Source organism: Kitasatospora sp. NPDC034035, assembly GCF_055575755.1.
Map to the genome: position 1 here is coordinate 110,819 of NZ_JBVISA010000021.1, position 57,671 is coordinate 168,489.

General features: G+C 75.9%; 27 protein-coding genes and 1 riboswitch (2 of these 28 running past the window's edge). Of the genes, 15 read left to right on the forward strand and 12 right to left on the reverse strand.

Annotated features, from left to right (window positions below; genetic code table 11):
- Positions 1-1,699: the 5' portion of a 5-methyltetrahydropteroyltriglutamate--homocysteine S-methyltransferase gene (gene metE, locus ACZ52J_RS27580; RefSeq protein ID WP_465622535.1), read on the reverse strand. Its footprint begins 671 nt before the window's first position; the window shows 1,699 of its 2,370 coding nt (coding positions 1-1,699); its start codon is at positions 1,697-1,699; its stop codon lies off the left edge, out of view.
- Between the two features lie 156 nt (positions 1,700-1,855).
- Positions 1,856-2,081, reverse strand: a riboswitch (cobalamin riboswitch).
- Positions 2,082-2,642: 561 nt separating this feature from the next.
- Here metE and ACZ52J_RS27585 point away from each other — a divergent pair.
- Positions 2,643-4,652 (forward strand): putative Ig domain-containing protein, encoded by a 2,010-nt coding sequence (locus ACZ52J_RS27585; protein ID WP_465622591.1) that lies wholly within the window; start codon positions 2,643-2,645, stop codon positions 4,650-4,652.
- Positions 4,653-4,895: 243 nt separating this feature from the next.
- On the opposite strand, the gene ACZ52J_RS27590 is transcribed toward ACZ52J_RS27585, so the two are convergent.
- The gene (locus ACZ52J_RS27590; protein ID WP_465622536.1) at positions 4,896-6,041 is read right to left on the reverse strand and encodes an NADH:flavin oxidoreductase; all 1,146 of its coding nucleotides are present in this window, start codon (positions 6,039-6,041) and stop codon (positions 4,896-4,898) included.
- A gap of 404 nt (positions 6,042-6,445) precedes the next feature.
- Between ACZ52J_RS27590 and ACZ52J_RS27595 the strand changes: the two genes are divergently transcribed.
- A complete protein-coding gene (locus ACZ52J_RS27595) occupies positions 6,446-7,186 on the forward strand; it encodes a dienelactone hydrolase family protein (protein WP_465622537.1) in 741 nt (246 codons plus the stop codon).
- Between the two features lie 155 nt (positions 7,187-7,341).
- On the opposite strand, the gene ACZ52J_RS27600 is transcribed toward ACZ52J_RS27595, so the two are convergent.
- From ACZ52J_RS27600 to ACZ52J_RS27610, 3 genes are all read right to left on the reverse strand, one after another.
- On the reverse strand, positions 7,342-8,418 hold the full coding sequence (locus ACZ52J_RS27600) for a CU044_5270 family protein (RefSeq protein WP_465622539.1): 1,077 nt from the start codon (positions 8,416-8,418) through the stop codon (positions 7,342-7,344).
- A complete protein-coding gene (locus ACZ52J_RS27605; protein ID WP_360504418.1) occupies positions 8,415-9,047 on the reverse strand; it encodes an RNA polymerase sigma factor in 633 nt (210 codons plus the stop codon). The genes ACZ52J_RS27600 and ACZ52J_RS27605 overlap by 4 nt, the downstream gene beginning before the upstream one ends.
- A 66-nt stretch (positions 9,048-9,113) precedes the next feature.
- Positions 9,114-9,569 (reverse strand): MarR family winged helix-turn-helix transcriptional regulator, encoded by a 456-nt coding sequence (locus tag ACZ52J_RS27610; protein ID WP_465622540.1) that lies wholly within the window; start codon positions 9,567-9,569, stop codon positions 9,114-9,116.
- Between the two features lie 440 nt (positions 9,570-10,009).
- On the opposite strand from ACZ52J_RS27610, the gene ACZ52J_RS27615 reads away from it, so the two are divergent.
- Together ACZ52J_RS27615 and ACZ52J_RS27620 are read left to right on the forward strand one after the other, a co-directional pair.
- Positions 10,010-11,899, forward strand: a complete 1,890-nt coding sequence (locus ACZ52J_RS27615; protein WP_465622541.1) for a serine/threonine-protein kinase — start codon at positions 10,010-10,012, stop codon at positions 11,897-11,899.
- 107 nt (positions 11,900-12,006) lie between these two features.
- A complete protein-coding gene (locus ACZ52J_RS27620; RefSeq protein WP_465622542.1) occupies positions 12,007-12,861 on the forward strand; it encodes a hypothetical protein in 855 nt (284 codons plus the stop codon).
- A gap of 55 nt (positions 12,862-12,916) precedes the next feature.
- Here ACZ52J_RS27620 and ACZ52J_RS27625 read toward each other — a convergent pair whose 3' ends face one another.
- The 6 genes from ACZ52J_RS27625 to ACZ52J_RS27650 all read right to left on the reverse strand — a co-directional run bounded on the left by ACZ52J_RS27625 (position 12,917) and on the right by ACZ52J_RS27650 (position 17,750).
- The gene (locus tag ACZ52J_RS27625; protein WP_465622544.1) at positions 12,917-13,465 is read right to left on the reverse strand and encodes a YciI family protein; all 549 of its coding nucleotides are present in this window, start codon (positions 13,463-13,465) and stop codon (positions 12,917-12,919) included.
- Between the two features lie 42 nt (positions 13,466-13,507).
- A complete protein-coding gene (locus tag ACZ52J_RS27630) occupies positions 13,508-14,599 on the reverse strand; it encodes a polyprenyl synthetase family protein (protein ID WP_465622546.1) in 1,092 nt (363 codons plus the stop codon).
- Positions 14,600-14,728: 129 nt separating this feature from the next.
- Complete coding sequence (locus ACZ52J_RS27635; protein ID WP_360504430.1) at positions 14,729-14,929, reverse strand: MbtH family protein; 201 nt, start codon at positions 14,927-14,929, stop codon at positions 14,729-14,731.
- Between the two features lie 35 nt (positions 14,930-14,964).
- A complete protein-coding gene (gene ddaH, locus ACZ52J_RS27640) occupies positions 14,965-15,816 on the reverse strand; it encodes a dimethylargininase (RefSeq protein WP_360504432.1) in 852 nt (283 codons plus the stop codon).
- Between the two features lie 73 nt (positions 15,817-15,889).
- The gene (locus ACZ52J_RS27645; protein ID WP_360504434.1) at positions 15,890-16,720 is read right to left on the reverse strand and encodes an ABC transporter permease; all 831 of its coding nucleotides are present in this window, start codon (positions 16,718-16,720) and stop codon (positions 15,890-15,892) included.
- 118 nt (positions 16,721-16,838) lie between these two features.
- A complete protein-coding gene (locus tag ACZ52J_RS27650) occupies positions 16,839-17,750 on the reverse strand; it encodes an ABC transporter ATP-binding protein (RefSeq protein WP_360504436.1) in 912 nt (303 codons plus the stop codon).
- Between the two features lie 456 nt (positions 17,751-18,206).
- Here ACZ52J_RS27650 and ACZ52J_RS27655 point away from each other — a divergent pair, with 456 nt between their 5' ends.
- Positions 18,207-18,683: a GNAT family N-acetyltransferase gene (locus tag ACZ52J_RS27655; protein ID WP_465622550.1), complete on the forward strand. Its 477-nt coding sequence runs from the start codon at positions 18,207-18,209 to the stop codon at positions 18,681-18,683.
- 136 nt (positions 18,684-18,819) lie between these two features.
- On the forward strand, positions 18,820-25,770 hold the full coding sequence (locus tag ACZ52J_RS27660; protein ID WP_465622551.1) for an amino acid adenylation domain-containing protein: 6,951 nt from the start codon (positions 18,820-18,822) through the stop codon (positions 25,768-25,770).
- A gap of 74 nt (positions 25,771-25,844) precedes the next feature.
- On the opposite strand, the gene ACZ52J_RS27665 is transcribed toward ACZ52J_RS27660, so the two are convergent.
- A complete protein-coding gene (locus ACZ52J_RS27665; protein ID WP_465622553.1) occupies positions 25,845-26,651 on the reverse strand; it encodes a thioesterase II family protein in 807 nt (268 codons plus the stop codon).
- A 296-nt stretch (positions 26,652-26,947) separates the two neighbouring features.
- Here ACZ52J_RS27665 and asnB point away from each other — a divergent pair, with 296 nt between their 5' ends.
- The 9 genes from asnB to ACZ52J_RS27710 form a co-directional block, all read left to right on the forward strand.
- Positions 26,948-28,831 carry an asparagine synthase (glutamine-hydrolyzing) gene (gene asnB / locus ACZ52J_RS27670; RefSeq protein ID WP_465622554.1) on the forward strand — a complete coding sequence of 628 codons (1,884 nt, stop codon included), beginning with the start codon at positions 26,948-26,950 and terminating at the stop codon, positions 28,829-28,831.
- Entirely contained in the window at positions 28,828-29,571 is a 744-nt protein-coding gene (locus tag ACZ52J_RS27675; RefSeq protein ID WP_465622593.1) for an aspartate/glutamate racemase family protein, read from the forward strand. Before asnB ends, ACZ52J_RS27675 begins: the two co-directional genes overlap by 4 nt.
- On the forward strand, positions 29,568-31,313 hold the full coding sequence (locus tag ACZ52J_RS27680) for a non-ribosomal peptide synthetase (RefSeq protein ID WP_465622556.1): 1,746 nt from the start codon (positions 29,568-29,570) through the stop codon (positions 31,311-31,313). The genes ACZ52J_RS27675 and ACZ52J_RS27680 overlap by 4 nt, the downstream gene beginning before the upstream one ends.
- The gene (locus tag ACZ52J_RS27685) at positions 31,310-37,783 is read left to right on the forward strand and encodes an amino acid adenylation domain-containing protein (protein WP_465622558.1); all 6,474 of its coding nucleotides are present in this window, start codon (positions 31,310-31,312) and stop codon (positions 37,781-37,783) included. The genes ACZ52J_RS27680 and ACZ52J_RS27685 overlap by 4 nt, the downstream gene beginning before the upstream one ends.
- A gap of 4 nt (positions 37,784-37,787) precedes the next feature.
- Positions 37,788-38,525 carry an aspartyl/asparaginyl beta-hydroxylase domain-containing protein gene (locus ACZ52J_RS27690; RefSeq protein WP_465622559.1) on the forward strand — a complete coding sequence of 246 codons (738 nt, stop codon included), beginning with the start codon at positions 37,788-37,790 and terminating at the stop codon, positions 38,523-38,525.
- Positions 38,526-38,601: 76 nt separating this feature from the next.
- Positions 38,602-43,083, forward strand: a complete 4,482-nt coding sequence (locus ACZ52J_RS27695) for a type I polyketide synthase (RefSeq protein ID WP_465622561.1) — start codon at positions 38,602-38,604, stop codon at positions 43,081-43,083.
- On the forward strand, positions 43,080-51,770 hold the full coding sequence (locus ACZ52J_RS27700; RefSeq protein WP_465622563.1) for an amino acid adenylation domain-containing protein: 8,691 nt from the start codon (positions 43,080-43,082) through the stop codon (positions 51,768-51,770). The genes ACZ52J_RS27695 and ACZ52J_RS27700 overlap by 4 nt, the downstream gene beginning before the upstream one ends.
- A gap of 95 nt (positions 51,771-51,865) precedes the next feature.
- Positions 51,866-57,400 (forward strand): type I polyketide synthase, encoded by a 5,535-nt coding sequence (locus tag ACZ52J_RS27705; protein WP_465622565.1) that lies wholly within the window; start codon positions 51,866-51,868, stop codon positions 57,398-57,400.
- Positions 57,397-57,671 carry the start of a non-ribosomal peptide synthetase gene (locus tag ACZ52J_RS27710; protein ID WP_465622567.1) on the forward strand. 2,842 nt of this gene lie beyond the right edge of the window, so the window shows 275 of its 3,117 coding nt (coding positions 1-275); its start codon is at positions 57,397-57,399; the stop codon falls past the right edge of the window. The genes ACZ52J_RS27705 and ACZ52J_RS27710 overlap by 4 nt, the downstream gene beginning before the upstream one ends.

Consider the following 57,671-nt stretch of genomic DNA (forward strand, 5'->3'; position numbering starts at 1 on the left):
CGGTCATCGGGCGCGGGCGGGAGATGTCCCCCGCGAGGACCGGGGGCCGCACGTAGCGGGTGCCGTAGGACTGCACCCAGCCGTGCCGGGTGGCCAGGTAGCCGGTGAGCTGCTCGGCGAAGTACTGGACCATGTCGTTGCGTTCGGGCTCGCCGTGCACCAGGACGTCCAGTCCGGCCTTCTCCTGGTAGGCGATGACCTCGCGGACCTCGGCCGCCATCCGCTCGCGGTACGCGCCCGCGTCGATCCGACCGGCCGCCAAGTCGGCGCGGGCGACGCGCAGTTCGGTGGTCTGCGGGAAGGATCCGATGGTGGTGGTCGGCAGCAGCGGCAGGCCGAGCCGGGCGCGTTGGGCCGCCGCCCGGACGGGGTAGGGCTGGGCGCGGCGGGTGTCGGCCCCGGTGACGGCGGCGACCCGGGCCCGGACCGCCGGGTCGCGGGTGATCGGGGAGGTGGCCCGGGAGGCCAGGTCGGCGCGGTTCGCGGCGAGTTCGGCGGTGATCGCACCGGCGCCCTCCCGCAGACCGCGGGCCAGCAGGGCGACCTCGGCGGCCTTCTGCCGGGCGAAGGCCAGCCATCGGGCGATCTGCGGGTCGATGTCGCGTTCGGCGGCGGCGTCGATCGGCACGTGCAGCAGGGAGCAGGACGGCGCGACGTCCACGCTGTCGGCGAGGCCGAGCAGGGTCGCCAGGGTGGCCAGCGACTTCTCCAGGTCGTTGATCCAGATGTTGCGGCCGTCGACGACTCCCGCGACCAGCCGCTTGCCGGGCAGGCCGCCGGCGGCGGCGAGGTCGTTCAGGTTGGCGGCGGCCGGGCCGGTGAAGTCCAGCGCCAGGCCCTCGACCGGGGCCTTGGCGAGCACCGGCAGGGCGTCGCCGAGGCGGTCGAAGTAGCTCGCGACCAGCAGCTTGGGCCGGTCGGCGAGGCCGCCCAGCTCGCGGTAGGTGCGGGCGGCGGCGTTGAGTTCGGCCGGGGTGCGGTCCTGGACGAGGGCGGGCTCGTCCAGTTGCACCCATTCGGCGCCCGCCGCCCGCAGGTGGGCGAGCAGTTCGGCGTAGACGGGCAGCAGCCGGTCCAGCAGGGTGATCGGCTGGAAGTCCTCGGCCACCCCGGGAGCGGGCTTGGCGAGCAGCAGGTAGGTCACCGGACCGACCAGCACCGGCCTGGCGGCGTGGCCGAGGACGAGGGCCTCGCGCAGCTCGGCGACCGCCTTGGCCGGGTTCGCGGCGAAGACCGTGTCGGAGCCCAACTCCGGTACGAGATAGTGGTAGTTGGTGTCGAACCACTTGGTCATCTCCAGCGGCGCCACCTCCTGGGTGCCGCGTGCCATGGCGAAGTAGCCGTCCAGGGGATCGGTGTCGACCGCGGACCGGTGTCGGGCGGGGATCGCGCCGACGGCGACCGTCGTGTCCAGCACGTGGTCGTAGAGGGAGAAGTCTCCGGTCGGGACTTCCCCAACCCCGGCCTCGGCGAGCTGGGCCCAGCTCTCCCGGCGCAGGTCGGCGGCGGTGTTCAGCAGCGCCTCGGCGGTGACCGCGCCCTTCCAGTACCCCTCGATCGCCTTCTTCAGTTCCCGGTTGCGACCCTGCCGGGGGTAGCCGTACGCGGTGGCTGCGGTGGTGGTTGCGGCGCCGGTGGTGGTGGCGGTGGTGGCGACTGCGGTGGTGCTGGTGGTGGTCGCTGCGGACTTCGCTGTCAAGGGACTCTCCTTCGCGAGCCTGATTCCTCTGGTCCCCGATGACGGGACGAAGGCGCGAAGGGGTGACGAACCGGACGGGCGCCCGCACGTGGGCGCGGCTCCGTCTGGTAGGTACGCCGACCCGCCCTCGAGGTCACCGGATCTCCGCGCGCGATCGGTCGCGCGCGGGCAGTGGCAGGTCTTCGGACTCGCGGGCACAGCCGCCCTGCTTCCAGGGCGGACACCTACTGGCCGTCGCTTCCCAGACCCGTCCCGGGCCCAGTGCGTATGACGGCGGTCGTTCCCACTCACCGCTGCGGGGCAGTCCCGGATTCCCACCGGGTTCCCTCTTGCGACGCGCCTGCCTGGCGGACAGGGCGAACCAGCTGCACGGCCAGCTTAGGCGCAGGACCGCGGGAGCTGAACAGGGATTCGCTCAAATCGTCCGGATACTGGGACGGCGTCGACGCGAGGAGCGGCCGGAGGACCAGGCTTCCCCATCGCGGGAGTCGGAACATGACGGCTCGTCACGGCGGGACCCACCGACACCCACCGGCGTCGCGACCCGGCTCCGCCGGTGCGGAGCAGCCCGCCTCCGCCGGTGCGGAGCAACCCGCCTCATCCTCCGGACAATTGATGGGCAAAGCCCGGTAAAGGCTGCGAACGGCACCTTGAGGTTGTCGAACACCCGTCAGTAACCTCATGGCGGTGCCGAAGCGGCCGGGCCCGACCGTGAACGGTACGGGCCTCCGACATGCCCATGCATGTCATGGCCACACCACCCTGCTCACCCGGGGTGCGTGCCCCACCTCCCGTACAGCGCAAGCACCATGCCGGTCCACGGCCATCCGCCGTGGCCGACGAGCACCTGCACGTGATCCGTCAGCACGGGCCCGAGCCCGTCCCGGCGAGCACCCCAACTGCCGGCACCGGCCGCGCCCTCACCCCCACGGAGGGTCGACTCTTGCGCTTCCACTCCCCCAGCGGTGCGCGCCCTGCCCGGGCGCGCAGACTGCTCGCCGCCCTGCCCGCCTTCGCGCTGGCCGCCACCGGCCTGCTCGCGGCCACCGCCCCCGGCGCCGCCGCCGTCCCCGGCGGGACCGCCGGCACCGGCCCCACCACCGGTGTCACCACCAAGCACGTCTGCGCCGCCCCGACCCACCCCGGCGAAATGGCCTGCCTCGCGCTCGCCCGCACCGACCTCGTCCAGCACCTCGCCCTGGCTCCGGACATCAACCCCTCCGGCCTGGGCCCCAGCGACCTCGCCTCCGCCTACAACCTCCCGACCTCGGCCGGCGCCGGCGCCACCGTCGCCATCGTCGACGCCCAGGACGACCCCAACGCGGAGTCCGACCTCGCCACCTACCGCTCCCAGTACGGCCTGCCCGCCTGCACCACCGCCAACGGCTGCTTCAGGAAGGTCGACCAGCGCGGCGGCACCAGCTACCCGACCGCCGACAGCGGCTGGGCCGGCGAGATCTCGCTCGACGTCGACATGGTCAGCGCCGTCTGCCCCAACTGCCACATCCTGCTGGTCGAGTCCGACGACGCCAACATGAGCAACCTCGGCGCCGCCGTCAACACCGCCGTCTCGATGGGCGCCAAGTACGTCTCCAACAGCTACGGCGGCGGCGAGGACTCCACCGACCCGAGCTCCGACACCAGCTACTTCAACCACCCCGGCGTCGCCATCACCGTCTCCTCCGGTGACTCCGGCTACGGCGTCGAGTACCCGGCCGCCTCCCAGTACGTGACCGCCGTCGGCGGCACCAGCCTCAACCGCGCCTCCACCGCCCGCGGTTGGACCGAGAAGGTCTGGGGCAGCAGCTCCGGCGGCAACGGCGCCGGCTCCGGCTGCTCCGCCTACGACGCCAAGCCGAGCTGGCAGCACGACACCGGCTGCGGCAAGCGCACCGTCGCCGACGTCTCCGCCGTCGCCGACCCGGCCACCGGCGTCGCCGTCTACCAGACCTACGGCGGCTCGGGCTGGAACGTCTACGGCGGCACCAGCGCCTCCTCCCCGATCATCGCCTCCGTCTACGCCCTGGCGGGCACCCCGGCCGCCGGCACCGCCCCGGCCTCCTACCCGTACGCGCACACCGGCTCCCTGTACGACGTCACCAGCGGCGCCAACGGCAGCTGCTCCCCGTCCTACCTGTGCACCGCCGCCGCCGGCTACGACGGCCCGACCGGCCTCGGCACGCCCAACGGCACCGCCGCCTTCACCAACGGCAGCACCGGCGGCAACACCGTCACCGTGACCAACCCGGGCAGCCAGAGCACCGCCCAGGGCTCCGCCGTCAGCCTGCAGATCCACGCCACCGACTCGGCCTCCGGCCAGTCCCTCGGCTACGGCGCCACCGGCCTGCCCGCCGGCCTGAGCGTCGACGCCGCCACCGGCCTGATCACCGGCACCGCGAACACCGCCGGCACCTTCACCGTGACCGTCACCGCCACCGACGGCACCGGCGCCAGCGGCTCCACCACCTTCGGCTGGACCGTCACCGGCGCCGGCGGCGGCTGCACCCCCGCCCAGCTCCTCGGCAACCCCGGCTTCGAGACCGGCAGCGCCACCCCGTGGACGGCCAGCGCCGGCGTGATCGACAACTCCGGCAGTGAGCCCGCCCACGGCGGCAGCTGGAAGTCCTGGCTCGACGGCTACGGCTCCGCCCACACCGACACGCTCGCCCAGACCCTGGCCGTACCGGCCGGCTGCAAGGCCGCCCTCAGCTTCTACCTGCACATCGACACCGCGGAGTCGGGCAGCACCGCGTACGACAAGCTGACCGTCTCGGTCAACGGCACCACGCTGAAGACCTACTCCAACGTGGACGCCGCGGCCGGCTACCAGCAGCGCACCTTCGACCTCTCCGCCTACGCCGGCCAGAACGTCACCGTGAAGTTCACCGGCACCGAGGACAGCTCCCTCCAGACGAGCTTCGTCATCGACGACACGGCCCTCACCGTGTCCTGACCATCTCCTGACCGTACGATCCGTGGGGCTGCGGCAGCCGGCTGCCGCAGCCCCACCGCCTTCCACCCGTCGGCAGCGGCGGACCACCGGGCGGGGTGGTGCGCCTGCCGAACGGTCAGCCGCTCTGCGCGCCGGCCGTCAGCAGGCCGGCCGACTTCCGGTAGGTATCCGGGGTGTGGCCGGTCTGCCCGGCCCTCCGGCCCTCTCGCGCGCGCCGCGCGGCAGGGCCTCGGGGCGGGGGGGTCAGCTCAGGGTGCGGACTGCGGCGGCGTCGTAAGGGTGCAGGTCGGCGAAGCGGCCGGCGAGGACCTTCGCGGCCCACTGCGGGTCCTGGAGGAGGGCGCGGCCGACGGCGACCAGGTCGAACTCGTCGCGCTCCAGCCGGTCGAGCAGGTTGTCGATGCCCTGGACCGGGGCGCCCTCGCCCATGAAGGCGCGGACGAAGTCGCCGTCGAGGCCGACCGAGCCGACGGTGATGGCGGTGCGGCCGGTGAGCTTCCTGGTCCAGCCGGCCAGGTTGAGGTCGGAGCCGTCGAACTCGGGGATCCAGTAGCGGCGGGTCGAGGCGTGGAAGGCGTCGGCGCCGGCCTCCGCGAGCGGGGTGAGGATCGCTTCCAGTTCCTGCGGGGTCTCGGCGAGGCGGGCGTCGTAGTTCTCCGCCTTCCACTGCGAGTAGCGGAAGATCACCGGGAACTCGGGGGAGACGGCCTCGCGCACCGCCGCGACGACCTCGGCCGTGAACTTCGTCCGGGCGACCGGGTCGCCGCCGTAGGCGTCGGTACGGCGATTGGTGCCCGCCCACAGGAACTGGTCGAGCAGGTAGCCGTGCGCGCCGTGCAGCTCGACGCCGTCGAAGCCGATCCGTTCGGCGGCCGCGGCGGCCTCGGCGAACGCGCCGATGACGGCGTCCAGGTCGGTCCGGGTCATCGCCCGCCCGGTGCCCTCGGTGCCGTCCAGCCGGATGCCGGACGGGCCGACGGCGGGGGCGTCGGCGAACGGCGGGTCGCCCTGCTTGCGCACCATGCCGATGTGCCAGAGCTGCGGCACGATGGTGCCGCCCGCCGCGTGGACGTCCTGCGCGACGCGGGCCCACCCGGCCAGCTGTTCCTCGCCGTGGAAGCGCGGGATGTCGTCGCTCTGGCCGGCGGACTCGTGGCCGACGTACGTTCCCTCGGTGACGATCAGGCCGACGCCCGCGGCGGCGCGGCGGGCGTAGTACCCGCGCACGTCCTCGCCGGGCACGCCGCCCGGGGAGAACTGGCGCGTCATCGGCGCCATCACGATGCGGTTGGGCACGGTCAGCCCGTTGATCGTGACGGGCCGGGACAGGATCTCGGCCGCGCGGGAGGCGAAGGGGTCGGCGGCCGCAGCGGGCTCGGTGACGGTCATGGGGATTCCTCGCGGGTAAGGGGTGGTGTGCGCCGGGACGAAAACGGTTGCCCGTGCCAACCACCTCGGCGGCCCCCGCATTTCGCCGACCGCGCGAACCCCCCTGTGATCCGCGCCACTCCCCCGAGGTGGGGCGGCTTCGGCAAACCGACATCACGCATCGACGTTCAGTGGCGAGGGAGTCTCGAAGTCCCTTCGGATTTCAGGCCGGTGGGCTACGCTGTCCGGCTATGACGACCGGGACGGCCTTGCGCCGCACACGGATCGGTGACCCGGCGCTCCTCTGAGCGCCGTACGGGCCGGGGCGGGCCCGCTGTTCGATCGAGGATCCTGCGCTGCCGCGCGAGCCCCGCCTCCGTCGTGTTGACCACAGGCTCGACACATCGACCACGACAGGAGAACGCATGCCCACGAAGACGTTGCAGATTCCCACCGCGGACGGCCAGGCCGACGCTTTCGCCGCCTTCCCCGACGACGGCGAGCGGCACCCCGGGGTGCTGATGTACGCGGACGCCTTCGGCATCCGGCCCGTGCTGCGGGAGATGGCCTGCGAACTGGCCGGGCACGGGTACTACGTGCTCGTCCCCAACTACTTCTACCGGCACGGCCCGACACCGCTGCTCGACCTTCCCGAGCACATCGGGGGAGAGGCCCGGTCCGCGCTCATCGCCCAGGTGATGCCCTTGATCCAGGCGCACACCGCCGAACGCGTCCTGAGCGACGCCGACGCCTACCTCGGGTTCCTCACCGCCCAGCCCGAGGTCCGTCCCGGACCGGTCGCGGTGACCGGGTACTGCATCGGCGGCCTCCTGGCGGTGCGCACCGCCGCGGCGCACCCCGGCCAGGTGGCCGCCCTCGCCGGATTCCACGGCCCCGTGGGCGTCGCCGGGCCCGACAACCTGCACCGCCTCACCGCCGAGGTCCACTTCGGCCACGCCGAAACCGACCTGACGCCCGAGGCTCTCGGCGAGCTCAACCAGGTCCTCGATGCCGCGGGTGTCGGCTACACCTCCGAGATCTACCCCGGCACCGTCCACGGCTTCACCATGGCCGACACCGACGCCTTCAACCCCGCCGCACTGCAACGCCATTGGGAGCGCCTGCTCCCCCTCCTCGGCCGCACCCTGAAGCCGACCGCCCGGTAGGACGCTCGGCGCCGACCGGGCCAACCCCTCCCTCCCGGCTCAGGCCAAGCCGGGAGGGAGGGGCGGAGGGGCGGAGGAGCGGAGGGGCGGAGGGGCGCGGGAGACGCCGGGGGTAGCGGGCGCCCCGGGGCTCGGGTGGGACGAGCCGGGGCTGTTCAGGCCGAGTGGGAAGGCGTCTCCTTCATGCCGTCGACGATCGCGCGCGCCGTGATGGCATGGGTGAAGACGACCGTGCCGGGCGTGATCAGGTCGTGGTCGCCGGATGTGCCCTCGACCTGGACCGTGCGCTCGCCGAGGAAGGTGAACGACGCACTGTCGAAGATCCACTCGGTGCGCTGGCCGGTCTTCTCCTCGAACCGGGCCACCGCGACCCCGTGGCGGCCGACGGCGTCGACCGCGTCGTCCACCTGGACCACGCCGGGGATCTTGGCGGCGGCCCTGTAGAGCGCGGCGGAGAGCTGGGCGGACGGGTAGCTCTCGATGAGCAGATCGCCGAGGGTGGTGAACGCCTCCGCGTCCGGGCCGGGGCCGTGGCCCGCCGTCTCCGTGTAGATCTTCTTCAGCAGGGCGTCGGGGTCGGTGGGGAGGGCGGCCAGGTAGTCGTAGGACGGCGCGTTGAGGTACGGCTCGACCTTCGAGTCCAGGGAGATGCCGTCCTTGTTCTGCTGGTCGATCAGCCAACCCCGCCGGCCGTCCGGCGACGTCCAGGTCCGGCGCGTGTTCAGTGCGTCGCTGACCACCGAGCTCTTGCCGTCGACCGTCCGCACATAGCTGCCGGCGACCTTCGACTCGATGTAGACGAACTGGCCCGCCCTCGCCGGCGGGGCTGCGGTCTCCTGGGCGGCCAGCGAAATCCGGTCGAGCAGCTGGACGACCCCGTGCGCGTCGGCGGCGCCGACGGTGGTGGTCAGGGCGGGGCCGGTGCCCGAGGTGGCGGCCTGGTCCGGGCCGCCGCTCAGGCTCAGGCCGGCTCCGACCAGGACGGCGCCCGTCAGGACGCATGCCGCCACCGGCAGGAGGATCGCGCGGCGCAGGAACGGGTTGCGCGGCTTGGGGGTGCTGATTCGGGCGGGGCCGGAGACGGCGTTGTCGAGGTCTTCGTGGATCCGGGCCATCAGGCTCTCCTTGTGGAACTCGTGGCGGCCCGTCGGAAGATCCCGCGCCACGACCGGCAGGAGCCCATCGGTCTCCGGCCACTCAGCCGGGTGCGGCTGGGAGGGGCTGGCGTTCATCGGTTTCCTTCCGGTACGGGCCGGACCGCTGTCGCGCGGTCCCCAGTTATCTGTCGAGTCCGGCGGGCGGGTTCCCGTCTGTCCGCCGTCAGTTCCGCCTGTGCGAGCTTGCGCAGCCTGGTACGGGCGCGGGACAGGCGGGAGCGGACGGTCCCGAGGGGGATGCCGAGGGCCTCGGCGGCCTCGGCATACTCCAGGCCCTCCCACAGACACAGGATCAGGACCTCGCGTTCGGGACGGCGCAACGAGCCCATGGCGGCCATCGTGGCGGCGATCCGGCGCCGGTCGTCCACCCGGCCGGCCACGTCCTCGGCATGGTCGGGTATTTCCACCACCGAAGGCCCCGTCGCGGCGAGCGCTGCGGCCGCGGCGCGGTAGCGCCGGTTGCTGCGGCAGTGGTTGCGGGCGAGGTTCGTCGCGATGCCCAGCAACCACGGCCGCAGCGACCCGCCCTCGGCGGCCACCCTGCCGCGCAACCGCCAGGCCTCCATGAACGTCGCCGACATGACGTCCTCGGCGGCCGACCAGTCCGCGGTGAGACGGAAGGCGTGGTTGTAGACGGATCGGGCATGGAGGTCGAACAACTCCCCGAAGACGTTCGGGTCCCCGGCCCGTACCCGGGTTCGCATATCTGTGATCACTCCTATGGGCTGTCCGGCACCCGGGAGCGAGTTCCCGTGACCTGCGTCACCCGGTCAGTCGTGGTCGGCGGCGAAGGGTCCCTCGTCGACGAAGCGGCGCAGGAGGCGGGCGAAGTCCCGGGCGTCGGCCTGCGGCCAGGTGGCGAGCGAGTCCTCGATGCCGGCGGCGAGCCGCTGCCGGGTGGCCGCGATGACGGCGTGACCGTCATCGGTGAGGGCGAGCAGGGTGGCGCGGCCGTCGGCGGGGTCGGGGCGGCGTTGGAGCAGGCCGGCCTGTTCGAGGCGGTCGGCGCGGCGGGTGACGGTGGTGCGGTCGAGTCCGATCTCGCGGCCGAGGTCGGCGGCGCTGTACGGGCCGGTGCGGGCCAGGCCGCTGAGGACCGGGTAGGTGAGGTCGTCGACGGCCTCCCCCAGCCCCTCGGTCAGGCGGGTGTAGAGGCGGGCCCGGGTGCTGCGCCGTAGGAGCAGCCCGAGGGCGTCGGCGATGTCGTGTCCTGTCTCGTGCTTCACCCCTCCAGAATAACGTGCTTCGCACACGCTTTTCCCGTACCCCCGCCGGCCGGGCTCGCAGAGTGGCATCCGCTGCCGCAGGCGGCGGAACTCGGCGACCACGGGGTGCGCCGCACCCGCCGGCAGGACCTCGCGCTGGTCGACCACTGGCGCCGCCACCTGGAACACCCCGAGGCCTACCTGCGCCACATCATCGACTGAACCTCTCCGGGCGGTGCCGTCGTGCGCGCTCGGCGGGCGGTCGTCACCGTGAAGACGGCCGAACGGTTGGCACGCCGTGCGAATCACCTGGGCCACGACCACCCGCCCCCGGAGGCCCGGAACCCGGTGTCCACGGGGCGCGTCCTCCATGTCGGTCGGCATGCCGTAGGGTGCCGCGCCGACAGGCACGGCCGACGGCCGGGGGACGGCGGGCACGACAGGGACGGGAGCACGGGACGATGGACGACCGGACGCAGCAGGGCGACAGACCCGGCGGGAGCGGCACGCAGCCCGCCGCTCCCGCGCCCGCCCTCCTTCCACCGGCGCCCGAGGACGCGCGCGCCTGGGAACTCCCGGACTACCTCCACGGACGCGAGCTCGGCGCCGGCGCCAGCGGCCGCGTCGTGCTCGCCCACCACCGGGAGACCGGCACCCCGGTCGCGATCAAGTACCTCCACGACCGCGTCGGCACGCCCGCGCTGCGCGCCGAGGCCGAGGTCCTCGCCCGGATCGACTCCCCGCACATCACCCGGCTCTACGAGTACGTGGAGGGGGCGCAGGGCTCGGCCATCGTGATGGAGCTGGTGGACGGCATCGCCCTGCGCGACCTGCTGCGGGCGGAGGGCGCCACCACCGCGCAGGCGGCCCTGGTGGTGCTGAAGGGCTCCCTGCTGGGCCTGGCCGCCGCCCACGAGGCCGGTGTGGTGCACCGCGACTACAAGCCCGCCAACGTGCTCGTCGACGCGGCCGGCACCTCGAAGCTGGTCGACTTCGGCATCGCGGTGCCCAGCGGCGACGAGCGCGACGTCTCCGGCACCCCCGCCTACATGCCGCCCGAGCAGTGGGCGGGCCGTCCGGCGTCCCCGGCCGGGGACGTCTACGCCGCCACCGTCACGTTCTTCGAGTGCCTCACCGGTGCCCGCCCCTTCGACGGCGCCACGATCGCCGAACTCGCCGTCCAGCACGCCGAGGCACCGATCCCCGCCGACCAGGCGCCCGACCTCGTCCGGCCGCTGATCCTGGCGGGTCTGGCCAAGGATCCCGGGGCCCGCCCCGACAGCGCCGCCGCGTTCGTCCGCGAGCTGGAGGCGGTGGCGACGACCGGTTACGGGCCGGACTGGGAGGAACGGGGCCGCCTCGACCTCCTCGCCCTGCTCGCCCTGCTCGCGGCGCTGCTGCCCGGCGCCGGCGCGGCCGGCGGCGTCACCTCGCTGGCCCACACCTCCCTGGGCTCCCAGACCTCCCTGGGTTCCCGGACCGCGCTCGGCCCCCAGGGTTCCGGCTCCGTACCCGGCGCCGCCCGGGCCCAGGGCGTGCTGCGCCGGGTCCCGGCCCGCCCCGGCGTGCTCCTGCGCAACCGTGGCAAGGCCCTCACCGGGGTCGCGGCCGGCGCCCTCACCCTGGCCACGCTGGCCGGCCTGGCGGTCGCGGGGGCCACCGACGGCGGTGCCCGGACGGTCGTCGGCGCCGCCTCCCCCCAGGCGACCACCAGCCTCGGCCCGCAGCAGCCGACGGACGGCGCCTCCCCCGCCCCGAGCGACAGCGACAGCGACACGGCGAGCCCGACGGCTTCGCCCACGGCCACCCCGGGCACGCCCAGCGGCACCCCGACCGCGGCGCCGACCGCCGCGCCCACCGTCAAGGCGCCCACAGCACCGGCCACGCCGGCCCCGCCCGCCCCCGGCCTCCCGCCGACACCGTCCACCCCCGCCGTACCGGCCCCCACCACGGCCGCGCCGACCCCCGTCACCGCCCCGCCGAACCCGAGCCCGACTCCGACTCCGACGGTCGCCCCCGCCACCCTGGCGGTCGACTCTGTCAGCCTGAACTCCCTGACCTGCAGCGGCCGTTGGAGCCTGACCGCGACGGTCACGGTGACGGCCCACGGCGCCGGCAGCGGGACGCTGACGCTCAGCTGGTACCACAGCTCGGGCGGCCGCGCGGTCACCGTCGCGACCGACACCGTGGCGGTCCAGAACGGCACCGCCACCATCACCCGCGCGCACGACTTCGGCTCGGCCGACACCTTCCCCACCTGGGGCGTGCGCGTCACCACCACGCCGGCGGCGGCCAAGCCGGGCCAGACATCCGCCGAGACGGCCGCCTTCCTCTGCAACCCGCCCCGCTGACGTCCCTTCACCGCCGCCCGTACGGGCCCCCTCCCCTGCCTTCCGCCTTCCGTCTTCCGTCGTCGCCCCTGCCCCGCGCCCGTCCCCGTCCCCGTCCCGGAGAAGTCATGCCTGAGCCCCGCCCCGACTCCGCCCCCGACCCGGGCGCGGAACACACCATCGCTCTCGGCGCGCGCCCGGCCACCGGCAGCGGTGCGGACGTCGGAGTCGGCACGGGCCCGGACGCGGGCGAGACGACCGTGCGGCTGCCCCGGGAGGCCGAAGCGCGGGCCGAGGCCGAGGACGAGGAAGAGGCGGCGAACGCGACCTTCCTCGACCCCCGCGTCTGGCGCAGCACGCCGCCGAGCGGGGAAACCATCACCCTCACCGACCCCGCGCGGGCCGGAGAGAGCACCACCCCGGCCGAGGTCCAGGACGCCGAAGCAGAGCCAGCCGTCTCCGCCGCACCGCAGGAACGGCCCCTCGCCCCAGGGGAGTTGCGCCGCTTCGGTCCCGGCGTCCCCCCGCGGGCCGCCGCCGCGTGGCACGGCCGGGCGACGCCGGAGGCCGGGCCGCCGCGGCGCGCCCGCCGGGTGTGGCGGTGGCTGGCACCGCTGGTCGTCGCCCTCCTGGCCCTCGCGGCCTTCCTCTTCTGGCGCCACCTGCGCGGCCCGGCGCTGGCCGTCACCGGCGTCACCGTGACCGTCGACCCGGCGAGCCCCGGCTGCGCGGGCACCGCAGTGGCCACCGCCGTGGTGGAGTCCAACGGCGGCTCCGGCGCCCTGCGCTACCGCTGGCTGCGCAGCGACGGCACCGCCTCGGACGAGATCGTCCAGGACGTCCGCTCCGGCGCGCACCACACCGACCTGGTGCTGCACTGGAGCTTCGAGGGCCAGGGCTCACTCCAGGCCACCGCCACCCTGGAACTCCTCACCCCGACCCCCCGCACCGCCGCCGCCTCCTTCAGCTACCACTGCCCCTGAGCCCTGCCCCGAGCCCTCGGGGCTTCGGCGGTCGACGTCGGCCGGGCGTCCTCGACTATGACGGGGGCCCGCCGAACTGCCAGTTGTGCACCTCGATGTCGGCGTACCGCCCCGGGGTCAGGATGGCGCGCGCCGCGTCCGGGTCCGGCGCCCGGAGCAGCACCGCCGTGCCCAGCCAGATGGCGCCGTCGTCGGACAGCAGGGGCCCGTAGGCGATCAGCCCGTCCCGGTCGGGCGGCACCGCGAGGTCGGCGGCCTGCCCCGTGCCGAGGCCGAGCACCAGGTACCGGTTGCCACCTGTCCGACCGCCGGGAAAGTCCCACATGGTGCGTCCCAGCATGTTGCGCCACCGTCGCAGCAGCACGTCCCGATAGGCGCCGGCCTGGTAGTTCGGCTCGTCGAAGGCGAACGCGCGGGCGGCGGTGGGATCCGGCAGGTCGACGATGTGCACGCTTCCGGTGGGCGTGCCGTCGGCGGCGAGGGTCGGGCCCCGGGCGATCATCTCCTTGGCGTACCGGTCCATGTACGACCAGTGCTCTTCCAGCAGTTCGTCGCGCAGCGGCGGGGAACCGGGCCGGTCGCGGTGGTAGCAGAGAAACTCCATGCCCGAGGATCGCGTAGAAGGGGTCACCGGGTCGAGCGGGTTTCACCGCACTCGCTCGACGCTCCACCTCGGCAGGTACTCGAAGAACGCGACGGCCTCCTCCCGCCACCGGGGACGCCATCCGGCGGCTTCCGTGGCGGCCGCGTGCGCGTGGCGCCGCATGTCCGCCCGCATCCGGTCGGGGATGCCGTGGCGGTGGGCGATGTCGCGGATGGCGGCGATGGTGTCCTCGGGGCAGGCTCCGTCGCCGAGTGCGGACTCCACCAGGGCCCGTTCGGCGTCGGTGGCCGCTGCCAGGACGGCGCGGACGGTGTAGTTGCGCCGCCCCTCCCGGATGTCCGCTCCGGTGGGCTTGCCCATGGTCCCCGCGTCGCCGAAGAGGTCCAGGTAGTCGTCGCGCATCTGGCCGCAGATCCCCACCAGCCGGGCGTAGCGCCGCAGTTCCTTGTCGTGGGGGGCGGGCTGGACGCCTGCGGCGAGCAGCCCCATCTGCATCGGGGCGAGGACCGAGTAGCGGGCGGTCTTGTAGTCGGCCACGTCGTGCAGCATGTCCTCGTCCGGGTCCGCGGTGAAGTCCCGCTCCAGGTCGATGATCTGGCCGACGAAGGTGGCCGAGGCCGCGCGCGTCTGCACCTCGACCATGGCCTGTCGCACCGGCAGCGGGGCCCGGGAGTCGAGGAGGACCTGCAGGGACAGGGCGAGTGCGAGGTCGCCGGCGAGGAGGGCGAGCCCGAGCGCGGCCTGCGGCCGGTCGGGGAACTGCCCCCGGTAGGCGTAGTAGGTGGAGGGCCCGCCCCGGCGGGTGGGGCTGTCGTCGATGATGTCGTCGTGGACCAGCCCGTGGGTCTGGAGCAGTTCGATGCTCAGCGCGGCGTCGTCCAGCCCCTCCACGGGCTCGGCGGTGACCAGGCGGGCGGCCTCGAAGAGCAGGGCCACCCGCATCCGCTTGCCGCCGCGCAACGACAGGTCCCGCAGCAGAGCCAGACAGCCCGGGGTGAACCGGCTGAACGACGGAGCGTCGAAGGCGGCGGCCAGGTCCTGGAAGTACTGCTCGGACAGCGTGTTGAACCGGCGCTCGTACCCGGCGAGGCGGGCCCTGATCTGCTCGGCGGGGACGGCGGCGGTACCGGTCACGAAGGTGTCTTCCGTTCAGGCGGCGATGCGGGTCAGGCGGCGGTGCGTGCCCGCGCGGACGCGCAGGCACCACGCACCCGGCAGTGGTCGGGCACCATGCTGCCCCACCGGTGCCCCCACCGCCGCCCCCTAGGCCTGGGCCAGGCTCCTGGGCCGGATGTCGGTCCAGGTGGTCTCGATGTGGTCGACGCAGTCCTGCCGCCCGGCCGGGCCGAAGGTCTGCTGCCAGCCGGCGGGGGCCGGGGCGAAGGCCGGCCACAGGGAGTGCCGGCCCTCGTCGTTGACCAGGACCAGGTAGTCGGCGTCGGGGTCGTCGAAGGGGTTCGTCATCGGGTCGTCCTCTCTGATGGGTGGGGACGGCGCGGTCACCGGCCGCGCAGTTCCAGGGTGCAGCACTTGACGCTGCCGCCGGCCTTGAGGAGTTCGGTGAGGTCCACGCCGATCGGCTCGAAGCCGCGCAGGCGCAGTTCGCCGATCAGGTGGGTGGCCGATTCGGGCAGCAGGACGTGGCGGCCGTCGGAGAGCGCGTTGAGGCCGAAGACGGCGGCGTCCTCGTCGGTGGCCAGGATGGCGTCCGGGAAGAGTTCGCGCAGCACCGCGCGGCTGCCCGGGGTGAAGGCCGCCGGGTAGTACATGACCTCGTCGTCGGAGAGGACGGCGAGGGCCGTGTCCAGGTGGTAGAACTCCGGGTCGACCAGGGTCAGGCTCGTCACCGGGACGCCGAAGAACTCCTGGGCCTCGGCGTGCGACCGCTGGTCGGTGCGGAAGCCGGTGCCGGCCAGCAGGCGGCGGCCGGCCAGCAGGTAGTCGCCCTCGCCCTCGTTGATGTGCTCGGGCCACAGGAGGTCGGAGTAGCCCTGGTCGCGGAACCAGGAGAGGTAGGCCGGGCCCTCGGCCGTGCGCTCGGCGTGGCGGAAGCGCGCGCCCAGGACCTTCCCGTCGATCACGGTGGCGCCGTTGGCCGCGAAGACCATGTCGGGCAGGCCGGGCAGCGGGTCGATCTCCTCGACGGTGTGGCCGAGTTCGCGGTAGAGGTCGCGCAGCCCGGTCCACTGGGCGAGCGCGCGCTCGCCGTCGACCGGCTTCTCCGGGTGCATCCAGGGGTTGATGGAGTAGCTGACGCCGAAGTGGCTGGGCCGGCACATCAGGAAGCGTCGCGGGCTCGCGGTGCGGACCGGCGGCCGCTCGCGCGGGCCCGGTCGGGCGGTGTCCGTCATGGACGTGGTTCTCCTTGGTCTGCGCGGTGCCCGGGGGAAGGCCGGGTCCGGGTCGGTCGGGGGTGTCCCCGTTTCAGTCGATGAGCCGCCGGCGCATCCCGCGGACGGCCAGGTACCAGGCGAGGGCGGCGAAGCCGGCCAGCACGGCCCCGTGCAGCGCGTCGGCCGCCCCGAGCGTCCCGAAGGCGGCGTGCCGGACCGTCTGCATGCAGTGGTAGATCGGGTTGACGGCGGCGACGGCGTGGACCCAGCCGGGCAGGCCGTCCAGCGGGAAGAACACGCCGGCGGCCATCACCAGCGGGGTCAGCACGCCGGAGACCACGAGCCGCAGCCAGTCGATGGCCGGCACCAGGCAGGACACCCACATGCCGAGCAGGGCGAAGGCGAAGCCGGAGACGAGCGCCACCAGCGGTACGAGCAGCAGTTCCGGCGTCGGCGGGAGGCCGATGGCGAGGGTGACCAGCAGCGGCGTGGTGCCGTACACGGAGGACTTGACGGCGATCCAGGAGGCCTCGGCGGTGACCAGTTCCCAGACGTCGACGGGCTGGCAGAGGACGGCGTCGTAGATCTTCTGGTACTTGCGGCGGTTGAAGCTCTCGAACATCCCGGCGAAGGCCGAGGCGAAGAGCACCGAGGTGACGACCATGCCGACGCCGACGAACTGCGGGTACGGGTGGCCCTGGACGGAGTCGATCAGCCGGCTGAAGCCAAGACCGAAGCCGGTCATGTAGACCAGCGGCTCGATCAGCGAGCCGAAGGTGACGGCGGGCCAGTAGCGGCGGAAGAGCAGCAGTTCGCGCAGCCAGACCGCGCGCATGGTCGGCCACAGGGCCGGCGGGCGGCCGGGTTCGGCGGCGGGGCCGGCCTGTTCCCGGGTTCGGGGCGTGGGCGTCGCCGTGGTCATCGGGTGTCCTCTTCTCTGGGGGTCGGCGGGCCGGCCCCCGCCGGTGGCCGGTGCGCGCCCCGCCGGCCGGGCCCGTCGGGGGCGGCCGGCCGGCGGGGCGCGGCGGCGGGGGCGGTTGTCAGCCGAACAGTTCGCCGGTCAGGGCGACGAAGACGTCCTCCAGGGAGGTCGGGCGCAGCACGTCCGGCGGCCCGAGGCGCTCGTGCAGGTGCGCGGAGATGGTCTCGGCCCGCAGGACGGAGACGGCCGGCCCGGTGCGGCGGCTGGGCAGCCCGGCCCGGGCGGCTTCGGCCTCGACCAGTTCGCGCCGGGCCGCGTCGCCCCGGTACTCGGCGGCCTGGGCGCCCGCGTGCGCGCGCAGCAGTTCCGCGGGGGTGCCCCGGGCGATCAGCCGGCCGCCGAACACCACGGCGACCTCGTCGGCGAGCCGCTCGGCCTCCTCGATGTAGTGCGTCGACATCACCACGGTGGTGCCGCTCTCGCGCATCCCGTCGATGACATCCCACAGGTCCTGGCGGATCTGCGGGTCGAGGCCGACGGTGGGCTCGTCCATGAGCAGCAGCCGCGGGTTGTTGACGATGCCCCGGGCGAGCAGGACCCGGCGGCGCATGCCGCCGGAGAGCGCGTCGGCCCGGGTGTCGGCGCGGTCGGTGAGGCGGACCGCGGCCAGGGCGCGGTCGACGGCGTCACGATACCCGGCGCGCGGCAGGGCCGTGAAGCGGACGAAGACGTCGAGGTTCTGCCGGACCGTCAGTTCGGGGTCGATATTGTCGTGCTGCGGCACGACGCCGACCAGGGAGCGGGCCCGGCGGGAGTCGTCCGGCATCCGGTGCCCGAAGACCTCCACCGTGCCCGAGTCCGCCCGGGTCTGTCCGGTGAGCATCCGCATGGTGGTGGACTTGCCGGCGCCGTTGGGCCCGAGCAGGCCCAGGAACATGCCGGCCGGCACCTCCAGGTCCAGGCCGCCCACCGCCGTGGTGGCGCCGAAGGTCTTGACCGCACTGCTGATTCGGACGGCAGGGGTGTCCACGCGGGCCGCTCCTTTCGGGAAGGCTCTGGGAAGTGACCGGGGCAGTCGCGCGAGTCGCCGCCCCGGTGGGCCGGCATCCTCCGGCCCCGGGAATTCGGGCCCGTTCCGGGCGGGCCGGAGCGCATTTCGGGTCGACCCGATTCTGAACAACGGCCTCCGGGGCGTGGCCGGTTCACATCCGATCGAACACCTGGCGCACACTCATCTAACCGCAGAATCGGGCTTGTCAGGAACCCGCTCGAGAGGGTTCCCATGTCCATGACCCGGTGTGTATGTTGACGGAAGATCAACGCCGCCGGATCCGTTTTCACGTGGCTCATCCGGGGGGAGATTCGACTCAATCACCCGCTGCACACCCGATTTTCGACATCGGTGCGCAGCGGTGTCGTTCGCATGCTCCTTCCTCGGTGGTCCCCCTGCGGCAGCACTGCCTGTTGCCTGATCGAGGAGATGTGGATGCAATCCGACGAACCGTTCACCGGGAACGTCCACCTGCGGACCGCGGAAGCCGAGGACGCCGGGGCCGTCACCGAGGTCTTCCTGGCCTCGCGCGCCGCGACCATGCCGTATCTCCCCCGCCTGCACAGCGACGAGGCCACCCTGAGCTGGATCACCCACGTGGTGCTGCCGGGTTCGCGGGTCTGGCTGGCCGAGGATGCCCGCACCCGGGCCCTCCTGGGCTTCGCCTCGCTCGACGGCAACCTGCTCGACCACCTCTACCTGCGCCCCGACGCGCGCCGTCGCGGCATCGGCACGCTGCTGCTGGAAGCCGTCAAGTCGGCCGGTCCGCAGGAGCTTTCGCTGCACGTCTTCCAGAAGAACACCGAGGCCCGCGCCTTCTACGAGCGGCACGGCTTCGTCGTGGTGGACACCGACGACGGCAGCCGCAACGAGGAGAACGAGCCCGACATGACCTACCGCTGGACCGCGTGACGCCCGCCCGCACCGAGCGGTAGTACCCCGCCGAGGGACGTCGGCGGCCCCCAACGGCCAAGAGCCACCGGAAAACCACCATCCGGCCCGCCCCGCCCACCAGGCCGGCGGGCGGGTTCACCTGGAGGGATGCCCCGTGCTGGGCGAACACAGCCTGCCGGCGGAAACACCGCTCTCGTACGCGCAGTTGGCGCTCTGGTTCAACGACCGTCTCCAGGGCGGCGACGCCTCGTACAACGTTCCGGTGGCGATGCGGCTGACCGGCCCGGTCGACCCCGAGGCCCTCCGGTCCGCGCTGGCGGACGTGGTGGGGCGGCACCCGGCACTGCGCACTGTCCTCCCCGACCGGGACGGCATACCGCGCCAGCACGTGCTGCCGACGGCGGAGGTGCCGTCGATACTCACCGTGGTGCCCGCCGGCGAGGCGGAGCTGCCCGCCCTGATCGACGCCGAGTCCGGGCACGTCTTCGACCTGCGGACGGAAATCCCGCTGCGTGTAAGGCTGTTCGTGCTCGGTCCGCAGGAGCACGTGGTGCTGATGGTGCTGCACCACATCGCCGGCGACGGCTGGTCGCTGGCCCCGCTGGCCCGCGACCTGAGCACCGCTTACCTGGCCCGGACGCAGAACCGGGCCCCCCTCTGGTCCCCACTGCCCGCCACGTACACCGAGTTCGCCGTGCGCCAGCACGCTGACCTCGGTGACCTGGACGACCCGCAGAGCAGTGGCGGACGCCAACTCGCCTACTGGCGCGATGCCCTGGCCGGCCTGCCGGACTTCCTGGAACTGCCCACGGACCACCCCAGGCCCGCCGCGATGTCGCACCGGGGCGAGTACTTCCCCTGGAACCTCCCGGCCGAGCTGCACCGCGAGCTGCTGGCGCTCTCCCGTACCTGCCGGGTCAGCATGTTCATGGTGCTCCAGGCCGCGCTGGCCGTGGTGCTGACCCGCTCCGGGGCCGGGACGGACATCCCGATCGCCAGCCCGATCGCGGGCCGCACCGACGAACGCTACGACGAGGTCGTCGGGTACTTCGTCAACCCGCTGGTCCTGCGTCTGGACACCTCCGGCGACCCGACCTTCCGCCAACTGCTCAAGCGGGTCCGGCGCACCGACCTCCAGGGCTTCGCCCACCAGGAGTTCCCGTTCGAGCGGCTGATCACCGCGCTCAACCCGCGCCGCTCTCTGGCCTGGCACCCGCTGTTCCAGGTGATGCTGGCCTTCCAGAACACCCCCGAGGCGGCCCTCACACTGCCCGGCATCCACACCGAGATCGCCGAGGCGGGCCCGGGCGGCGCCAAGTTCGACCTGTCCTTCAACATCCGTGAGCTGCACGACGCCGACGGCGCCCCGGCCGGGCTCGGCTGCTTCGTCGAGTACAGCACCGACCTGTTCACCCGGGACGGCGCCGAGGCCCTGACCGCCCGCCTCGGCCGGCTGCTCGCCGCGGCCGCCGCCGACCCGGACCGGCCGATCGGCGGGTACGACCTGCTCTCCGCCGACGAGCGGCGGGACGTCCTCGACCGCGCCGCCGGGCCGGCCCTGCCCGCCGCCACCGCCACCTACCACGCCGCCTTCGAGCAGCGCGCCGCCCTGGACGGCGAGGTCACCGCCCTCGTCGCCGAGGACGGCCGGCTCACCTTCGCCGAGGTCAACGAGCGGGCCAACCGGCTCGCCCGGGAGCTCGTCCGGCGCGGGGCCGGTCCCGAGCGGTACGTCGTGCTGGCGCTGCCGCGCACCACCGACCTGCTGATCGCGCTGCTCGCCGTGCTCAAGTCCGGTGCCGCCTACATCCCGGTCAGCCCCGCCGCGCCGCGCGAGCGGCTCGCCGGGATCATCGCCGACGCCGCCCCGGTCTGCGTGCTCGCCACCGCCGCGGACGCCGCCCGGCTGCCGGACACCGCACCCGTGCTGGTCCTGGACGAGCCCGCGGTCCGGTCCGCCGTCGCCGCCCACCCCGGCGGCGACCTGACCGACGCCGACCGGACCGGTCCCACCGGCCCGCTCGACCCCGCCTACGTCATCCACACCTCCGGGTCGACCGGCGTCCCCAAGGGCGTGGTGATCCCGCACGGCGGCCTCAGCAGCCTGATGCAGCACCACCGCACCCGGATGGTCCGGCCGTCCGGCGGCCCCGGGGGCCGGCGCCTCCAGCTCGGCCTGGTCGCCTCGATCACCTTCGACACGGCCTGGGAGCCGCTGTTCTGGCTGCTGGAGGGCCACCCGCTGCACCTGCTGAGCGACGAGGTCCGGCTCGACCCGCGGGCCCTGGTCGACTACGTCCGCCGCGAGCGCCTGGACTTCCTCGACCTCACCCCGACGTACGTCCCGGCGCTCACCGCGGCCGGCCTGTTCGCCGCCGAGCAGCACCGCCCGACCGTGCTGATGCTCGGCGGCGAGGCGGTGGGCCCGGCCCTGTGGACCGAGCTTTCCGCCCTGCCGGACGTCGAGGTGTTCAACTACTACGGCCCGACCGAGTGCACCGTCGACGCGCTGGCCTGCAACCTGACGGACAGCGACACCCCGGTCATCGGCCGCCCGCTCGACAACACCCGGGCCCAGGTGCTGGACGAGCAGCTCCGCCCCGTCCCGCTCGGCGTGCCCGGCGAGCTGTACCTGTCCGGGCCGCACCTGGCCCGCGGCTACCTGCGCCGCCCCGGCCTCACCGCCGAGCGCTTCGTCGCGGACCCGTACGGGCCGCCCGGTGCCCGGATGTACCGCACCGGCGACCTCGCCCGGATGCGCCGCGACGGCCAGGTGGAGTACCTCGGCCGGGCCGACGGGCAGGTCAAGATCCGCGGCTTCCGGATCGAGCCCGGCGAGGTCGAGGCGGTGCTGCTGCGCCACCCCGCCGTCCTGCAGGCCGCCGTCCTGGCCCGCGGCGACAGCGCCGAGGAGCGCTACCTGGCCGCCTACCTGGTGACCGAGGACGGCAGCGCCCCCGACCTCGCCGAGGTGCGCGAGCTGCTGGCCGGCCGGCTGCCCGACTACATGATCCCGGCGGCGTACGCCGTGCTCGACCGGCTGCCGCTCAACTCCAGCGGCAAGCTGGACGGTTCAGCGCTGCCCGAGCCCGGGCTGCGGGCCGCCACCGGCCCGTCCCGAGCCCCCCGGGACGCCCGGGAGGCCGCGCTCTGCGTGCTGCTCGCCGAGGTGCTCGGCGTCGCCGAGGTCGGCCCCGACGACGACTTCTTCGCGCTCGGCGGCCACTCCCTGCTCGCCACCCGGCTGGTCAGCCGGGTGCGCACCGCGCTGGGCGCCGAACTGCCCATCCGGGCGGTCTTCGAGAGCCCCACCGCCGCGGGACTGGCCCGCCTGGTGGAGACCGGCCGATGTCGCCCGGTGCTGACCGCCGCCGCCCGCCCCGAGCGGATCCCGCTCTCGCACGCCCAGCGCCGGCTCTGGTTCCTCCAGCAGCTGGACCCGCTGAGCGACGCGTACCACATCCCGCTCGCCCTGCGCCTCACCGGCGCCCTGGACGCCGACGCGCTCGCCGCCGCGCTGCACGACTGCGCCGTCCGCCACGAGGCGCTGCGCACCGTCTTCCCCGCCGACGCGGACGGCCCCCGGCAGCTGGTCCTCGACCCGGACCGGCTCCCCCCGCTGCTGCGCCGCCCCGACCCGGCCGACGCCACCGCGGCCGGCTCCGCGCCGGTGACCGGGGACGGCCTGGCCGAGGCCCTGCGCACCGCCGCCGCCCGGCCCTTCGGCCTCGCCGCCGAGCCGCCGCTGCGCGCCGACCTGCTCGCTCTCGCGCCCGACCGGCACGTCCTGCTGCTGACGGTCCACCACATCGCTTGCGACGGCTGGTCGCTGGGCCCGCTCGCCCGCGACCTGGGCACCGCCTACCGGGCCCGGGCGGCCGGCCGCGCACCCGAGTGGACCGACCTGCCCGTCCAGTACGCCGACTACACCCGGTGGCAGCGCGAGCTGCTCGGGGACGACCAGGACCCGGGCAGCCCGGCCGCCCTTCAGTGGCAGTACTGGAGCAGGGCCCTGGACGCCCTGCCCGAGGAGATCGCGCTGCCGGTGGACCGGCGCCGCACCGCCGAGACCGGCGCGCCGGCCGGCCGCGTCCCGCTGCGGCTGGCCGGCCCGGACCACCGGGCCCTGGCGGACCTCGCCCGGGAACACGGCGCCAGCCTCTTCATGGCCGTCCAGGCCGGTCTGGCGGCGCTGCTCACCCGCCTCGGCGCCGGCACCGACATCCCCGTCGGCACCCCGATCGCCGGCCGCACCGACGAGGCCCTGGACGACCTGGTCGGCTTCTTCGTCAACACCCTGGTGCTGCGCACCGACACCGGCGGCGACCCGGGCTTCCGTGAGCTGCTGCTCCGCGTCCGGGACGCCGACCTGGCCGCCTACGCCCACCAGGACCTGCCGTTCGAGCGGATCGTCGAACTGGTCAACCCGGAGCGTTCCCCCGGCCGCCACCCGCTCTTCCAGGTCGCCCTGGTGATGGACCAGAGCGGTCCCGCCGTGGACATCCCCGGCCTGGAGACCGAGTTGCTCACCGCCGGCCCGGCACCGGCCAAGTTCGACCTCACCCTCACCCTGAGCACACCGGCCGAACCGCACGACGAGCTGATCGGCGCCATCGAGTACCGCACCGACCTGTTCGACCGGGCCACCGTCGAGGCGATCGCCGGCCACCTGGTCCGGCTGCTCGGCGCGGTGGCGGCCGACCCCGAGCAGCCGATCGGACGGCTCCCGCTGGCCTCGGAGGGCGAGCGGGCCCGGCTGCTGGCGGAGTCCCTCGGCGAGCGCAGGGACCTGGCGCCGACCACGCTGGCCGCACTCGTGCGGGAGGGGCTCGCCGCGCCGTCCGGCACCCCGGCGCTGGTCTTCGCGGGCCGGGCGCTCGGCCCCGCCGAACTGGACCGCCGGATCGAGGCGATGGCCCTGCGGCTCGCCGCCGCGGGCGTCCGCCCGGGCAGCCGGGTCGCGGTGGCCGTGCCCCGCTCGGTGGAGCTGGTGGTGACGCTGTGCGCCGTCCACCGGGCCGGCGGCGCCTACCTGCCGCTCGACCCCGGCGCCCCGGCCGACCGGCTCGCCCTCGTGCTGGCGGACGCCCGGCCGGCCGCCGTGGTCGCCGCCCCGGAGCAGTTCGCAGCCCTGAGCCCCACCGAGGGCGTGCCGTGCCTGTCGCCGGAGGACCTGCCGGCGCCCGAGGGCGCCACCCTGACCGCCCCCGGTCCCGAGGACACGGCGTACGTCATCTACACCTCCGGCTCGACCGGACGCCCCGAGGGCGTGCTCGTCCCGCACCGGGCCGTCGTCAACCGGCTGGAGTGGGGCCAGGAGGAGTACCGGCTGGCATCCGGCGACGCGGTGCTGCAGGAGACCTCGGTCGGCTACGACATCCCGGTCCCGGAACTCTGCTGGCCGCTGATGACCGGCGCCACCCTGGTGCTGGCCGAGTCCGACGGCCACCGCGACCCGGCCTGCCTGGCGGAGCTGATCCGACGCCAGAACGTGACCGTCGCCCGGTTCGTGCCGTCCGTGCTGGACGCCTTCCTGCAGGACCCGGCGGCCGCCGACTGCACCGGGCTGCGCCTGGTGGTGGCCGGCGGCGAGGCGCTGTCGGCGGCCACCGTACGCCGGTTCCGGCAGGTGCTCCCGGGCGTCCGGCTGGACCACCTGTACGGCCCCGCCGAGGCGGCCGTCGAGGTGACGGCCTGGGAGTGCGGGCCGGCCGACGAGCAGCCCCGCCCGGTGCCGATCGGGCGGCCGGTCCGGAACACCGGCGCCCACGTCCTGGACGCCGCCCTGAACCCCGTCCCGGCGGGCGTGCCCGGTGAGCTCTACGTGTCCGGCGAGCAGCTCGCGTACGGCTACCTCGGCCGCCCGGCGCTCACCGCCGAGCGCTTCGTCGCCGACCCGCACGGAGCGCCGGGCAGCCGGATGTACCGCACCGGCGACCTGGCCCGCCGCCGCCGTGACGGCGCGGTGGAGTACCTCGGCCGGGCCGACGGTCAGGTGAGGGCGCGCGGCGGACGGATCGAGCTCGGCGAGGTCGAGGAGAGCCGGGCCCGGGAACCGCGGACACCGGCCGAGCGCGCACTGGTCGCGCTCTTCGCCGAGGAGCTCGGCGTGACCGAGGTCGGGCCGGACGACGACTTCTTCCTGCGCGGCGGCCACTCGCTGCTGCTGATCCGGCTGGTCGAGCGGATCCAGACGGAGCTCGGTGTGGAGCTGCCCGTGCGGGCGATGTTCGAGGCACCGACCCCGGCCCGGCTCGCACAGTGGCTGGCGGAGCGTCGGCCGGAGGCCGCCGACGCGGCCTTCGAGCCGCTGCTGGCGCTGCGCAGCGCCGGCACCCGGGCGCCGCTGTTCTGCGTCCACCCGGTGACCGGCCACGGCCTGGGCTTCCTCGGTCTGCTGCGCGGCCTCGACCCGGCCCAGCCGGTGCACGCCTTCCAGGGCGTCGGCCCGGTCGGCGGCGGGCAGCGGCCCGCGACCCTGGACGGGCTGGCGCGGGAGTACCTGGCCCGGATCCGGGCCGTCCAGCCGCACGGCCCCTACCGTCTGCTCGGCTGGTCCTTCGGAGGGCTGGTCGCCCACCAGATCGGCGTCCTGCTGCGCGAGGCGGGCGAGGAGGTCGACCTGGTCGCGCTGCTGGACAGCCATCCGGCGACGGCGGAATCCGGCGAGGTCACCGACTCCGTCGTGGTGGCCGAGCTGCTGACGGCGATCGGCGCGTCCGACGCCGAGGTGGCCGCCGTCCGGTCGGGCCGGTGGCGGCCGAAGCCGTCGGAGCTGCTCGACCGGCTGGCCGTCGCGCTCCGCGAGACCGCGCCGCGCGACGAGGACCAGCTGGCGGTGCTCCTCGACTCCTGCCGCTACCACGCCCAGTTGATGACCGGCTGGGCACCGGGGGTGCTCGACGCCCCGCTGCTCGCCTTCACCGCGACGGCCGACCACCGGTCGGACGGGACGGTGGCCACGTGGTCGGCCCACACCACCGGGCCGGTGGTGGAGCACCCGGTCGCCGCCCGGCACCTGGACCTCACCAAAGCCGGACCGATCGACGAGATCGCCCGGGTCGTCGCCGCCGCCCTCCGCCGGGCCGACCAGGGCCGGCGATGACGGTCCGTCCGGCGCGCCGCGGACGGACCGTCGCCCGCTGTCCGGCCCCGCACCACGGGGCCGGACAGCCGGGGTCAGGCGCTCGGGGCCTCCAGGCCCGCCCGGGCCTCGGCCGCGAGTTCGGCGAGCACCTCGCCCCGCTGCCGGTGCAGGAAGAAGTGGTCGCCCGGCAGGATGCGGTGGCGGAAGCGCGCCGCCGTGGTGCAGCGCCAGCCGGTGATCCACTCCGGGCCGGCCATCAGGTCGTCCGAGCCGCCGAGCGCCAGCACCGGGCAGGGCAGCACGGTGGGCCGGATCCGCTCGTTGTACTCGGCCAGCAGCGTGACGTCCGCCCGCAGCACCGGCAGGACCATCCGCATCAGGTCCTCGAACTCCAGGACCTCGGCGGGGGTGCCGCCGAGGTCGACGAGGCGCTCCAGGAGGTCGTCATCGGTGAGGTCGTGCAGCCGGGCCACGTCCGGCGTGCCGGGCGCCCGGCCGCCGGAGACCACCAGGGACAGCGGCAGCGGCCGCCCCTCGGCGGCGAGCCGGCGGGTCGTCTCGTAGCCGATCCGCGAGCCCATGCTGTGGCCGAGGAGGATGAACGGCTCGTCGGCCGGGCGGCTCGCCAGGACGGCGAGCAGGCCGTCGACGACCTCGTCCATGGCGGTCATCGGCGGCTCGGCGAGCCGGGTGCCCCGGCCGGGGATCTCCACCGGAACGATCGTCAGGTCCGGTTGGCCGGTGTCCCGGGCCCAGGGCAGGTAGGCGCTGGCGGAGCCGCCGGCGTGCGGCAGGCAGTAGACGCGTACGGGCCCGGACCCCCCGTCCGGTTCGGCGTCACGGTGCCACGGCGTCCATCGGGTCACCTCGTCGGGCAATACGGCGGGCCATCCGGTCATCAATTATTCGCTTTCGTTCCCGGTCAATGAGAGAAGCCTGTCGACCAGGCTCCCGGGAAGACTTTATGCGCTGATTTTCAGCTGGGTCCAGCCCATCATTCGCCATTTCCCGGATATTCTCGGCCGGGCCGCGGCGGGGCTTTGCCGTGCCCGAAAACGGCCAATTCCTTGAGGAAATCCCACCCTTTCCCGGGCCATCCGACTCTGTTACGGTGCTATCCGTCCGGGCTTCTTGCGGATATTTCCGAAGTATTTCCAACGGCACGCGTGAACATCCACCGGAGAGGGCGGACGCAATGTGCGGAATAACCGGCGTATTCGTCCTGGGCGGCGGTCGCCCGGTCGACGTCGAGGCGGTCGCCGCGATGACGGCCGGTCTGGTGCACCGCGGGCCCGACGACGACGGCCACCACCTCGCGGACGGCATCGGCCTCGGCTTCCGCCGGCTCGCCCTGAACGACCTCGCCCACGGCAACCAGCCGCACCGCACCGAGGACGGCACGCTCGTCTCGGTCTGCAACGGCGAGATCTACAACCACCGCGAGCTGCGCACCGCGCTGGGCCGCCGCGGCCACCGCTTCCGCACCGAGAACGACACCGAGGTGCTGGTCCACCTCTACCGGGAGTACGGCAAGGAGCTGACCGCCCACCTGGACGGCCAGTTCGGCTTCGCCCTGCACGACGCCGCCGAGCGGCGGCTGCTGCTCGCCCGGGACCGCGCCGGGATCGTCCCGCTCTTCTACACCGTCACCGACGGCCTGCTGATCTTCGCCTCCGAGGTCAAGGCGATCCTGCGCCACCCCGCCGTCCGCGCCCGGGTCGACCTGCGCGGCCTCGACCAGGTGCTGACCCTGCCCGGGCTGGTCAGCCCGCGCACCATGTTCGAGGGCATCAGCGCGCTCCGCCCCGGGGAGCGGCTGATCGCCGACCACGCCGGGGTGCGCACCGAGCAGTACTGGGACCTCGACTTCCCGCTCGCCACCGACCTCGCCCCGGTCGGCCCCGCGGACCTCGACCGGGAGCTGGACCGGTACGCCGACAGCACCGTCGCACTGCTCGACACCGCGGTGCGCAGCCGGCTGCTCGCCGACGTGCCGATCGGCATGTACCTCAGCGGCGGCCTCGACTCCAGCCTGATCGGCGCCCTGATGTCCCGGGCCCGGCCCGGCCACGCCTGGCCCAGCTTCTCGGTCACCTTCCCCGGCCGGGACTTCGACGAGGGCCCGCACCAGCGGCTGGTCGCCGGCAAGCTCGGCACCGACCACCACGAGGTGCCGGTCGGCGAGCACCAGGTCGCCGAGCGGATCGCCGCCATGGTGCGGCACGCCGAGGCCCCCGTCCGCGAGTCGTACAACGTCTGCTCGCTCGCGCTGTCCGAGGCCGTGCGCGCCGCCGGGACGGTCGGCGCGCTCAGCGGCGAGGGCGCCGACGAGCTGTTCGGCGGCTACCCCGGCTACCGCTTCGACGCCACCGGCCTCGGCGGCAGCCGGCTCACCGGCCTGGACGCCTCCCTGGAGCGGGAGTTCCGGCACCGGATGTGGGGCGTCGACCTCGCCTACGAACAGGACCAGCTGCCCGCCCAGGAGTTCCGCCGCGAACTGTACGCCGAGGACCTGGCCCACGCGCTGGACGAGTTCTCCGTCACCAGCCAGCGCCTGGTCGACCCCGACCGGCTGGCCGGGCGCCACCCGCTGCACCAGCGCTCCTACCTCGACTACCGGCTGCGGCTCGCCGACCACCTGCTCGGCGACCACGGCGACCGGATGGCCCTGGCCAACGGCGTCGAACTGCGCTTCCCCTTCCTCGCGAACGCCGTGGTCGACCACGCCACCACGGTGCCGCCGGAGCTGATGCTCGCCCACGGCCGGGAGAAGGCCGTCCTGCGCCGGGCCGCCGAGGGGCTCGTTCCCGTCGAGGTGCTCGGCCGGCAGAAGTACGGCTTCCGCGGCCAGACCAGCAGCCACCTGCTCAGTACCGGCGCCGACTGGTTCGAGGAGCTGATCTCCCCCGCGACCGTCCGCCGCCAGGGCTACTTCGACCCGGACACCGTCGCCGCCCTGACCGCGCGCCAGCGCACCGACGGCCACCAGGTGCACGCCCACCTGGACACCGACTACCTGATGCTCGTCGCGACCTTCGCCCTCTTCGTCGAGGAGTTCGACCTGCCGTGCCTGGGATGACCCTCACCGCCGCCGCACCGTCCGCCGCCCCGGGCGCCCGCCCGGACCACCCGCTGATCGGGGTGCTGGGCGGCATGGGGCCGCTGGCCTCCACCGAACTGCTGCGCACCGTCTACCGGGCCTGCCGGCTCCACCCCGAACAGGACACCCCCCGGCTGCTGCTGTGGTCCGACCCCGCCGTGGTGGACCGCACCGAGGCCATCGGCAGCGGCGAACTCGACGTGCTGCGGCGCGCCGTGGAGACCTCGCTGCGCGGCCTGCAGGCGGCCGGCGCGGAGCGCACGGTGATCGCCTGCATCACCGCCCACCACGTGCTCGGCGACCTGCCCGCCGACCTCGCGGCGCGCTGCGTCTCCCTGGTCGACGTGGTGCACGAGGAACTGGCGGCGGCCACCGAACCGCACCTGCTGCTCTGTTCCTCCGGCACCGCCCGGGCCGGCCTGCTCACCTCCGGCCCGGCCGGCGCCCGCGCCGCCGAACGGCTGGTCGCGCTGCGCCCGGCGGACCAGGACGCGCTGCACGAGCAGATCCACCGCCTCAAGCGCGGCGAGGACCCCGCCCGCACCATCGACTTCCTGCGCGAGACCCTGCCCCGCTACGGCGTGCGGGCCTTCGTCGCCGCCTGCACCGAACTGCACCTGGTCACCAGGGCGATCGAGGACGCCGGCCTGGGCGGGGAACTGCCCTCCCTCGACCCGCTGACGGTCGTGGCCCGCCGGATCATGAACGGAGAGTTGTGAGCCACACGAGCATCCTCGACCGCTGGGCCGACCAGGTCGAGCGCCGAGCCGCCGAACCCGCCCTCGCCACCGCCGGCCGGGACTGGAGCCACAGCGACCTGGCCGAGCTGGCCACCGGTCTGCGGGCCCGGCTCGCCGAGGGCACCGGCCCCGTCCTGGTGGCCTGCGCCGACCCCGTCCCGGTGGTCGCCGCGGTCCTCGCCTGCGCCGCCACCGGCCGCGCGTTCGCCCCGGTCGACACCCGCCAGCCCGCCGCGCGCTGGACCGCCCTGCTGGCGGACCTGCGGCCGGGCACCGTGCTCGCCGACGCCGCCGGCCGCGCCGGCCTGGCCGCCGCCGGAGCGGACGAACCGCCCCTGCTGGAGGCCGAGTCCGTCACCGGCCTGCCGTGGACGGCCGACCACTGGCGCGGCCTCGGCGGCCCCGACGCCGGGTACGTGTACTTCACCTCGGGCACCACCGGCCGCCCCAAGGGCATCCGGGGCAGCTTCGAGGCCGTCGCCCACTTCCTGGACTGGGAGATCGCCGAGTTCGGTGTCGCGCCCGGCACCCGGGTCTCCATGCTCACCTCCCCCGGCTTCGACGCCTTCCTGCGCGACGCCCTCGTCCCGCTCTGCGCCGGCGGCACCGCCGTCGTCCCGGCGCCCGGCCCGATCCCGGTCGGCGCGGCCCTCGGCCACTGGCTGACCGAGCAGCGGATCGACCTGCTGCACTGCGTCCCCACCGTGTTCCGCACCCTGCGCGCCGCCGGGCTCGACACCGGCTCGCTGCCCCGGCTGCGCGCCGCCCTGCTGGCCGGCGAGCCGGTCCGCCCCGCCGACATCGCCTGGTGGCGCGGCCTGTTCGGGGCCGACAAGGAGCTGGTCAACCTCTACGGCCCGTCCGAGACCACCATGACCAAGGTCTTCCGCCGGCTCACCGCCGAGGACGCCGAGGCCGAGACCGTCCCGGCCGGCCGCCCGATGCCCGGCGTCGAGGTCAGCGTGCTGGTCGCCGGACGCCCCGTCACGGAGGCGATCGGCGAGATCGAGATCCGCACCCCGTTCCCGCTGCGCGGCTACCTGGGCGACACTCCCGGCGGCTTCGCCGGGCCGGACCGCTACCGCACCGGCGACCTCGGCCGGCTGCGCGCCGACGGCGCCCTGGAGGTCCTCGGCCGCCGCGACCAGCAGGTCAAGGTGCACGGCGCCCGGGTCGAACTCGGCGAGATCGAGGACGGGCTGCGCCGCCACGCCGGCGTCGCCGACGTCTGCGCCGCGCTGGTCGAGGAGACCGACGGCGAGCCCGTGCTGTGCGCCTACCTGGTCGCCCCGGACGTCACCGACGAGGAACTGCGCGGCTACGCCGCCGAGACCCTGCCCGCCGCCGCCCGGCCCGCCCTCTACCTGCGGCTCGCCGCCATCCCGCGCACCCTCAGCGGCAAGGCCGACCGGCGGGCGCTGCCCAGCCCCGCCGCCGCCCGGGCCGGCCACACCGGCGAACAGCCGCTGGAGGGCCTGGAGGCCGGGATCGCCGAGCTCTGGCGCGAACTGCTGCACGTGCCCGCCGTCGGCCGGCACGACGACTTCGCCCTGCTCGGCGGGGACTCGCTGGGCATCGCCCGGCTGCTGGACGGGCTGCGCACCCGCTTCGGCGTCGAGGTGCCGCTGCGGGTGTACGTCGGCGCCCCGACCGTCGCCGGGCTGGCCGCGGCCGTCGCCGCCGGCCGCGCCGGGGCCGCCGCGGACGGTGAGCCCCGATGAGCCGAGACACCTCCCTGCCGCTGCGCGCCGACCGCGGCCGCGCCCCGCTCTCCTACGCCCAGCGCTCCATCTGGCGGGCCGAGCAGGTCCTGCCCGGCACCGCCCTGCACAACGAGAGCGCCGCCTTCCACGTCAGCGGCCCGGTGGACCCGGCCGCCCTGGAGCGGGCGCTCGCCGAGACCGCCCGGCGGCACGAGATGATGCGCTGCTCCGTCGTGGCCGACGCCGCCGGCGAGCCCTGGCAGCTGTTCGCCGAGCAGGTCCGGCCCACCGTCGAGACCGTCGACCTGGCCGACGCGCCCGAGCCCGACCGCGCGCAGCGGCTCGCCGAGCTGGTCGCCCGCGCCGTGGCCGTGCCCTTCGACCTCGACCGGCCCCCGCTCATGCGGACCCACCTGTTCCGGCTGGGCGAGGACCGCTCGCTGCTGCTGTTCACCGCCCATCACATCGTGGTCGACGCCTGGGGCTTCGGCGTCTTCCTGGAGTCCCTCGCCGCCCGCTACGCCGCCGCGCCCGGCACCGCCGAGGCCCCGGCCGGCGGCCCCGACTTCGGCGACTACGCCGCCTGGCAGCGCGCCGGGGCGGGCGACGGCGGCGGGCTCGACCACTGGACGTCCCGGCTCGCCGGGGAACTGCCCACCGCCGACCTGCCCGCCGACCCCGGCCGGGGTGGCGACCCGGTCGCCGGGGCGCTGCACCACTTCACCGTCCCCGCCGAACTGGCGGCCCGGCTCAGCGCCTTCGGCCGGGCCGAACTCGCCAGCCTGTCCACGGTGCTGCTCACCGCCTTCTGCGCCACCGCCGCCCGCTGGACCGGCCAGCACGACCTGGTGGTCGGCATGCCGGTGGCGACCCGCAACCGGACCGCCCTGGCCGGCGTGGTCGGCCCGCTGCTCAACATCGTGGCCCACCGCGGCGACCTCGGCGGCGAGCCCGGCTTCCGGCAGGCCCTGGCCCGCACCCGCCGGCAGCTGAAGGCCGACCTCCGGCACCGGGACACCCCGTTCGACCTGGTGGTGGAGCGCCTCGGCCGCGCCGCCGGCGGGCGGACCCCGCTGTTCCAGCTGATGTACTCCTTCCACAGCGGCCCCACCACCACCCTGGAGCTGCCCGGCGTCCGGACCACCCCCGCGCCCTCGCACAGCGGCACCGCCAAGTACGACCTGACCTTCTTCCTCCGGCCACGCCCCTCGGGCGCGCTGGACGCCACCCTGGAGTACCGCACCGCGCTGCTCGCCCCCGAGACGGCCGCCGACTTCGCGGACTCGCTGCTGTGCCTGCTGGAAGCCGCCGTGGACGACCCGGACCGGCCGCTGACCGAGCTGCCGGTGCTCTCCGAGCACCGCCGCCACCAGGTCCTGACCGACTTCAACCGGGCGCCCGACGGCGCACGCGGCTGGGCCACTGTCCCCGAGGCGCTGGCCGGGCTCGCCCGGCGGGACGGCGCCGCACCGGCCGTCGAGTCCCCCGGCACCGCCTACACCCGGGCCGGCGCCGACGCGGCCGCCGACCGGGTCGCCCACCGGCTGACCACCCGGCACGGCGTGCTGCCCGGCGACCGGGTGGCCCTGCGGGTGGACCGTGCCGCCGCACTGGTGCCGCTGATCGTCGGCATCTGGCGGGCCGGCGCCGTCCTCGTCCCCCTCGACGAGGCCATGCCCGCCGCGCGTGCCGAGCACGTGCTCACCAACAGCGGCGCCCGGCTGCTGGTCGGCGACGGCCTCCCGGGCCTGCCCGCCGCCGACCCGGCCGCGCTGCTGGCCGAGGGTGCGGAGCCGACCACCGCCCCGACGCCCGGCCCCGCGCCCGAGGACCTCGCGTACCTGATGTACACCTCGGGCTCCACCGGGCTGCCCAAGGGCGTCGCGGTGCCGCACGGCTGCGTGGCCAACCTGCTGCACAGCGTGGTCTCCGCCGAGCCGGGCCTCGGCCCCGAGGACACCCTGCTCGCCGTCACCTCGATCACCTTCGACATCTCGGTCCTGGAGCTGTTCGCCCCGCTGCTGGCCGGTGGCCGGGTCGTGGTCGCCCCGCGCGCGAGCGTCCGGGACGCCGAGGCGCTCGGCGCCCTGTTGGAGAGCAGCGGCGCCACCGCGATGCAGGCCACCCCCTCGCTCTGGCGCGGACTGCTGGACGGCGGCTGGCCGGGCCGGCCCGAACTGCGGGCGCTGTGCGGCGGCGAGGCCCTGGACGGCGACCTCGCCGAACGGCTGCTGACCCGCTGCGCGGAGCTGTGGAACCTGTACGGGCCCACTGAGACCACCATCTGGTCCACCGTCGGACGGGTGCGCTCCGGCGAGCCCGTCACGGTCGGCCGCCCGGTCGCCGACACGGTCTGCTACGTCCTCGACCGGCGGCTGCGGCCGGTGCCGCGCGGCGCCGTCGGCGAACTGGTGATCGGCGGGGCCGGCGTGAGCGCCGGGTACCGCAACCGCCCCGAGCTCACCGCCGCCGCCTTCGTGCCCGACCCGGTCGACCCGGCCGGCGGCACCGTCTACCGCACCGGCGACCTGGCCCGGCACCTCCCGGACGGCCGGATCCTGGTACTCGGCCGGGCCGACCAGCAGGTCAAGATCCTCGGTCACCGGATCGAGGTCGGCGAGGTGGAAGCCCTGCTGGGCGCCCACCCCGCGGTCCGGCAGGCGGCCGTGGTGGTGGACCGGCAGCAGCCGGCCGGCCCCCGGCTGGTCGCCTTCGTCACCGCCCGCGCCGAGGACGACGCCCTGCCCGAGGACGACGCGCTGCCCGGGGACGACGCCCTGCCCGAGTCGCTGCGCCGTCACCTGCGCGAGCGGCTGCCCGCGGCCGCCGTGCCCGGCACGATCGCCGTGCTGCCCGCACTGCCGCTGAACACCAGCGGCAAGGTCGACCGGCCCGAACTGCTGCGCCGGGTCGGCGAGTTCGCCGCCGCGCGGCGGACCGAGCCGGTCAGCGAGGCCGAGCGGGCCGCCGTCGCGCTCTGGGCCGAGGTGCTGGGCCTGCCCGCCGAACGGGTCGGCACCACCGACGACTTCTTCGCCGCGGGCGGCAACTCCATCGCCGCCACCCGGCTGCTCGGCCGGGTCCGGGCCCGGTTCGGCGGCGCGCCCTCGCTCGCCGAGTTCTACACCGACCCCACGCCGGCCGCGCTGGCCCGCACCCGGCCGGCCACGCCCGGCCCGGCCGCCCGCACCGCCGGGTCCGCGCCCGACACCGTCCCGATGACCGACCAGCAGCGCCAGCTGTGGCTGCTGCACCGGCTCGACCCGGACTCGCCCGCCTACCACCTGCCGGCCGCGCTGGAGCTGACCGGCCCGGTGGACCGGGACGCCCTGCAGGGCGCCTTCGCCGACCTGGTGGCGCGCCACCCGGTGCTGGCCGCCCGCTGCGAACTGCGGGAGGAGGGCCCGGTCCTGCTGCTCGCGCCGACCGCCGTACCGGCCCTCGCGGTGCTGGACGCGACGCCCGGGGAGGTGCCCGCGCTCGCCCGCGCCGAGGCGGTCCGGCCCTTCGACCTGGCCGCCGGGCCGCTGCTGCGGCTCACCCTGGTCCGCATCGGCCCCGAGCGCTCGGTGCTGCTGTGCACCGCGCACCACCTCGCCGTGGACGGCTGGTCCATCGGGGTGGCCGTGCGCGAGCTGGCCGCGCTCTACGCCGCGCGCCTCGGCCTGGCCGAGCCGCCGGCCGCGCTGGAGCCGGGCTTCGCCGACCACGCGGCCGGCCTCGCCGCCGCGCAGGCCGTGACGGACCGTCAGGCGCAGCTGGACTACTGGCTGGAGCGGCTCGACGGGCACCCCGGGGTGCTGGACCTGCCCACCGACGTACCCGCCCTGACCCGGCCGGTCGGCTCCGGCGAGACCCTGCCGGTCGCGCTGGCACCGGAGCTGACGGCCGCACTGCGCGAGGGCGCGGCGCGCCTGCGCACCACGCCGTTCACCGTGCTGCTCTCGGTGTACGCGGCCCTGCTGGGCCGCTACGCGGGCAGCGACGACGTGGTCGTCGGCGTCCCGGTGGCCAACCGGGACCGGCCCGAACTGGAGCCGCTGGTCGGCTCCCTGGTGAACACCCTGCCGGTGCGGGTGGACCTGTCCGGCGTACCGTCCTTCGCCGAACTGGTAGCCCGCACCGGGCGGGCGCTGGCGGCCGACCTGGGCCGTCCGCTGGTCGCCTTCGACCGGCTGGTGGCCGGCCTCGGCCTGCCCCGCGAACCGGGCCGGCCCACCCTGGCGCAGGCCTCGCTGGTGTTCCAGGACGCGCCGCCGGCCGGACTCCGGCTGGGCGAGGCCACCGGCGTGCTGCGGCAACTGCCCACCGGCACCGCCAAGTACGACCTCACGCTGGCCCTGGACGAGCACCCCGACCGGATCGACGGCGGCCTGGAGTACGCCGCGGACCGCTTCGGCCCGGACTTCGCCGCCCGGTTCGCCCGGCACCTCGACGCCCTACTGCGAGCCGCGCTGGCCGCGCCCGACGCCCCGCTGGACGCGGTCGAGCTCGCCGACCCGGCCCTGCCCTCCCCCGTACCGGCCCGCCCGGCCGGCCGGGTGCGCGCCGGGCACGCCCGGTCGGTGACCGAGCTGTTCCGGGCCCGGGCGGCCGCCCACCCGGACGCGCCCGCGATCCGCGCCTACGGCCTGACGGTGGACTACCGGCAGCTGGACGCCTGGAGCGACGCCGTCGCGACCCGGCTGCTGGCGCACGGCGCCGGACCCGGCCGGTTCGTCTCGGTGCTGCTGCCCGCCGGCCCGGTGCAGACCGCCGCGATCCTCGGCGTCGCCAAGACCGGCGCCGCCTTCGCGGTGCTCGACCCGGCCGACCCGGACGCCCGGCTGACGACCCTGCTGGCCGACGCCGAACCGGTCTGCCTGCTGGCCGCCGAGGCGGCCCTGGCCCGCCACCCCGGGCTGCGCGCGGAGGACGGGGGCTTCGCCGGCGTCCCGGTCGAGACCCTCGACCCGTGCCCGCCGGACGCCGCGACCCCCGCCGGCCCCGCCCCGGCCGCCTCCCCCGCGGACCCCGGCGACCCGCTCTGCCTGGTCTACACCTCCGGTTCCACCGGCACCCCCAAGGGCATCGCCCTGCCGCACGCGGCGCTCGCCCAGTTCGCCGACTGGCAGCGCGAGCGCTTCGGCATCCGCCCGGACAGCCGGATCGCCCAGTGGGCGCCGTTCACGTACGACGCCGCGTACACCGAGGTGTTCGCCGCGCTCTGCTCGGGGGCGGTGCTCTGCCTGCCGCCGGACGGGCTGCGCCGCGACCCGCTGGCGGTGGCCGAGTGGCTGCGGGCCGAGCGGATCACCCAGATCCAGACCGTCCCGGCCTTCTTCCAGCTGGTCACCGAGGCACTGGACGCCACCGGCACGCAGCTGCCCGACCTGGAGCACGTGCTGATGGCCGGCGAGGTGCTCCCGGTGGCCCTGGCCGCCGCCTGGGCGCACCGCCCCGACCGGCCCCGGCTGCACAACCTGTACGGGCCCACCGAGTGCGTGCTGGCGACCCACCGGGAGCTGGCCCCGGGCGAGGAGTTCCCCAACGGGGTGCCGATCGGCCTGCCCATCCCGGGCCGCGAGGCCGTCGTCCTGGACCACCGCGGCCGGCTCTGCCCGGTCGGGGTGGTCGGCGAGATCCACCTGCGCAGCGACCTGCTGGCCGGCTCCTACCACCGCCGGCCCGAGGAGAGCGAGCGGGCCTACGTCGCCGACCCCTGGGAGGACGGCGGCCGGCTGTACCGCACCGGGGACCTCGGCCGCCGACTGCCGGACGGCGAACTGGCGTTCACCGGCCGGATCGGCAGCCAGCTGAAGATCCGCGGCAACCGGATCGAGCTGGAGGAGATCGAGGCCCTGCTGGAGCTGCACCCCGGGGTGCGCGAGGCCGCCGCCGCCGCGCACGGCGAGGGCTCGGCCCGACGGCTGGTGGGCTACGCGGTCGCCGCCCCCGGGGTCACCGGCGCCGACCTGCGGGCGCACCTGGCCGAACGGCTGCCCGCCGCGGTGGTGCCGGACACCGTGATGCTGCTGGCCGCGCTGCCCAGGACCCGCACCAACAAGCGGGACCGGGCCCGGCTGCCGCTCCCCGAGGCCGCCGCGCGGCCCGCCGACGCCACCCCGCTGGCCGGCGTCGAACAGCTCGTCGCCGACGCCTGGCAACAGCTGCTGGGCGGCGGCCCGGTGGGCCGGCACACCAACTTCTTCGAAGCCGGCGGCGACTCGCTGCTGGCCGCCCGGCTCCAGCTGGAGCTGGCCCGCCGGCTGGACCGGCCGGTCCGGCTGGTCGACGTCTTCGGCCGGCCGACCATCGCCGAGTTCGCGGCCGGCCTCACCGACGGCACCGGCACCGCGGACGGCCGGACCCCGGCCGCCACCGCCGAACCGCGCGGCGAGCGTCGGCAGAACGCCGTCCGCGCCCGGGCCAGGGCCCGCCGCGAGGCCCGGGACCGGGCCGAGGGGGCGGACGCCGCCGACCGGTACACACCGACAGGGAGGGACTGAATCCATGGACGTCCAGAGCGTGATGACGGAACTGCACGGCGCCCTCGGCACCGAGGGGCTGGAGCGGGTCGAGGAGTGCCTGCGCATCCTCACCGGGGAGCAGGTCCCCGAGTACCTGCACGAGGACCAGGAGCCGACCCGGCTGTTCTTCCCCGGGATCAGCGCCCTGCCCTGGCACGACACCGCCGAACTGCCCTGGGTGGCACGGGTGGAGGAGTCGTACCAGGCGATCAAGGCGGAGTTCCTGGCGCTGCGCGAGGAGCAGGCCCGCTTCGCCCCGTACGAGGACCTGTACACCAAGGAGCTCGGCTGGCAGGGCTGGGACACCTACCAGCTGTACCGCAACGGGCAGTGGCGCGACGAGGTCCGGGAGCGCTGCCCCGAGACCCACGCGGCCGTGTCCGCGACCCCGCACGGGCCGCGCGACGGCATGTTCACCATCCTCAACCCCGGCGTGCACATCACCCCGCACACCGGCGGCGTGAACCTGCTGCTCACCGCGCACCTGCCGCTGATCGTCCCGCCCGGCTGCGCCATCAAGGTCGCCGACGACGAGCGCGGCTGGGAGGAGGGCAAGGTGATCCTCTTCGACGACAGCTTCATCCACGAGGCGTGGAACAAGGGCACCCAGCAGCGTGCCGTCCTGCTCTGGGACGTCTGGCACCCCGAGCTGACGCCCGTCGAGGTCCGGGCCCTGGAGATCCTCATGCCCCGCTTCCAGCGCTACCTGATGGCGGTCTGAGCCCCGGTCGTACCCGGTCGTCCCCGGTCCTGCCCGCCCCGCCGCGCGCGGAGCCCACCACACCACGGAGAACACCTTGAACGCACAGCCGGTCCTTCCCGACCCGGCCGAGACCGACGGCCGGGTCGCCGTCGTCGGCCTCGCGGGCCGCTTCCCCGGAGCCGATTCCGTCGACGCGCTGTGGGAGCTGCTGGCCGCCGGCACCGAGGCGATCAGCCGCTTCGGTCCGGAGGAGCTGCGGGCCGACGGGGTGCCGGACGACCAGTCGGGCAAGCCCGGGTACGTGGCCGCCAAGGGCGTGCTGTCGGACGTCGCCGGCTTCGACTCCCAGCTGTTCGGCTACAACGCGCTGGAGGCCTCGGTCATCGACCCCCAGCAGCGGATCTTCCTGGAGTGCGCCTGGGCGGCGCTGGAGGACGCGGGCTGCGACCCCGACCGGGCGCGCGGGCCGGTCGCGGTCTACGCCGGATCGCTGCTGAGCACCTACCTGATCCACAACCTGCTGCCGCGCACCGACCTGCGGGACTCGCTCGGCGTGCCGATGCTCTTCCAGGGCAACCAGCCCGACCAACTGGCCGCCCGGGCCGCGTACAAGCTCAACCTGCGCGGCCCGGCGGTCAGCGTGCAGACCGCCTGCTCGACCTCGCTGGTGGCGGTGCACCTCGCGGTGCAGAGCCTGCTCTCCGAGGAGTGCGACCTCGCCCTGGCCGGCGGCGTCACCGTCACCGTGCCGAACCGCTCCGGCTACCTGCCGGTGCCCGGCGGCATCGAGTCCCCGGACGGGCACTGCCGGCCCTTCGGCGCCGAGGCCGCCGGCACGGTCTTCGGCAACGGCGCGGGCGTCGTGGTGCTCAAGCGCCTCGCCGACGCGCTCGCCGACGGCGACCGGGTGCACGCCGTCATCCTCGGCTCGGCCGTCAACAACGACGGTGCCAACAAGGCCGGTTACACCGCCCCCGGGGTGGCCGGGCAGACCGCGGTGATCCGCGAGGCGCTGTCCGTCGCGGGCGTCGCCCCGGACACCATCGGCTACGTCGAGGCACACGGCACCGGCACCCCGATCGGCGACCCGATCGAGGTCGAGGCGCTCACCGCCGCCTTCCGCGCCGAGCAGGACGCCGAGCTGCGCTCGGCCACCGGCTGGTGCGGCCTCGGCTCGGTCAAGTCCAACCTCGGCCACCTGGACACCGCCGCGGGCATCACCGGCCTGATCAAGACCATCCTGGCCGTCCGCAGCGGCCGGATCCCGGCCAGCCTGCACGCCGAGTCCGTCAACCCCGGACTCGGCCTGGCCGACAGCCCGTTCTTCGTCCCCGCCGACCTCACCGACTGGCCGGTCGCCGAGGGTCCGCGCCGGGCCGCCGTCAGCGCCTTCGGCATCGGCGGCACCAACGCCCACCTGATCCTGGAGCAGGCCCCCGCGGCGGCCGCCCGGGAGGCCGCCGAGCCGACCGCCGTCCCGGTGGCCCTGCCGCTGTCCGCCCGCACCGGCACCGCCCTGGACGCCGCCGCCGAGCGACTCGCCGAGGACCTCGCCGCCCACCCGGACCGCCCGCTCGCGGACGTCGCCCGTACCCTGCGCACCGGCCGCCGCCGACTGGTCCAGCGCCGGGTCGTGGTCGCCCGGGACACCGCCGGCGCGATCGCCGCGCTGCGCGGGGGCGGCCGCCGGGAGTCCGTCCGGGCCCGCGCCGGCCAGGGCGCCGCGCCCGTCGCCTTCCTGCTGCCCGGCCAGGGCGCCCAGTACCCGGGCATGGCCCTCGGCCTGCACGCGGCGCACCCGGTGTTCCGCACCGCCCTGGACGAGGCCGCCGACCTGCTGCGCCCGCACCTGGGCCTCGACCTGGTCGAGCTGCTCCGCGACGGAGACGCCGAGCAGCTGCGCCGCAGCTCCGTCACCCAGCCCGCCGTTCTCGCGGTCGGCCACGCCATGGCCGCGCTGTGGCGGCACTGGGGCGTGCGCCCGGCCGCCCTGCTCGGCCACAGCCTGGGCGAGTACACCGCCGCGCTGCTCTCCGGCGTCCTCGACCTGCCCGAGGCGCTCGCCCTGGTCGCCGCCCGCGGCCGGCTGATGGAGGCCACCGCGCCCGGCGCGATGCTGGCCGTCCCGCTGGACGAGGCGGCCGCCGCCGAACTCGCCGCCCGGCACGGCCTGGACCTCGCCGCCGTCAACGGTCCGGCCGCCACCGTGCTGTCCGGCACTCCCGAGGCCGCCGGGCGCGCCGCCGCCGAACTCGGCGAGCGCGGCCTGCGCGCCCTCGCGCTGCCGGTGGACCGGGCCTTCCACAGCGCCCTGTGCGCCCCGGCCGCCGAACAGTTCGCCGCCGAGCTGGCCAAGGTGACGCTGCGCGAACCCACCGTGCCGTTCCTCTCCAACCTCACCGGCGACTGGATCACCCCGGAGCAGGCCACCGACCCCACGTACTGGACCCGCCAGATGCTCTCCCCGGTCCGCTTCCACGACGGGCTCACCCGCCTGGCCGCGCTCGACGAGCGGATGGTGCTGGTGGAGACCGGCCCCGGCAGCGTCCTGACCGACCTGGCCCGCTCCGCCGCCGAGGGCACCGCCGCGGCGCGGCTCGCCCAGCCGCCGCTGCCCACCCGAGGCCGCCGCGGCCCGGAGGACGAGCCCGGCAGCGCCGTGCTCGCCCTCGGCAGCCTGTGGACGCACGGCGCCCCGGTCGACTGGGAGCCGCTCGACGCCGCCCGCCCCGCCGACCTGCCCGGCTACCCCTTCGAGCGGCTGCCGCACTGGATCGAGCCCGCCATCCCCGGCCGGGCGCCCGCCACCGCGCTGCCCGCCTCGGACCCCGACGCGGTACACGCCACCATCGGCTGGCACCCGCCGGCCGGGCCGACGGCCGAGGCGGACCCGCTGAGCGGGCGCCGCCAGACCTGGCTGGTCCTGCTGGACCGGGCCGGCACCGCCCAGCCGCTGGTCGACCTGCTGACCGCGCGCGGCCAGATCGTCACCACCGTCCAGCCCGGCGCCGGCTACCGCCGGGTGCGCCGGGGCGTCTACGAGCTCGACCCGGCCGACCCGGCCCAGTACGCCAAGCTGCTCGCCGACCTGCGCGCCCTGGTCCGCACGCCCACCGCCGTCCTGTACGGCTGGGGACTGGACGAGACCGCGGACGAGACCGACGGCTACTTCGGCCTGGTCCACCTCGCCCGGGCGATGTCCGCCGAGAGCGTGGTGCACGAGGTGCGCCTCGGCGTGGTCACCGCCGGCGCCTTCCCGGCCGCCCCCGGCGAGCGGCCCCGGCCCGCCGCGGCCCTGCTCAGCGGCCCGGTCCAGGTGTTCGGCGAGGAGTACCGCAACCTGCGCTGCACCCAGGTCGACCTCGCCGCCGGGACCGTCCTCGACGAGGCGTCCGCCACCGCGGTGGTGCGCGCCGTGCTCACCGGCCCGGCCCCGCTGCTGGCCCTGCGCGACGGCGCCCTGCTCGCCCGCACCGTCGAGCGCGCCGAGCGGCCCGTCCCCGCCGCCCCGGCCCGGGTGCGCGCCGACAGCACCTGGCTGATCACCGGCGGCCTCGGCGGGATCGGCCTGACCCTGGCCCGCTACCTGGCCGGCGCCGGCGTCGCCCGGCTCGTCCTGCTCGGCCGCGGGGCCGGCGGCGAGACCGCCGAGACCGCCCTGGCCGGACTGCGCGCGGCCGGCGCCGAGGTGCTGACCGTGCGCGCCGACGTCACCGACGCCGAGGCGCTCGACCGGGCGCTGGAGCAGGCCCGGTCCGCCTTCGGACGGATCGACGGCGTGATCCACGCGGCCGGTGTGCCCGGCGGCGGCTCGGTGGAGCTGCGCTCCGACGACAGCATGCGCACGGTGCTCGCCCCGAAGACCGCAGGCCTGCGCCACCTGCTGGCCGCGCTGCGGCCCGGCGAGGCCGAGGTGCTGGTGCTCTGCTCCTCGCTCGCCACCCTGATCCCGACCTACGGCCAGTGCGACTACGCGGCCGCCAACGCCTACCTGGCCGCCGTCGCGGAGGCCGAGGCCGCGCGCGGCGAGCGGTTCGCGGTGGCCGTCGACTGGGACATGTGGGCCCAGGTCGGCATGGCCGACCAGGCCGAGGTCCCCGAGGCCCTGCGGGCCTTCCAGGCCGAGATGCTGGCCGGCGCGCTCACCCCCGAGCAGGGCGCCCGCGCCTTCGCCGCCCTGCTCGACGGCCCGGCCGGCCGGGCCGTGGTGGCCCGGGTCGGCGCCGGGATCACCGACGGGACCCTGCGGACCTCCGCCGCCCCGGCCGCCGACCTGCCCCGGACGGCCGCCCTGCCCCGCCCCGAGCTCGCCACCCCGTACACCGCCCCGGCCACCGCGACCGAGGAGCGCCTGGCCGAGATCTACGCCGAACTGCTCGGCCTCGACCGGGTCGGGGTGGAGGACGACTTCCTGGAGCTCGGCGGCCACTCGCTGCTGGCCGCCCAGGTCGCGGCCCGGCTGCGGGCCGAGTTCGAGGTCGACGTCCCCGCCCGGGTCTTCTTCGAGGGCGGCCGCATCGCCGACCTCGCCGTCGAGATCGAAGACCGCATCATCGCCGAACTGGAGCAGCAGTGACCAACCCCGCAGGCCGCAACCCCAAGGGCCGCGAGGACCGCCTCGCCCGGCTCACCCCCGAGCAGCGCGCCGCCTTCGAGGCGCGCGCCCGGGGCCGCGCCGGCACGGCCCCGGTCACCGCCACCGGCCCCACCGCCGCCGGTCCCGCCGGTCCCGGCGCCGCGCCGACGCTGCCGCCGCGCGACCGCTCGGTGCCCGCGCCGCTGTCCTTCGGCCAGGAGCGGCTCTGGTTCGTGGAGCAGCTCACCCCCGGCCTCGGGGTGTTCAACGAGTACGTCGGACTGCGCCTCACCGGCGCGCTGGACGTCGCCGCCCTGGAGGCCGCGCTGACCGGCCTGGTGGAGCGGCACGAGGCGCTGCGCACCGTCGTGGCCGACGGTGCCGACGGCCCGGTGCAGCGGGTGCTGGAGCACACCGGCCCGGTCCTGCGGGTGGTCGAGCCGCAGGACGGCGAGGACGACTGGAACGAGCAGCGGGAGCGCGAACTCGCCGAGCGGGAGGCGGCCCTGCCGTTCGACCCGGAGCACGGCCCGCTGCTGCGCGCCCTGCTGATCCGCTCCGCGCCGGAGCGCGCCCTGCTGGTCGTGGTCAACCACCACCTGGTCGGCGACGCCTGGTCCCGCTCGGTGCTGGTGGAGGAACTCTGCGCCCGCTACCGGGCCTTCCGCGAAGGCGGCCCGGTGCCCGGGCCGCTCACGGTGCAGTACGCCGACTGGGCGCAGTGGCAGCGCGCCGAACTCACCGACGGCGCGCTGGCCGAGCCGCTCGCCTACTGGCGCGAGCGCCTGGACGGCGCCCCGCACGTCCTGGAACTGGCCACCGACCGGCCCCGGCCGGCCGTGCCCAGCCACCGGGGCGGCCGGGTGCACTTCACCCTGGACGCCGCCACCACCGAGGCCGTGGAGCAGGCCGCGCGCACCGCCCGGGCCACCCCGTTCATGGTCACCCTGGCGGCCTGGCAGGCCGTCCTGATGCGCCACTCCGGCCGGCAGGACGTGCTGGTCGGCGTGCCCACCGCGGGCCGCGACCGGCCCGAACTCGCCGGCCTGGTCGGCATGTTCGTCAACAGCCTGGTGCTGCGCTCGGACCTCTCCGGCGACCCGACCTTCGGCGAACTGCTCGACCGGGTCCGGGAGACCGCCCTCGGCGCGCTCGCCCACGCCCAGGTGCCCTTCGAGCGCCTGGTCCGCGAGCTGCGCCCGGACCGCGACCTCAGCCACGCCCCGCTCTACCAGGTGCAGTTCGGCTACCGGAACGTCCCCGCCCCGGACATCGACCTGCCCGGGGTCGGCGTCGAGCTCGTCGACCTGGACAACGGCCTGTGCCGCACCGACCTCAGCCTGGAACTCGCCCGGGACGGCGGACTCACCGCCGGCGTCTGCGAGTTCAGCCGGGACCTGTTCGACGACGACACCGTGCGCGAGCTGACCGAGGCGCTGCGGCGGGTGCTCGCCGGCGGCGCCGCCGACCCCGGCCTGCGGCTGTCCGAACTGCTCGCGCTCACCCCCGTGGAGCAGGCCCTGCTGGCCGCCGCCGGGGACGGCGGGCCGCTGCCCGAGGACGCCGTGGACGTCGTGACGGCCTTCGCCGAGGCCGTCCGCACCCGCCCCGGCGCCGAGGCCGTGCTGCCCGGCGGCCGCCCGGACCAGGCCCTGACCTACGCCGCCCTGGACGCCCGGGTCGACGAGCTGCTCGTCCGGCTGCGCGCCGCCGGGGTGCGCCCCGGCGACCGGGTCGGCCTGTGCCTGCGCCGCGGCACCGACCTGCCGGCCGCCATGCTCGCCGTGCTCCGGGCCGGCGCCGCCTACCTGCCGCTGGACCCCGACTACCCGGCCGCCCGGCTGGCCCACGTGGTCGAGGACGCCCGGCCCACCGCCGTGCTGGTGCACGCCGCGACCCGGGACGCGGCGCCGGCCGGTGCCCCGCTGCTCGACCTGGACGCCCCCGCCCCGGCCGGGAACGCGTCCGCCGAACCCGCGCCGGTGGACCCGGACGCGCCCGCCTACGTCATCCACACCTCCGGCTCGACCGGCCGCCCCAAGGGCGTCGTGGTCCTGCGCCGCAACCTCACCGCCTTCCTGGCGGCGATGGACCGCGTACTCGCCGAGGACGCGGACGGCACGGACAGCGCGGACGGCACCGACGGCGCCGAGGCCACCGACGGCACCGCCGCCGCCGAGCCGTCAACCTGGCTGGCCGTCACCAGCGTCTCCTTCGACATCTCCGTCCTGGAACTGCTCTGGACCCTCAGCCGGGGCCACCGGGTCGTGGTCAACCCCGACCCCGGGGCGGCGCTGCCCGCCCCGACCACCGCCCCGGCGCCCCGGGCCGACCGGGCCGTCCCCGAGTTCAGCCTGTTCTACTTCGCCAGCGGCACCGCCGGCGCCGAGCCCGGCCCCGAGCAGTACCGGCTGCTGCTGGACGGCGCCCGCTTCGCCGACACCAACGGCTTCTCCGCGGTCTGGCTCCCCGAGCGGCACTTCCACGCCTTCGGCGGGCCGTTCCCGGCCCCCTCGGTGCTGGCCGCCGCGATCGCCCGGGCGACCGAGCGGATCGGCATCCGGGCCGGCAGCGTGGTGCTGCCGCTGCACCACCCCGTGCGGGTGGCCGAGGAGTGGTCGGTCGTCGACAACCTGTCCGGCGGCCGGGTCGGCCTCTCCTTCGCCTCGGGCTGGCACGCCGACGACTTCGTCCTCGCCAAGGACGCCTACCAGGACCGCCAGGCGCTCACCGTCAGCGGCATCGAGCAGGTCCGGCGGCTGTGGCGCGGCGAGCGACTCCCCTTCGAGGGGCCCGGCGGCCGCACCGTCGACGTCGAGGTGCTGCCCCGCCCGGTCCAGGCCGAACTGCCGTACTGGCTCACCTCCTCCGGCAACCCCGAGACCTGCCGCACGGCCGGCCGGGTCGGCGCCCAGCTGCTCACCCACCTGCTGGGCCAGAGCACCGAGGACCTCGCCGAGAAGATCGCCCTGTACCGCGAGGCCTGGCGGGAGGCCGGCCACGCCGGCGAGCCGCACGTCACCCTGATGCTGCACAGCTACCTCGGCGCCGACCCGGCCGACGTCCGGGCGCACGCCTGGCAGCCGTTCCGGGACTACCTGCGCAGCTCGGTCGGCCTGATCGAGAACCTGGCCCGCAGCCTCGGCATGGACGTCCGCAGCAGCGACTTCACCGCGGAGGACCAGGAGGCGCTGCTCGACCACGCCTGCGCCCGCTACCTCGGCCACGGCTCGCTGATCGGCACCGCCGAGGAGTGCCTGCCGCTGGTGCACCGGCTGGCCGAGATCGGGGTCGACGAGATCGGCTGCCTGGTCGACTTCGGCGTCGACACCGATGTCGCGCTGGCCGCCCTGCCCCGGCTGGCGGAGCTGCGCCGCACCGCGGCCACCGCACCCGCCGCCACCGGCCCGGCCGACAGCGAGCTGACCGCGCTGATCCGCGCCCACGGCGTCACCCACCTGCAGTGCACCCCCTCGCGGGCCCGCACCCTGCTGGACGAGGCCGACCCGGAGGCGCTGCGCGGCCTGCGCCGGCTGCTGCTCGGCGGCGAGGCCCTCGACGCCGACCTGGTGCGCCGCCTGGCCGGGCACCTCGACGGCCGGATCCTCAACATGTACGGGCCGACCGAGACCACCGTCTGGTCCACCACCGACGAGGTCGACCCGCAGGAGGGCCTGGTCACCGTCGGCCGCCCGATCGCCGGCACCACCGTACGGGTCCTCGACCCGTACGGGCGCCGGGTGCCCGTCGGCGTGCCCGGCGAACTCCTGATCGGCGGCGCGGGCGTGACGGCCGGCTACCTCGACCGGCCCGAGCTGACCGACGAACGGTTCGTCACCGACCCCGAGGCGGCCGGCGCCGGAACGGGGCGGCTGTACCGCACCGGCGACCTGGTCCGCACCCGCCCCGACGGCCGGATCCAGTACCTGTCGCGCAACGACCACCAGGTCAAGATCCGCGGCTTCCGGATCGAGACCGGCGAGGTGGAGGCCGCGCTCACCGCGCTGCCCGGGATCCGCCAGTGCGTGGTGACCGCCTACGGCCTGGGCACCTCCCGGGCCGCGCTGGCCGCCTACCTGGTGCCCGCGGACCCGGCCGCGCCGCCGGCCCCGGCCGAGCTGCGGGCCGCCCTGGCCGGGCAACTGCCCGGCTTCCTGATCCCGTCCCGCTTCATCGCGCTCGACGCGCTGCCGCTCACCGGCAACGGCAAGGTCGACCGGGCGGCGCTGCCCGCGCCCGAGTCCGTGCCCGCCGCCGGCCGCGACCGCACCCCGCCGGCCACGCCCACCGAGGAGCGGATCGCCGCGATCTGGCGCGAGGCCCTCGGCCTCGACGAGGTCGGCACCGGGGAGGACTTCTTCGAGCTCGGCGGTCACTCGCTGCTGGCCGCCCGGATGGTCGCCGGCATCCGCGACGGGCTGAACGTGCAGCTGCCGCTGCGCACCCTGTTCGACTCGCCGACCGTGGCCGCGCTGGCCCGGGCCGTGGACGCGCTGGGCACGGACGGGGCCGCCGAGGCGCCCGCCGAGCGGACCGCGCTGCTCCCCGACCCGGCCCGCCGGCACGAGCCCTTCCCGCTCACCGACGTCCAGCGCGCCTACTGGATCGGCCGCAGCGGCGCCGTCGGCGGCGACGTCGCCTGCCACCTCTACCTGGAGGTGGACGTCGCCGACGTCGACCCGCTGCGCCTCCAGGACGCCTGGCGGTCGATGGTGCTGCGGCACGACGCCCTGCGCCTGGTCTTCGGCGAGGACGGCACCCAGCGCGTCCTGCCCGAGGTGCCCGCGTACGAGCTGACCGTCGACGACCTGCGCGAGCTGCCGGAGCGGGACCGGGCCGAGCACCTCACCGGGACCCGCGCCCGGATGTCGCACCAGGTGCTGCCGGCCGACGCCTGGCCGCTGTTCGAGCTGCGCGCCAGCCGCACCGCGGGTGCCGACGTCCGGCTGCACCTGAGCATCGACACCCTGATCGCCGACGGCGGCAGCGTGCAGATCCTGCTGCGCGAACTGCTCGCCGTCTACCAGGGCACGCTCGACCCGAGCCCGTTCGAACTCTCCTTCCGCGACTACGTGCTGGCCGAGCAGGACCGCCGCCGGGGCCCGGCCCTGCAGCGCGACCTCGACTACTGGCACGGCCGCCTGGACACCCTGCCGCCCGCCCCCGCGCTGCCGCTGGCGCGGCGCCCCGAGGAGCTGGCCGAGACCAGGTTCCGCCGCCGCGAGGCGCACCTGCCCGCCGAGCTGTGGGAGCGGCTGAAGAGCCGGGCCGCCGCCGGCCGGGTCACCCCCTCGGCGCTCGCGCTGGCCGCCTACGCCACCGTGATCGGCACTTGGTCGACGGCCGACCGCTTCACCCTCAACCTCACCCTGTTCAACCGGGTCGGCGACCACCCCGACCTGGCCGCCATGGTCGGCGACTTCACCGCGCTCAGCCTCTTCGAGGTGGACGGCGCCACCGCCGGCTCCTTCGCCGACCGGGCCCGCCGGCTGCAGGACCGGCTCTGGGAGGACCTCGACCACCAGCTGGTCAGCGGCGTCCGGGTCGGCGGCGAACTCGCCCGCCGGCGCGGGGTCGCCGAGGCGGCCATGCCGGTCGTCTTCACCAGTGAGCTCGGCGCCGACGGCGTGGGCGGCAGCCAGGTGCTCCGCGAGCTGGGCGCCGAGGTCGCCCACACCATCACCCAGACCCCGCAGGTCTGGCTGGACCACCAGATCTCCGAGGACGAGGGCCGGCTGCGGCTGACCTGGGACGCCGTCGAGGAGCTCTTCCCCGAGGGCGTGCTCGACGCCATGTTCGAGGCCTACACCGGCCTGCTCACCGCGCTCGCCGAACAGCCCGGCGCCTGGACGGACCCGCACCTGGTCGTCCTGCCCGCCGCCCAGCTCGACGCCTACCGGGCGCTCAACGCCACCGACGGCCCGCGGCCCGACGGGCTGCTGCACGAGCCCTTCCTCGACCGGGCCAGGACCTCGCCCGACCGCACCGCCGTGGTCTCGGCCACCGGCACGGTGACCTACGGCGAACTGGAGCGGGCCTCGGCGGCCGTCGCCCACGCGCTGCGCGCGGCCGGGGTGCGCCCCGGCGAGCTGGTCGGCGTGCGCGCCGACCGGGGCTGGGAGCAGGTGGCCGCCGCGATCGGCGTGGTCCGGGCCGGCGGCGCCTACCTGCCGCTGGACGCCGGCCTCCCGGCCGCCCGGGTCGCCCGCTCGCTCGAACACGCCGGCGCCACCGCGCTGCTCGCCCGGGAGTCCTGGGCCCCCGAGGACGCCGTGCCCGCCGGAGTGACCCTGCTGAGCTTCGAACAGGCCCTGGACACCCCGGCCGACACCCCACCGGCCCCGGTCCCGACCACCCCGGCGGACCTCGCGTACGTCATCTACACCTCGGGCTCCACCGGCGACCCCAAGGGCGTGATGATCGACCACCGGGGGGCGCTGAACACCGTGGTGGACGTCAACGACCGCTTCCGGGTCACGCCGTCCGACCGGGTCCTCGGGATCTCCTCGCTCGGCTTCGACCTCTCGGTGTACGACGTCTTCGGCACCCTCGCCGCCGGCGCCGCCCTGGTGCTGGTCGGGCCCGGCGAGGAGCGCGACCCCTCGCGCTGGTCCCGGCTGGTCGCCGAGCACCGGGTCACGGTCTGGAACTCCGTCCCCGCGCTGATGGAGATGCTGCTGGCGTACGCCGACGGCAACCCGGCCGCCGACCTGGAGTCGCTGCGCCTGGTCATGCTCAGCGGCGACTGGATCCCGGTCGGCATGCCCGGCAACGTCCGCACGCTCGCGCCCAAGGCCGAGGTGATCAGCCTGGGCGGCGCCACCGAGGCGTCGATCTGGTCGGTGCTCCACCCGGTCGGCGAGGTCGAACCGGGCCGCCCGAGCATCCCGTACGGCCACCCGATGCGGAACCAGGGCATGGTCGTCCTGGACGAGGCCTTCCGGCCGCGTCCGGTCGGGGTGGCCGGCGCCCTGTTCATCACCGGCGTGGGCCTGGCCGTCGGCTACCGCAACGCCCCGGAGATCACCGCCCGGGCCTTCCCGGCCCACCCGGTCACCGGCGAGCGGCTCTACCGCACCGGCGACCTGGCCCGACTGCTGCCCGACGGCGACCTGGAGTTCCTCGGCCGCGAGGACTCCCAGGTCAAGGTGCGCGGCATGCGGATCGAGCTGGGCGAGATCGAGTCCGCCCTGGTCCGGATGGACGGCGTGCGGGAGGCCGCGGCACTGGTCGAGGGCGACGGGCTCGGTGCCCGGCTCGCGGTCTACGTGGTCCGCGAGGCCGCCCGTCCGCTGTCGGCCGCCCCGGCGACCACGGCCCCGGCCCCGGCGGCAGCCCCGGCACTGGACGCCGAGCGGGTCCGCCGGCTGGAGGCGCGCCTGCGCCAGCCCGGCCGCCGGGCCGACCTGGCGGGCCGTGAGGTGCTGCCGTTCGCGCTGCCGGCCGACACCCTGGAGCTGCGCCGGGCCGCCGCCCTGCGCGGCGCCGCCACCGGCTTCGCCGACGTCCCGGTGAACCGGACCGACCTGGACGCGCTGCTGACCGTGCTCGCCCGCCAGGACGAGGACGGCGTGCCCCGGTACGCCTACGGGTCGGCCGGCGGCCTGTACCCGGTGCAGACCTACCTGGCCGTCGCCCCCGGCGGGGTGGCGGGCCTGGCGGCCGGCACCTACTACGTCGACCCGGCCGGACCGGCCCTGGTCCCCCTCGACGGCGCGCCGGGCGCGGAGCGGGCGCTGGACCCGGCGCTCTACAGCGAGGCCAACCGGCCGCTGCTCGAACGGGCCGGCTTCGCCCTCTTCCTGGTCGCCAGGAATACCGCGATCGCCCCGGTGTACGGCGAACTCGCCGACCGGTTCTGCCTGTTGGAGGCCGGGGCAATGGCGCAGCTGTTGCGCCACCGGGCCGGCGACTGCACGGTGGCACTCTGCCCGATCGGCGACGTGTTCCCCGAGCCGCTGCGCGGAGCGCTGCTGCTGGAGGACGGCCAGAGCGTGCTGCACACCCTGGTCGGCGGCCGCCCGCCCGGTGCGGCGGCCGAGCAGCCGGACTCCGGCGCCGACTGGACGCTCGGGCTGCGGGAGGCCCTCGCCGAGCGGCTGCCCGGCTACATGGTGCCGCAGCTGGTCCGGGCGGTGGAGGCGCTGCCGCTGTCCGCCAACGGCAAGGTCGACCGGGCGGCGCTCGCCCGGCTCGGCGCCCCGGCCGTCACGGCGGGCGCACCGGCCCGACCGGGCACCCCGGCCGCCCCGGCGGCACCCGCGGCACCGGTTCCGGCGCCGCGCGCGGTGGCCCAGCCCACCGGGCCCGGAGCGGTGGAGCGGCTCACCGCACTGTGGCGGGAGGTGATGGACGGGGCGGAGGTCGACCTCGACACCAACTTCTTCGAGGCCGGCGCCAACTCCATCCACCTGGTCCGGGTCCAGCGGCGGATCGCCGAGGACTTCGGCCGGGAGCTGTCGGTGGTCGAGATGTTCGACCGACCGACCATCCGGCACCTCGCCGAGCTGCTGGACCGGCCGGACCCCGCCGTCGCCCCCGCCCCGGTCGCGGCTCCGGTCGCGGCTGCGGAACCCTCGCCGGCCCCGGAGAGCAGTGCCCAGACCGCCGGCAGCGACCGCCGGCAGCACCACGAACGGCGCCGCGCCGCCCGCCGAGGCGGCTCCGGCACCGCACCGACCGGCTGACCCGGACGGTCGGCGGTCGGGCCGGGCGCCCCTGCCCGGCCCGACCGCCGACCCACCGAGCCGCGTCGATGACCACCTGTGAGGAGAACAGTCCGATGTCCACCCACGCCCCCGAGGGGCCGGCCACCGCAGCGCCGGACCTGCCGGACGCGATCGCCGTCACCGGCCTTGCCTGCCGGTTCCCCGGCGCCCCCGACGCCGGGACCTTCTGGGCCGACCTGGTCGCGGGCCGGGAGAACATCACCTTCCGCACCCCCGAGGAGCTGGCCGCCCTGGGCGTCCCGGCCGAACGGCTGGCCGACCCGCGGTTCGTGGGCGCCGGCGGCGTCCTGGAGGGCCTGGCCGAGTTCGACGCCGAGTACTTCGGCATCCCGCCCCGGGACGCCGAGCTGATGGACCCCCAGCACCGACTGTTCCTGCAGTGCGCGGTCACCGCACTGGAGGACGCCGGGCAGCCGACCGGCGGGGTCGAGGGCGGCGTCGGGGTCTACGCCTCGGCCGGCTTCAACTCCTACCTGACCCACCAACTGCTGCCCCGCGCCGCACACTTGGCGGACCGCGCCGAGGTCCAGTGGCTGGCCGCGGGCGACAAGGACTACCTCGCCACCCAGACCTCCTACCGGCTCGGCCTGACCGGCCCCAGCCTGAGCGTGCAGAGCGCCTGCTCCTCCGCCCTGGTCGCCGTCCACCTGGCGGCCGAGGCGCTGCTGAGCGGCGAGTGCGACGTGGCGCTGGCCGGGGCGGTCTCCGCCGGGGTCGGCCAGGGGCTCGGCTACCTGCACGCCGAGGGCGGGATCCTCTCCGCCGACGGGCACTGCCGCCCCTTCGACGCCACGGCGACCGGCACGGTCTTCGGCAGCGGCGTCGGCGTGGTGGTGCTCAAGCGGCTGGCCGACGCGGTCGCCGACGGCGACACCGTCCGGGCCGTCCTGCTCGGCTCGGCGGTCAACAACGACGGCAACCGCAAGGTCGGCTTCACCGCGCCGAGCCTGGACGGCCAGGTCCGGGTGATCACCGCGGCCCAGTCGGTGGCCGGGGTCTCGCCCGGCGAGGTCTCCTGCGTCGAGGCGCACGGCACCGCGACGGCCCTCGGCGACCGGATCGAACTCGCCGCGCTGGCCCGGGTGTTCGGCGACGCGCCGGACTCCCGCCGGGTGCTCGGCGCGGTCAAGTCCAACGTCGGCCACCTGGACACCTGCGCCGGGATGGCCGGGCTGATCAAGACGGTGCTCGCGCTGCAGCACCGCACCCTGCTGCCGACCGTCCACTTCGAGAGCCCCAGCCCCGAGCTGGACCCCCGCCTGTTCCGGGTGCTCACCGAGGCCGAGCCGTGGACCGGCGCGGACGGCACCCGGGTCGCCGGGGTCAGCTCCTTCGGCATCGGCGGCACCAACGCCCACCTGGTCCTCCAGGACGCTCCCCCGCTGCCCGCCGCGCCCGCCGGGCCGGCCGGCGGGTGGGAGCTGCTGCCGGTGTCCGCCCGCACCGAGGCGGCGCTCGACCGGGCCACCGAGCGGCTCGACGCGGCACTGGCCGGACCGGCCGCGCCCACGACCGCCGACGCCGCGTTCACCCTGCAGACCCGGCGCAGGCACCACCCGTGGCGGCGCACCGTCCTGACCGGGCCCGGGGAGCAGCTGCGCTCCCGCCCGGTCCGGGCCGCCGCCACCGGCCGGGAGGTCGCCTTCCTGTACCCCGGCCAGGGCGCCGGCCGCCCCGGCATGGCCGCGGAGCCGTACCGCGCCGAACCGGTCTTCCGCGCCGCGCTCGACCGCGGCCTGGACGCCCTGCGCCCGTGGACGGCCGCGCCGCTGCGCGCGCTGCTGCTCGACCCGGCCCACGCGGACCTGTTCGACCGGACCGAGGTCGCCCAGCCGGCCCTGTTCGCGGTGGAGTACGCGCTCACCGCGTGGTGGACGGCGCTCGGCCTGCGGCCGGTCGCGCTGGCCGGCCACAGCGTCGGCGAGTTCGCGGCCGCCTGCGCCGCCGGGGTCTTCGAACTGCCCGGCGCCGCCCGGCTGGTGGCCGAGCGCGGCCGGCTCATGGGCACCATGGCGCCCGGCGCGATGCTGAGCGTCCCGCTGCCCGAGGCGGAGCTGCGCGCGCTGCTGGACGACCCCGAGGGCCCGGAGCTCGCCGCCGTCAACGCCCCGGACCGCTGCGTCGCGGCCGGCACCCCCGGGGCGGTGGCCCGGCTGGCCGAACACCTGGCCGCGCGCGGCGTCTCCGCCCGGCCGCTGGCCGTCCGGCACGCCTTCCATACCCGGGACGCCGAGCCGCTGCTGGCCGAGTTCGCCCGGCTGGTGGCGGGTGTCCCGGCGCAGGCCCCGGCCCTGCCCGTGGTCTCCGGCCTGACCGGGCGTGAACTGACCGCCGAAGAGGCCGTCTCTCCGGAGTACTGGGCGCGCCAGCTGCGCCACACCGTGCGCTTCGCCGACGCGCTCGCCGCCCTGCCGGGCGACGGCCCGCTGCTGGAGCTCGGCCCCGGCCGGGGCCTGACCGGCTTCGCCGTGCGGACCCTGCGCACCGACCGGCCGGCCCTGCCCACCCTGGACACGGCCACCGACGGGACGCCGCCGCCCGCCCGGCTCACCGCGCTGGGCCGGCTGTGGGAGCGCGGCGCCGAGCTCGACTGGTCGGCCCTCGGCGAGCGGGCCGGGCGTCGGCACGCCTCGCTGCCGGGCTACCCGTTCGAGCCGGTCCGGCACTGGTTCGAACCGGCCGAGGACAGCGCGCCGCCCGCTGCCCCCGCCGGGCCCGCCGCCCCGGCGCCGGTCCCGGCCGCCGAGGGGGTGGACTCCTGGCTGCACGTCCTGTTCTGGACCCCCGCCCTCCCGCCGGTCGGCACCGGGCCCGTCCCGGCCTCGGTGCTGCTGCTCGCCGACGACGCCGGGCTCGCCGGGCCGGTCGCCGAGCGGCTCACCGCGGCCGGCGCCGCCGTCACCGTGGTCCGGACCGCCGACGGAGCGGCCGCCGAGGAGACGAACGCGCTCACCCTCGACCCCGCCGACGCCGCCGCGCACTCCGCGCTGGCCGCCGCCCTGGCCGGGCGCGGCACCCCGCCGGACGCCGTGGTCTCCTGCTGGGCCCTGGACGAGCCGCCGCTGGAGCGGGCCACCCCCGGCCGGGCCACCGAGGGAGCCCTGCGCGCGCTGACCGTCCCGGTCCAGCTGGCCCGCGCCCTGGGCGAGGCCTTCCCGGGCCGGCCGCTGCGGATGCTGCTGGTCACCGACGCCGCCCACGGGGTCAACGGGCAGCCCGCCCGCACCCCGCAGGCCGCCGCCGGGCTCGGCGCCGTCCGGGTGCTGCCGCAGGAGGTGCCCGGCCTCACCGCCGAGGCGCTCGACCTGGACTGCCCCACCCGGGAGCCCGCCGAACTCGCCCTGGCCGCCGACACGGTGGTGGCCCGGCTGTGCTCCGAGCTCGCGCCCGCGCCGCTCACCGCGGTCCGCGGCCGGGCCCACCTGGTGCCCGCCCCGGACCGGCCCGTGCTCACCGACCCGGACGCCCCGCAGCGCGCGCTGCCCGCGGGCCCGTGGCTGGTCACCGGCGGTCTCGGCGGGATCGGCCTGGCCGTGGCCGGCCGGCTCGCCGAGGACCCCGCGCGGACCCTCGTGCTGCTGACCCGCCGCGCCGTCCCCGACGGCGACGGCTGGCACAGCGTGCGGCCCGCGGGCTCCGCTCCGGCGCGGAACTGCCCGCCGGAGCTGGCCGAGGCGCTCGCCGGGCTGACCGCCCACGGCGCCCGGCTCTGCCTAGTCCAGGCCGACGTCACCGACGAGGCCGCGCTGGCCACCGCCCTCGACGCCGTCCGGGCCGCGTACGGCCCCCTCGCCGGGGTGGTGCACGCCGCCGGGGTGCCCGGTGGCGGTGTGGCCGCCCTGCGCGGGCCCGAGGAGATGGCCCGGGTGCTCGCCCCCAAGGTCCTCGGCACCGTCCTGCTGGAGCGGCTGACGGCCCGGGACCGGCCGCTGCTGGTGCTCTGCTCCTCGGCGCTCACGGTCACCGGCGCGGTCGGCCAGGCCGACTACACCGGGGCCAACGCCTTCCTGGACAGCTTCGCCACCGGCAGCCCGGCGGCCGTGTCGATCGGCTGGGACCGCTGGTCGCAGACCGGCATGGCGGTCCGCTCCGGGCTGCGGGACTGGCTCGACGGCGGCGAGGCACTGGACGACGCCCTGTTCGACGCCCGCCGCACCGAGCCGGACGGCACGGTGGAGCTGCGGCTGCGCCGCGCGGAGCAGACCGAGTGGCCGGCCGCGGAGCACCGGATCGGCGACGTCCCGGTGCTGCCCGGCACCGCACTGCTCGAACTCGCCGTCGCCGGGCACCGGTTGACGCTCGGGGACGGTCCGGTCGAACTGGACGCGGTCTTCACCCACCCGCTGCGGCTGCCCGCCGACCAGCCGCCGCAGGTCACCCTGCGGCTGCGTCCGGCGCCCGAGGGCGGGCACCTGTGGGAGGTCCGCTCCAGCGCCGCGCCGTCCAGGCCGCACGCCCAGGGCCGGATCGCGCCGTACCGCGGCGGCTCCCCCGAGCGCCTCGACCTCGACGCGCTCGCGGGCCGCTGCGCCCCCGTCGCCCCGGCCGCCGGCCGGGAGCCCGCCGGGGCCAGCGGGCTACGCACCGGACCGCGTTGGGAGAGCCTGCTGGAGGTCCGCGAGGGCACCGACGGGGACGCGCCCGAGGCGATGCTGCGGCTGCAGCTGCCCGAGCGCTTCCACGGCGACCTGGCCGCACACCCGCTGCACCCCGCGCTGCTGGACACCGCCACCGGGGCGGTCACCGCCCGGACCGGCAGCCACCTGCCGGTGGCCTACCGGCGGCTGGTGGTGCTCGGCCCGCTCGGCCCCGACGCGGTGGTCCGGGTGGTCCGCCGCCCCGGGGCGGCCGGGGCGGGCGGCACCCTGGTCGTCGACGTCACCGTCGCCGGGCCGGACGGCACGCCGAGCGTGATCGTCGAGGGCTTCGTGTTGCGCCCGGCCCCGGCGCCCGGCCCGGACGGCACAGGTGTGACGGCCGGTACCGCCGGTACCGCCGGTGCCGCCGGTGCCGCCGGTGCCGCCGCCGAGCGGGGCGGCATCCCGACCCGCGAGGGCCTGCTGGCCTTCGACCGGATCCTGGCCAACCGTCACCTCCCGCACGTGCTGGTCAGCCCCCGCGCCACCACCGCGACCGCCCCGGGCGCCACCCGCACCGCCCCGGCGGCCACCGCGCCGCCGGAGCCCGGGCCGACCGCGCCCGAGGAGCTGGAGGAGCGGATCGCCGCGGTCTGGTCCCGACTGCTCGGGGTGCCCGACATCGGCCCGGACGACAGCCTGTTCGAGCTCGGCGGCGACTCCCTGCTGATCGTCCAGATCACCGGTGAGCTCCAGCGGCTCGGGCTGGCCGTCTCCCCCGGCGACCTCTTCGCCCACCCCACCGTCGGGCAGCTCGCCGCCCGGCTCCGCACGGACCGCGAACCGGCCGCCGCGCCCGCGCCCGACACCCCCGCCCCGCCCACCGCTCCCGCCGGATCCGACCCGGCCCCCGCACCGGGGCCGCGCGAGGCCTTCTCGGACGCGGATCTCAGCGAAGACGACCTGGCCCGGGTATTCGCCCTGTTCCGGTCAGGAGAGGACACCAAGTGAACGACATCGAGGACATCTACCCCCTCTCGCCCACCCAGGAGGGGATGCTCTACCACAGCACCACCTCCCCCGAGCACGGCCTCTACGTCGAGCTGACCACCTTCCGGGTGCACGGCGAGCTGGACGTCGCCGTACTGGGCGCCGCCTGGCAGCGGGCGATCGCCCGGCACCCGGTGCTGCGCACGGCCTTCGTCCGGGAGCGGATCCGCACCCCGCACCAGGTGGTGCTGCCGAAGGCGGACCTGCCGATCGAGTTCCGCGACCTGACCGG

Coding starts and splice junctions, on each gene's coding strand:
- ACZ52J_RS27590 (WP_465622536.1), bottom strand. CDS start 6,041: ATGACCGTCACCGAGCCCGCTGCGGCCGCCGACCCCTTCGCCTCCCGC.
- ACZ52J_RS27595 (WP_465622537.1), top strand. CDS start 6,446: ATGCCCACGAAGACGTTGCAGATTCCCACCGCGGACGGCCAGGCCGAC.
- ACZ52J_RS27600 (WP_465622539.1), bottom strand. CDS start 8,418: ATGAACGCCAGCCCCTCCCAGCCGCACCCGGCTGAGTGGCCGGAGACC.
- ACZ52J_RS27605 (WP_360504418.1), bottom strand. CDS start 9,047: ATGCGAACCCGGGTACGGGCCGGGGACCCGAACGTCTTCGGGGAGTTG.
- ACZ52J_RS27615 (WP_465622541.1), top strand. CDS start 10,010: ATGGACGACCGGACGCAGCAGGGCGACAGACCCGGCGGGAGCGGCACG.
- ACZ52J_RS27620 (WP_465622542.1), top strand. CDS start 12,007: ATGCCTGAGCCCCGCCCCGACTCCGCCCCCGACCCGGGCGCGGAACAC.
- ACZ52J_RS27625 (WP_465622544.1), bottom strand. CDS start 13,465: ATGGAGTTTCTCTGCTACCACCGCGACCGGCCCGGTTCCCCGCCGCTG.
- ACZ52J_RS27635 (WP_360504430.1), bottom strand. CDS start 14,929: ATGACGAACCCCTTCGACGACCCCGACGCCGACTACCTGGTCCTGGTC.
- ddaH (WP_360504432.1), bottom strand. CDS start 15,816: ATGACGGACACCGCCCGACCGGGCCCGCGCGAGCGGCCGCCGGTCCGC.
- ACZ52J_RS27645 (WP_360504434.1), bottom strand. CDS start 16,720: ATGACCACGGCGACGCCCACGCCCCGAACCCGGGAACAGGCCGGCCCC.
- ACZ52J_RS27655 (WP_465622550.1), top strand. CDS start 18,207: ATGCAATCCGACGAACCGTTCACCGGGAACGTCCACCTGCGGACCGCG.
- ACZ52J_RS27665 (WP_465622553.1), bottom strand. CDS start 26,651: ATGACCGGATGGCCCGCCGTATTGCCCGACGAGGTGACCCGATGGACG.
- asnB (WP_465622554.1), top strand. CDS start 26,948: ATGTGCGGAATAACCGGCGTATTCGTCCTGGGCGGCGGTCGCCCGGTC.
- ACZ52J_RS27675 (WP_465622593.1), top strand. CDS start 28,828: ATGACCCTCACCGCCGCCGCACCGTCCGCCGCCCCGGGCGCCCGCCCG.
- ACZ52J_RS27685 (WP_465622558.1), top strand. CDS start 31,310: ATGAGCCGAGACACCTCCCTGCCGCTGCGCGCCGACCGCGGCCGCGCC.
- ACZ52J_RS27690 (WP_465622559.1), top strand. CDS start 37,788: ATGGACGTCCAGAGCGTGATGACGGAACTGCACGGCGCCCTCGGCACC.
- ACZ52J_RS27705 (WP_465622565.1), top strand. CDS start 51,866: ATGTCCACCCACGCCCCCGAGGGGCCGGCCACCGCAGCGCCGGACCTG.